At 38.9% G+C, this 45,261-nt stretch carries 36 protein-coding genes, 1 pseudogene and 2 riboswitches; of the genes and pseudogenes, 12 read left to right on the top strand and 25 right to left on the bottom strand.

Going from position 1 to position 45,261, the window contains the following annotated elements; translation table 11 throughout:
* Positions 1-532 precede the first annotated feature (532 nt).
* Positions 533-2,677 (top strand): ABC transporter permease subunit, encoded by a 2,145-nt coding sequence (locus tag CHI06_RS00765; RefSeq protein ID WP_095246506.1) that lies wholly within the window; start codon positions 533-535, stop codon positions 2,675-2,677.
* 132 nt (positions 2,678-2,809) lie between these two features.
* Here the strand turns inward: CHI06_RS00765 and CHI06_RS00760 are convergent, their stop codons facing one another.
* Positions 2,810-4,030 (bottom strand): helix-turn-helix domain-containing protein, encoded by a 1,221-nt coding sequence (locus CHI06_RS00760; RefSeq protein ID WP_095246505.1) that lies wholly within the window; start codon positions 4,028-4,030, stop codon positions 2,810-2,812.
* Between the two features lie 184 nt (positions 4,031-4,214).
* Between CHI06_RS00760 and CHI06_RS00755 the strand changes: the two genes are divergently transcribed.
* Positions 4,215-5,510: an MFS transporter gene (locus CHI06_RS00755; RefSeq protein ID WP_095246504.1), complete on the top strand. Its 1,296-nt coding sequence runs from the start codon at positions 4,215-4,217 to the stop codon at positions 5,508-5,510.
* 47 nt (positions 5,511-5,557) lie between these two features.
* Here the strand turns inward: CHI06_RS00755 and CHI06_RS00750 are convergent, their stop codons facing one another.
* Positions 5,558-6,019: a CBO0543 family protein gene (locus CHI06_RS00750; RefSeq protein WP_095246503.1), complete on the bottom strand. Its 462-nt coding sequence runs from the start codon at positions 6,017-6,019 to the stop codon at positions 5,558-5,560.
* Positions 6,020-6,255: 236 nt separating this feature from the next.
* Between CHI06_RS00750 and CHI06_RS00745 the strand changes: the two genes are divergently transcribed.
* From CHI06_RS00745 to CHI06_RS00725, 5 genes are all read left to right on the top strand, one after another.
* Complete coding sequence (locus CHI06_RS00745) at positions 6,256-6,450, top strand: hypothetical protein (RefSeq protein ID WP_095246502.1); 195 nt, start codon at positions 6,256-6,258, stop codon at positions 6,448-6,450.
* A gap of 222 nt (positions 6,451-6,672) precedes the next feature.
* A riboswitch (SAM riboswitch) is annotated at positions 6,673-6,771 on the top strand.
* Between the two features lie 73 nt (positions 6,772-6,844).
* Positions 6,845-6,948, top strand: a riboswitch (SAM riboswitch).
* Between the two features lie 89 nt (positions 6,949-7,037).
* Positions 7,038-8,069 (top strand): methionine ABC transporter ATP-binding protein, encoded by a 1,032-nt coding sequence (locus tag CHI06_RS00740; RefSeq protein WP_095246501.1) that lies wholly within the window; start codon positions 7,038-7,040, stop codon positions 8,067-8,069.
* A complete protein-coding gene (locus tag CHI06_RS00735) occupies positions 8,059-8,709 on the top strand; it encodes a methionine ABC transporter permease (protein ID WP_045518363.1) in 651 nt (216 codons plus the stop codon). The genes CHI06_RS00740 and CHI06_RS00735 overlap by 11 nt, the downstream gene beginning before the upstream one ends.
* A gap of 17 nt (positions 8,710-8,726) precedes the next feature.
* A complete protein-coding gene (locus CHI06_RS00730) occupies positions 8,727-9,557 on the top strand; it encodes a MetQ/NlpA family ABC transporter substrate-binding protein (protein WP_095246500.1) in 831 nt (276 codons plus the stop codon).
* Positions 9,558-9,583: 26 nt separating this feature from the next.
* Positions 9,584-10,798, top strand: coding sequence for a M20 family metallopeptidase (locus CHI06_RS00725; protein WP_095246510.1), 1,215 nt, complete (start codon positions 9,584-9,586; stop codon positions 10,796-10,798).
* 63 nt (positions 10,799-10,861) lie between these two features.
* Here CHI06_RS00725 and CHI06_RS00720 read toward each other — a convergent pair whose 3' ends face one another.
* The 17 genes from CHI06_RS00720 to CHI06_RS00640 form a co-directional block, all read right to left on the bottom strand.
* The gene (locus CHI06_RS00720) at positions 10,862-11,692 is read right to left on the bottom strand and encodes a carbohydrate ABC transporter permease (RefSeq protein ID WP_095246499.1); all 831 of its coding nucleotides are present in this window, start codon (positions 11,690-11,692) and stop codon (positions 10,862-10,864) included.
* Positions 11,692-12,609 (bottom strand): carbohydrate ABC transporter permease, encoded by a 918-nt coding sequence (locus CHI06_RS00715; protein WP_206021434.1) that lies wholly within the window; start codon positions 12,607-12,609, stop codon positions 11,692-11,694. Before CHI06_RS00715 ends, CHI06_RS00720 begins: the two co-directional genes overlap by 1 nt.
* Positions 12,610-12,695: 86 nt before the next feature.
* Positions 12,696-13,991: an ABC transporter substrate-binding protein gene (locus CHI06_RS00710; protein WP_095246497.1), complete on the bottom strand. Its 1,296-nt coding sequence runs from the start codon at positions 13,989-13,991 to the stop codon at positions 12,696-12,698.
* A gap of 46 nt (positions 13,992-14,037) precedes the next feature.
* Positions 14,038-15,603 carry an aminomethyl-transferring glycine dehydrogenase subunit GcvPB gene (gcvPB, locus tag CHI06_RS00705; protein WP_095246496.1) on the bottom strand — a complete coding sequence of 522 codons (1,566 nt, stop codon included), beginning with the start codon at positions 15,601-15,603 and terminating at the stop codon, positions 14,038-14,040.
* Between the two features lie 29 nt (positions 15,604-15,632).
* On the bottom strand, positions 15,633-17,018 hold the full coding sequence (gene gcvPA, locus CHI06_RS00700; RefSeq protein WP_095246495.1) for an aminomethyl-transferring glycine dehydrogenase subunit GcvPA: 1,386 nt from the start codon (positions 17,016-17,018) through the stop codon (positions 15,633-15,635).
* Positions 17,019-17,077: 59 nt separating this feature from the next.
* Complete coding sequence (locus tag CHI06_RS00695) at positions 17,078-17,857, bottom strand: SDR family NAD(P)-dependent oxidoreductase (protein WP_095246494.1); 780 nt, start codon at positions 17,855-17,857, stop codon at positions 17,078-17,080.
* A gap of 66 nt (positions 17,858-17,923) precedes the next feature.
* Positions 17,924-19,189 carry an ABC transporter substrate-binding protein gene (locus CHI06_RS00690; RefSeq protein WP_095246493.1) on the bottom strand — a complete coding sequence of 422 codons (1,266 nt, stop codon included), beginning with the start codon at positions 19,187-19,189 and terminating at the stop codon, positions 17,924-17,926.
* Positions 19,190-19,269: 80 nt separating this feature from the next.
* Entirely contained in the window at positions 19,270-20,475 is a 1,206-nt protein-coding gene (locus CHI06_RS00685) for a response regulator transcription factor (RefSeq protein WP_179292498.1), read from the bottom strand.
* 5 nt (positions 20,476-20,480) lie between these two features.
* Positions 20,481-22,175 carry a sensor histidine kinase gene (locus CHI06_RS00680; RefSeq protein WP_257009121.1) on the bottom strand — a complete coding sequence of 565 codons (1,695 nt, stop codon included), beginning with the start codon at positions 22,173-22,175 and terminating at the stop codon, positions 20,481-20,483.
* A 72-nt stretch (positions 22,176-22,247) separates the two neighbouring features.
* Positions 22,248-23,246: a LacI family DNA-binding transcriptional regulator gene (locus CHI06_RS00675; protein WP_095246491.1), complete on the bottom strand. Its 999-nt coding sequence runs from the start codon at positions 23,244-23,246 to the stop codon at positions 22,248-22,250.
* A gap of 47 nt (positions 23,247-23,293) precedes the next feature.
* Entirely contained in the window at positions 23,294-24,175 is an 882-nt protein-coding gene (locus CHI06_RS00670) for a DMT family transporter (protein WP_095246490.1), read from the bottom strand.
* On the bottom strand, positions 24,176-25,852 hold the full coding sequence (locus CHI06_RS00665) for an amylo-alpha-1,6-glucosidase (RefSeq protein ID WP_095246489.1): 1,677 nt from the start codon (positions 25,850-25,852) through the stop codon (positions 24,176-24,178). It abuts the gene before it with no gap.
* 89 nt (positions 25,853-25,941) lie between these two features.
* On the bottom strand, positions 25,942-29,004 hold the full coding sequence (locus tag CHI06_RS00660; protein ID WP_095246488.1) for a glycoside hydrolase family 2 TIM barrel-domain containing protein: 3,063 nt from the start codon (positions 29,002-29,004) through the stop codon (positions 25,942-25,944).
* A 21-nt stretch (positions 29,005-29,025) separates the two neighbouring features.
* Positions 29,026-29,847: a carbohydrate ABC transporter permease gene (locus CHI06_RS00655; RefSeq protein ID WP_095246487.1), complete on the bottom strand. Its 822-nt coding sequence runs from the start codon at positions 29,845-29,847 to the stop codon at positions 29,026-29,028.
* The gene (locus CHI06_RS00650) at positions 29,844-30,782 is read right to left on the bottom strand and encodes a carbohydrate ABC transporter permease (protein WP_095246486.1); all 939 of its coding nucleotides are present in this window, start codon (positions 30,780-30,782) and stop codon (positions 29,844-29,846) included. The genes CHI06_RS00655 and CHI06_RS00650 overlap by 4 nt, the downstream gene beginning before the upstream one ends.
* 121 nt (positions 30,783-30,903) lie before the next feature.
* On the bottom strand, positions 30,904-32,139 hold the full coding sequence (locus CHI06_RS00645) for an ABC transporter substrate-binding protein (RefSeq protein WP_095246485.1): 1,236 nt from the start codon (positions 32,137-32,139) through the stop codon (positions 30,904-30,906).
* 368 nt (positions 32,140-32,507) lie between these two features.
* A complete protein-coding gene (locus CHI06_RS00640; RefSeq protein ID WP_095246484.1) occupies positions 32,508-33,011 on the bottom strand; it encodes a DoxX family membrane protein in 504 nt (167 codons plus the stop codon).
* Between the two features lie 248 nt (positions 33,012-33,259).
* On the opposite strand from CHI06_RS00640, the gene CHI06_RS00635 reads away from it, so the two are divergent.
* Both CHI06_RS00635 and CHI06_RS00630 read left to right on the top strand, forming a co-directional pair.
* Positions 33,260-34,189: an ABC transporter ATP-binding protein gene (locus CHI06_RS00635; RefSeq protein ID WP_095246483.1), complete on the top strand. Its 930-nt coding sequence runs from the start codon at positions 33,260-33,262 to the stop codon at positions 34,187-34,189.
* A 1-nt stretch (position 34,190) separates the two neighbouring features.
* Positions 34,191-35,312 (top strand): ABC transporter permease, encoded by a 1,122-nt coding sequence (locus tag CHI06_RS00630; RefSeq protein ID WP_257009120.1) that lies wholly within the window; start codon positions 34,191-34,193, stop codon positions 35,310-35,312.
* 37 nt (positions 35,313-35,349) lie between these two features.
* Here CHI06_RS00630 and CHI06_RS00625 read toward each other — a convergent pair whose 3' ends face one another.
* Both CHI06_RS00625 and CHI06_RS00620 read right to left on the bottom strand, forming a co-directional pair.
* Complete coding sequence (locus tag CHI06_RS00625; protein ID WP_095246482.1) at positions 35,350-35,610, bottom strand: hypothetical protein; 261 nt, start codon at positions 35,608-35,610, stop codon at positions 35,350-35,352.
* Between the two features lie 121 nt (positions 35,611-35,731).
* On the bottom strand, positions 35,732-37,126 hold the full coding sequence (locus CHI06_RS00620; RefSeq protein ID WP_095246481.1) for an amino acid permease: 1,395 nt from the start codon (positions 37,124-37,126) through the stop codon (positions 35,732-35,734).
* 295 nt (positions 37,127-37,421) lie between these two features.
* Between CHI06_RS00620 and CHI06_RS00615 the strand changes: the two genes are divergently transcribed.
* The 3 genes from CHI06_RS00615 to alr all read left to right on the top strand — a co-directional run bounded on the left by CHI06_RS00615 (position 37,422) and on the right by alr (position 41,348).
* The gene (locus CHI06_RS00615) at positions 37,422-38,645 is read left to right on the top strand and encodes a PucR family transcriptional regulator (RefSeq protein ID WP_095246480.1); all 1,224 of its coding nucleotides are present in this window, start codon (positions 37,422-37,424) and stop codon (positions 38,643-38,645) included.
* A gap of 324 nt (positions 38,646-38,969) precedes the next feature.
* Positions 38,970-40,103, top strand: a complete 1,134-nt coding sequence (gene ald / locus CHI06_RS00610) for an alanine dehydrogenase (RefSeq protein ID WP_095246479.1) — start codon at positions 38,970-38,972, stop codon at positions 40,101-40,103.
* A 63-nt stretch (positions 40,104-40,166) separates the two neighbouring features.
* Positions 40,167-41,348 (top strand): alanine racemase, encoded by a 1,182-nt coding sequence (alr, locus tag CHI06_RS00605; protein WP_095246478.1) that lies wholly within the window; start codon positions 40,167-40,169, stop codon positions 41,346-41,348.
* A 46-nt stretch (positions 41,349-41,394) separates the two neighbouring features.
* Here the strand turns inward: alr and CHI06_RS00600 are convergent, their stop codons facing one another.
* From CHI06_RS00600 to CHI06_RS00585, 4 genes and pseudogenes are all read right to left on the bottom strand, one after another.
* Positions 41,395-42,021, bottom strand: a complete 627-nt coding sequence (locus CHI06_RS00600; RefSeq protein WP_095246477.1) for a metal-dependent hydrolase — start codon at positions 42,019-42,021, stop codon at positions 41,395-41,397.
* A 123-nt stretch (positions 42,022-42,144) separates the two neighbouring features.
* Entirely contained in the window at positions 42,145-43,929 is a 1,785-nt protein-coding gene (locus tag CHI06_RS00595; RefSeq protein WP_095246507.1) for a S9 family peptidase, read from the bottom strand.
* 75 nt (positions 43,930-44,004) lie between these two features.
* On the bottom strand, positions 44,005-44,898 hold the full coding sequence (locus CHI06_RS00590) for an aminoglycoside phosphotransferase family protein (RefSeq protein ID WP_095246476.1): 894 nt from the start codon (positions 44,896-44,898) through the stop codon (positions 44,005-44,007).
* Between the two features lie 130 nt (positions 44,899-45,028).
* Positions 45,029-45,261 (bottom strand): annotated as a pseudogene (locus CHI06_RS00585) (Crp/Fnr family transcriptional regulator); the annotation flags it as partial.

The raw sequence follows: 45,261 nt of genomic DNA, 5'->3' as shown, positions 1-45,261 counted from the left end.
GGAGCACAAATCAACAGCCCAGTTTAACATAGCCTATTTTCAAGTTAAACACTATGAATTAAGTAGTTTATACTATTGTTGTTGTAAGCGGTTTCAAATATAATGAATGTACACAATCGAAAAAACAGTTGAAGGTAATCTACAACTATTATTAGGGAGTGGATTTCATGGACAAGCAGGGTAATTTCGCATATGGGCTAGTTTGGGGCACTTCTTTAAGTGTACCGCTATGGATCGCGTTTTTCGGTTGGATAAAATTAGTCATTCAATTACTTTTTTAATAGATACAAACTAAAATGCCCTTGCCTGCTACCTGCAGGCAAGGGCATTTTCTAATACCCGTTAAAAAACAAATTTTTTACCTTTTAATGTAACTAATTAAACTCCACTTCCGTCCAAATCCCAAAGGTTGAAATAGTTGGAAATATATTTGGTTGAAAAGGGGGAATATTTCGAATATAATTTTATTTACGTGACACTACAACTATTATGCGAATGTAGTAATTTAGAGGAGAAAACGGGGTGAGAGAAGTTGAAGATTGTTAGATCAATTACATACTATATACTTGGAATACTATCGATCTTTTGTTTAAGTGTTTTTCCACAATATTTTTCCACTAGAGAAAATCCTGATGCTTCAGGTTATTTTGAGCAATTATTCTCTTTTGGCAAGGATCTGTTTAAACCAGAAACATGGATTTATAAATTCGAACGATCCATAGCTGGCGGTGCCCCAATGATGGATATTATAGGGCCGGCATTTATTTATTCCATGCAAATCCTCTTAGGAGCTCTTTTAGCAGGATTCAGCATCGCACTTCTTCTCGCTTTAGGGTCAGCCTTTTTACCTAAAGTAGTTCTTAGCCCGGTAAAAAGACTGCTTGATGTATTAGAGTCTGTTCCAGACTTAATCCTCGCTACGTTATTACAAGTATTATCTATCGTTATCTTTAAAACGTTTGGTGTGGATTTATTTCTGGTGGCCAGTTTTAAGGAAAAGGCTTATTTTGCCCCAATCGTCACCTTGGCCATCTTACCGCTTGTCTCCATGTTCAAGATTTTAATCCTTATGATTGAGGAAGAGTTTTTAAAGGTTTATGTTACCTTTGTAAAAAGTAAAGGGATTAACAAATTCAATATTTTAATCAGACATATCTTAAAAAATATCATGCCCCTTTCGTTTCATCACATCAAGATTATTATTTGGGGAACACTTTCAAGTCAATTTATTATTGAGCGGGTATTTAACGTTCATGGACTAACCTTCTACTTACTTGATAACTTCCAACCGATAACCATTTTTATTACGCTGGGTCTTATTTTTACACCCTTTTACTTTCTATTCCAGTTAGTAGATTTTTGGCTTAAAGAAGATCAGACGCTTTCTTTCGAAACGAGACGGAGTTCCTACCGGCACAAATGGTGGGTGGGAAATATGGCGGGAGGGGCAAAGAGGTTCTTTGAAAACATCCTTTTTTCTCTTCAATCTATTAACCTTAGAAAAATATCGCCATTCCGTCCATTTATCAATGTACTGTTTACCTTTGGGAGGCATATGAAAAATTGGAAGTTCGCGCTTGGAGCGTTATTTTTCATAATAACCATCAGTTACAGTATCATTTATTCGGTCACCACCGATAACCACGTCGACCAAGTAAGACTTTATTACGCGGAAGATGGTGTAACACTACTTGGTGCGGCTCCGCATGCACCTACAAAGCCGTTTTTCTTTGGTTCAGACAAATTAGGGTATAGCCTGTTTGATCAATTAGTGATTGGCGCGAAGTATACGTTGATTTTCGCCTTATTAATTGCCTTATTGCGTGTTCTTGGAGGGCTTTTGTTTGGGGTCATTTATGCTTTCCACCTAGGTCCACGTACCCAGCAATGGCTTGGAAAGCTAATTGATTCGATTCATTTTCTACCTTTAAGTTTGGTTGCGTACATCTTGTTGGCACCTATTTTAATGCCGGCGTTTACCGGTTTTAGCTATGAATTTACCTACACCTTTACACAACGGATTTTACTAGAAATGTTCATCTTAACCATCCTGGTTGTTCCGTTAACAAGTGTTTTATTAGGAAAGGAGATAAAGCGAGTTCTTGATTATGAATTTATTGCCAGTGCACGCGTTTTAGGCGGCAGCAGATTTCATCTGTTCTGGCATCATATTTTCCCGCATATTGGTCCCCGTTTGACGATTTTACTTGGGACTCAATTTATCCAAGTACTATTAATCTTTATTCATTTAGGGATATTTAAATTTTTCTTTGGCGGGACAAAACTTGACTTTGATCCGATGGGTGCAGACCCGCCAATGTCGATAACCCATGAATGGTCAGGGTTAATTGGTGAATTAGGAAGAACCATTATCGCTTCTGGCCGCTTCTGGTACTTGTGGATACTTGTTGCCTTCATGCTTGCGATCTTTGCGATGCAGCTGATTATCCAGGGAGTGAAGGAAGTTCAGCAGGTAAAAGTCGGAGTGTTATATAGACTTCCAAAAGCACGCAAGGTAAAGGTGAAACAGGCAAGTGAAGTTCCATCCTATCAAATTACCAAGAATAGCTTTAAAGTGATTGAAACCGTAGACAAGCGGAATGAACCTGAGGCTGAGCGGAAGATGGAGCGAAGGTTAAAACCAGAGTTTAAACGAGGGGTTGAACGTGGAATTTAGGTAATTGTCTTTTCATAATTGGATTGGTTACCACTTTTCTAATTTTTCTATGATTTCGGTCACCATGAGCCCTTCATGGTGACCACTTTTTCGATTTCCCTATGATTTCGGTCACCATGCGCCCTCTATTGTTCATTTTCCTTTGATTTTATTGTACGTTTCTATCGCAAATTCCTTGAAAGGTGTATTTGGAAGGGTTTCGAAATTCTTAACAGCCAGTTGAGCAGCCTGGAGCGCCTCCTCCATTTCTCCAAGTTCACAATGGCAAAGTGCTTTGTATGCATACCGAACATAAAAGAGTGATAAGTCGAACGGATGGTGCGTAGTAGACGGTGTCTCAACTTTTTCAATATAAAGAATCGCTTCTGTATATTCACCGAGGCCATAAAGGGCCTTTGCTTTTTCAATTACGTATAAAGATCCGACGACATCCTTCAACTTTGGGTCTTCCAAATAACGATCAATCATCTCCAACGCCTTGGAATAATCATGTTTTTCAGTATTTAGAGTCATAATAACAATATAGTCGTGAATGAGGATGGAAAGTAAATCATCTGCGAAATCACCGTATTGCTTTAGCTTTCGTAAATACAATTCTTGCTTTTCTTTGTCGTTTCTCATCGTAGCCTGTCCTGCTCCAAGTCTGTATAAATCATCCGTGCGATAAAAAATTTTATGCTTTTTTGAAAAATCAAACGCCTTTTCCATCGTAAGTGTGGCAGCACGATCATCTCCAACAGCAAAGTGTAATACCGCTTCAGTATAGTCAAGGTCAACAGTAGTCATTGGATCCATATAGACATGATTGGATTCAATATTCGCACGTTCCTTTACCAAGATTTCTAAAGCACTTTGATAATCATGCTGAACGAATTTCACCATTGTACGAAAAATCGCGATTTGGGCACGGTTAGCTGTTAAGTTCATCTTGTCATACAAGGCCGCTGCTTGACCTGAGAATTCCTCCCAGCCTAATAATTCTTCTTCATAAAGACTTCGGCTATAGAGATCTAACAAACGTGCCGATTCATAGCCTTGCGTAAGATTTTTTATAAAAGGTTCTATAAGAGTTATTAGTCGCTGATATTTCTCTGTTGCGGTTTCCCCTTTTTGATTATAGATCGTTTCTGCCTTTTCAAGCGTTTCTCTTAATTCCTGTGTACTGATTTCTTCTAATAAATCCGTTACCTCAACCCCTAGTCCCTCAGCAATGTAAACGAGGCTTTCCATAGACGGCTTCGCTTTATTGTTCTCGATGAGACTGAGCATCCCTTTCGTAAGCCCTTCCCCTGCCAGCGCTTCAAGTGTCAGCTTTTTTTGCTTTCTTATTTTCCGTATTCGGTCTCCTAGCATCGACTGAACAACCTCCTACTTTTGGATAGTTTAATTATATTAAACATTTCCTCAAATGGAAAGATGTAAACAAAATAGGCTTTGATTTTGTTTAATTAAATTAAACTTTTACTTGATTTGGTAAAAAATTCATGTTATGATTTGTTTAATTAAATTAAACTTTTTTTCGAAATGAGGAGATAGTATGAATAGCACGTCGATGCTGAAAAAAGCGACTTATCATCTCTGGACATTTACCATTAGCAAACTGATTTCGTCTTTTGGTTCGCAAGTATACTCATTTGCGATAAGTTTTTACATTTTACAAGCAACGGGGTCGGCAAAGAGTTTTGCATTAAACTTAATTTGTAATGTATTACCTCGTACAATTGCAGCACCATTCGCTGGCTATATCATCGATAAGTATCCGCGGAAGGCCATTGCAATTACCTCTCAGATTGTAACCACCATTGCCATCGGTGGATTATTAATTGTCAGTCTCACCTCTGGATTATCCTTAACCGCTATCTACATCACATCCTGTATACTGTCCCTTACATCCATGTTTTCAGGTGTGGCGTTTACGTCCTCGATCACCGGGCTTGTGGACGAAGCAAGGATCCAAAAAGCGATGTCCTTAAATCAGATGTCGATTTCATTTGCAGCCATCGCCTCCCCTGCTGTTGGAGGATTATTGTATGGAGTGATTTCCATGCCTATATTCCTCATTGTGTATATGGCAGCCTCTGGTGTTGCGATTGTTCTGGAATCAACCATGAATTTCACCCTATTTTCCAAAAAGGCCGAACCAGTTGAGGGTAAAAAGGAATCCATGTGGCAAGGGATGAAGGCGGGGATTTCATATTTAAAATTACAGCCGTTGCTGATGACTATTATCTGGATCGCCTTATTAGTGAATTTCTTTTTCAATGCTTATCAAGTTGGGTATTCCTATATCCTGATAGAAAAATTAAAGATGGCATCTCAGCATTTTGGTATTACTGAAGGTGCCTTTGCCGTTGGCATGCTGATCCTGTCCATCTATCTCTCGGTCCGAAAAGAAGTGAAATTTCCGCTGCTTGTAGCGAAAAGGGGAATTCTCATCATGGGGGCAATCATGGGAATTACAGCATTACCTTTACTAATTACAATGCAATATAACCTTATGTTTGGCTACTTTATCCTCCTTGAATTTGTTTTAGGAGCTTGCATTGTCTTCCTTAATACACCAACACAAGTGATGATGCAAAAACAAATCGCTGATGAATTTAAAGGCCGTGTATTTTCAATCGTCGAGACCTTTGCTATGGCATTATCGCCTTTAGGAATGATTATCTATGGATTTCTGTACGATGTCTTCCCTGCCCACTTGGTTTTGATCCTGTCATCGGGGTTATTACTGGCTGTCGTTTTGATTCTTGTAAGACCAGCAGTCATTCGAAAAGTACACCCGGAGCTTGCACTGGAAAAGACAGTAAAGAAAAGTGCAGAGGCATTTTAAACGAGGTAAATTTTCTATGTGACCGATTCCATTTTTATTTGTGTCGGTCACGTAGATTTTCTTATTAATCTCTTAACTATTCTTAAATGGGAAACCAGAATTAGAAAAATTAATGGATATAGGCAAGCCGAGTACCATAGCTTCCATCCTGTATAGTTAAAGAAGTGAGTTTTTTCTATGAGATACTCAATAATTACCGAGACTAATGACCATGCTAGGATATAAAGAGATTTGTTTTGATTGGTTCCATTTAAAGGATAATAGTTTAAAAACAATATACTAACAGGAATAAAGTATAGAAATTCTCCCACAAACCCTAGCCATTGAAACCCTTTTCCAAAATATCCATATAAGTGGTACTTAAAATTCAGGACCATATCGACATTGATTCCAAATACTAACGCAAAGAGATTGGTTGTATAAAGTTCGATACTGCTCAATCTTTTTGGGACAAGAAGAGCGATAACATCAAGGAAAATAAAGAAAATAAATACCACTAAGATCCACATGATAGTTCCCCTTCAATACAACGAATTAAATGTTATCCTATCCAACTTCGTCCTCAACTACTCACAAATGTTCCCATCATCTTTAAGATGGCACTTTACTCACAGTAATGGGGATGAGTTTTGTGAATAATATTCCAAATTCATAGTATCTTTGTCCTGATTAATTATACTAGTAAATATCTTGCCTCTCTGGTGAATACGATTAAGTAATCCCCAGAAAGGAGTGAGCTATACCGATGAGTGTACTAAACCACAGTCCATTTTTGTATTTAGCCTGTATTATTGCTGGTTTTGCCTTATTAAGAGTACCGTTAACTGGAATTCTTGCACCGCTGAGTCCATTCGTAATCCTTATTGGTGTTCTAGCTATCCTTTTATTCTCTTTTGTATTAATCATCCAAGGGGTACTTTGTTTAGTTAAAAGAAGGTAGATGAATTTAGATTCTAGAAGAGAGCGAGTTTACCGCTCTCTTTTTCTATTTATGGAGGCTGCGATAAAAAAATTTATTTTTTCTCCAAAACGCCTATAAGTAGGAATTGGAAGCGTTTTACATTCCTGTTGTTAAATATTATGTTAATAAAAGTATTTGACAATTCAATTTTCCTACAGTAAATTAATTAACAAGTTCAAAAAATGAATAAAGTAAAAATACTTCTTATCAAGAGAGGTTGAGGGACTGGCCCTATGACACCTCGGCAGCGGAATTCTGATTCTGTGCCAAATCCAGCAAGTGTGACTTGATAGATAAGAAGAGGACCTATGATTATTTCAATTCGCCCTCTTCTTTTACAAGAAGAGGTTTTTTATTTTTAACTGAATAATATTTCTTATCCAGAGAGGTTGAGGGACTGGCCCTATGACACCTCGGCAGCGGAACCCAATGGGGACTGTGCCAAATCCAGCAAGCAGCAGGCTTGGGAGATAAGAAGAGTTTTTTTGCTATTGCTTTGCATCGGCATGCCCTCTTCTTATTCTCAAGAAGAGGGTTTTTTATTTAGTAAAAAAGGAGAGATACACATGATCGAATTTCAGAATCTTAAAAAGGTTTATGAAAGTGGCGGGCAGCAGGTTGCCGCGTTGAACGGAATTGATTTGAAGATTAATAAGGGAGAGATTTTCGGAGTGATTGGGTTTAGCGGTGCTGGGAAAAGTTCGCTTATCCGCTGTGTAAACTTACTAGAGCGTCCGACCTCAGGCAGTGTAATCGTCGATGGCCATGACCTCACTTCCATGTCCGTCAAAAAAGTACGTGAGATTAAGAAAAATATTGGGATGGTTTTTCAACACTTTAATCTATTAAACTCAAAAACGGTATTTGCCAACGTGGCAATGCCCCTTACGCTAGCCAAAGTTCCTAAGGATGCGGTCAAAAAAAGGGTGCAAGAGCTACTAGAATTTGTCGGATTAGCCGACAAAGCGGACTATTATCCTGACCAGCTTTCAGGCGGACAAAAGCAGCGTGTTGGCATTGCCAGAGCATTGGCCACACAGCCTTCCATTCTACTGTGCGACGAGGCAACCTCTGCTCTCGACCCACAGACAACCAGCTCGATTTTACAGCTGTTGAAAAAAATCAATAACGAATACAACATCACAATTCTAATCATCACGCACGAGATGGCAGTAATTAGAGAAATATGTGACCGGGTGGCCGTTATCGAAGCAGGAAAAATTATTGAAGAAGGAACAGTGTTTGACGTCTTCTCAGCACCAAAAACACAGACAGCCAAAAATTTTGTTAGCACAGTCATGAATGACCAGCTGCCTGATTCTATTAAAGAAATCATTCAAAAGCATGATGGAATGCAGAGGATTTTCCGAATTAATTTTGTTGGCAGCACCGCGGGACAGCCGTTATTATCACAACTAGCTAAACAGTTTGATATTCATATTAATGTCTTGTTCGGCAATATTACCGAGCTTCAAGGAACTCCTTTTGGAAACCTCATTGTTGAGTTCCAGGGATCTGACAAAGAAGTCATCCGCGCGTTAACGTATATCAACCAGAAGAATATCAGCATAAAGGAAGTGGTAGCACATGCTAGTTAATTCAGAGCAAATCATTTCTGCCTTAATCGAGACCATCCAAATGGTCGCCTTCTCGCTCTTGTTCTCAACCATCCTTGGTCTGCCGTTGGGAATATTGTTAGTCGTAACACGGAAAGGTCATCTGCTTCAGAATTTGCCGTTCTTTACCGTCTTGAATGGGATCATTAACATTTTCCGATCCGTACCGTTCATTATTTTATTAGTAGCCATGATTCCGGTCACAAGATTAATTGTCGGTACATCGATTGGTACGGCCGCGGCAGTTGTCCCTCTGGTATTCTATGCCGGTCCCTATATTGCAAGATTGATAGAAAATTCTTTGCTAGAAGTAGATCCAGGTGTAATTGAAGCAGCAGAGGCAATGGGCGCAACCCCAGGACAAATTATTTTCAAATTTCTTATTCCTGAAGCACTAAGTTCACTTGTTTTAGCTCTTACGATTGCCACCATCGGTCTAGTTGGAGCATCGGCAATGGCTGGCGCAGTCGGCGGCGGCGGGATTGGAGATTTAGCCATTACATATGGTTACCAGCGTTTTGATACAGTCACGATGATGATTACAGTAGCAATTCTGATTGTAATGGTTCAAGGCCTGCAGTCATTAGGAAATATAGCAGCAAAAAAAATTAGAAGAAGATAACCTAGGAGGAAAATAACATGAAAAAACTATTACTATCCATCATTATTATTACATTGGCGATCATTAGTGCAGCCTGTTCTGAAAAAACATCCGAGGGTAAAGAATCAACTACCGTTAAGCTTGGTGTTAGCGGAACCGATACACGTATTTGGGATTTTGTAGCGAAAAAAGCAGAAAAAGAGGGAATCAATATCGAAATCGTTTCATTCTCCGATTACGTTGCTCCCAACACAGCTCTTGCAGAAGGCGAAATAGATGTTAATGCATTCCAAACTGTCGCGTATTTTGATGTATTTATTAAAGAACACAAATTAGACTTAGTGCCAATCGCGACTACTGTCCTTGCTCCAATGGGAATTTACTCTGAGAAATACAAAGATGTTAAAGACATTCCAGATGGTGCAAAAATTGCGCTTCCGAACGATGCATCCAATCAAGGCCGTGCCTTATTACTTCTTCAAGAAGCTGGGCTCATCGAATTACCAGAAGATTTTGATCCAAATGGCGATCTTACGCAAATCAAAGCTAACCCTAAAAACATTGAATTTGTTCCAGTTGTACCAGCGCAAACACCAAGAGCATTGCCAGACGTAGCCGCTTCTGTAATCAATAACGGAATTGCTGGTGATGCAGGTCTTAGCCCATTAGATGATGCGATTTTCCATGAAAGCGAAACAGCTACTCCTTACCTGAATATTATTGCGGTCCAAGCAAAAGACAAAGACAACAAAACATACAAGAGATTAGTAGAGCTTTACCAATCTGAAGATACAGCTAAATTTATTGAAAAAGAGTACAAGGGCAACATGATTCCAACATTCGTACCACTTAGCAATATAGGTTGGTAGATCTTTAAAAAAGGAGGAGAAGAATGATGACAAGTCTAGTTAAGTTATTTGCAGCGTTAAAAGAAACCATTGTTGAAAATGTGGAAAACAATAACGAGCTTTACCTTTCAACCAGCCATAGAATTCATGAAAACCCTGAAATCGGCAACGAGGAATTTTTTGCATCTTCCCTGCTAACAGACATTCTTTTAAAAGAAGGATTTGAGGTTGAAAAGGGTGTTGCAGGACATGAAACATCATTTGTAGCTCGTAAAAAATCAGATAAACCAGGTCCCTCTATTGCATTTCTAGCTGAATATGACGCCCTTCCTGGTTTGGGACATGCATGCGGCCATAATATTATTGGTATTACTAGCGTGGCTGCAGCGATTGCAGTGAGCAAGATTTTAGCAGAAACAGGCGGAGAAGCAGTTGTTTTCGGTACTCCTGCCGAAGAAGGCGGTCCAAACGGCAGCGCAAAAGGCAGCTTTGTTAAGCATGGACTAGTGAACGGGATTGACGCCGCACTTATGATCCACCCGAATAGTGAGACACGTCTAACCAGTTCATCTCTAGCAGTCGATCCGCTGGACTTCGAGTTTATCGGAAAGCCGGCACATGCTGCCGCTTCCCCTCATGAAGGAATTAATGCATTAGATGCGGTGATTCAGCTGTTTAATGGAATCAACGCGTTAAGACAGCAACTTAAAGACGATGTGCGCATTCATGGAATCATCACACATGGCGGGGATGCACCGAACATTATCCCTGAATATGCAAAAGCTAGATTTTTCATCCGTGCATCTACAAGGGCTGGTTTGAACGAAGTTACACAACGAGTAAAAGCTGTTGCAGAAGGTGCGGCATTAGCCACAGGGGCAAAGTTGAACGTCATTGCCTTCCAAAATGAAGTCGATAACCTTCTATTAAATAGCAGTTATGATGCAGTATTTAAGGAAGTTGTAGAAGAATTAGGTGAAACCGTGGTTGATTCTGGTGACAAAGGCATCGGCTCAACAGATGCAGGGAACATCAGCCAGGTTGTCCCTACGATTCATCCCTATATTAAAATTGGTGCAAGCGACCTTATTCCGCATACGGTACCATTTAGAGAAGCAGCAGCCTCCCCTAAAGGAGACCAAGCTCTAATCACGGGTGCTAAAGCACTCGCACTAACCGCGTTAAAACTGATTACGGACAAGGATACATTAGCCCAAATCAAAGCAGAATTCAAAGAAAAAAAAGCGGCAGAATCCAAATAATAAAACGCCCAGCGACATAAACTTGTCGCTGGGCGCTTGTGTTCTAATTCCTTAACTCCCCTGTTATTCTTTAACCGCTCCACCTAAAATCCCAGAAATAAAATGCTTTTGCAGCAATAGGAAAAAGATCATAATTGGGACCGTAGATAAGGTAGTTCCTAACATTAACTGTCCATAATCAATACGCGCCATTCCGATTAAACTGGATAACGCAACAGGCAAAGTAAACATTTCTTTCGAATTTAAGGTAATAAGCGGCCAGAGTAAGCTATTCCATTGTGACATAAAAAGAAAAATAGCAACGGCAGCCATTGCAGGCCTTGTTACAGGTAAAATAACCGTGAAGAATATTTTTAATTCCCCTGCCCCATCCACTCTGGATGCCTCAATAATCGAGTCTGGAACCGACTTCATATTCTGCCTCATTAAATAAATCGCAAAAGGAGAAGCCAGCGTCGGTAAAATAATCGCTTGATACGTATTTAACCAATTAAAGGTAACCATCATTTCAAACAATGGAATCAATGTCACCTGAGAAGGAATCATTAATGTGCATAAAATAATGAAAAAGAACAAGTTCTTACCCTTAAATTTAAATTTTGCAAATGCGTAGCCGGCCATTGAACTAATGAGTGTGCTAATCAATGTATAAACGAGAGCAATAAAGAGTGAATTCCAAAATATTTTGGCAAAACCTAATGATTCATTCAGAGATTGAAAGTTCTTTGCTAAGTAATCCCCTGGAAGAAGTTTAGGAGGTAAACGAAAAATCTCTCCTGACGGCAGGGTAGAACCGACAAGCATCCAATAAAATGGAGCAATCGATAAGACCACACCAGCGATTAATAAACAATAAATCCCTATTTTCGAGGATATTTTCTTAGAATGTATCATTATTCATCACCTACCAATTTCATCTGAACCCATGAAATGATTGCTGTGATTATGACAAGAACATAAGCAATCGCTGATGCATAACCAAAGTCAAAGAATTTAAAGCCTGCTTCATATAAATAAAGTGTAATTGTCATCGTGGCATTATTTGGTCCCCCTTGTGTCAAAATAAACGGCTCATCAAATAGCTGAAGGGTACCAATGGTTGACATGACAACTGTAAAAATAAATACAGGTTTCAATTGGGGAATCGTTATCATAAAAAATTGCTTTACTTTACTTGCCCCATCAATACTTGCTGCTTCATATAATTCAGATGGAATATTTTGCAAACCAGCTAAAAAAATCACCATATTATATCCTGTCCATCTCCAAGTCATAACAAGGATGACAGAGACCTTCGCCCAAAATGGAGTTGTTAACCATGGGATGGCTTCCACACCGACGAATGATAATAAATAGTTGACGAGACCGAAATGCTCATCTAATAGGATCATAAAAACAATCGACGCTGCAACAAGCGCTGTGATTGCAGGCATAAAGTAAGAGATTCGAAAAAACGCCTTTCCTTTTAACATAGATGAGTGGAGCCCCACTGCAATCAGTAAAGAGAGAAAGAGCATGATTGGAACTTGGACAATCAATATTTGAAAGGTATTTAAAAGAGATTTATAGAAAACGGGATCTTGGAATAATCGAGAGTAATTGGCAAAACCCACAAATGATTTCTCCAGCCCACGTACCTCTTGAAAGCTTAAGATAAATGAAAAAATTACGGGATAAACGGTAAAAATCAAAATTAGCAGCACTGCTGGCGCGATAAAAACATATGGAACATTTTTAGGAGTTAATAAACTTTTTCTCTCTTTGACTCGAAAGTTTGTTTTCGTATTTACAACCTTTTCTGTTTGCTCCAACCGAGCCACCATCCTTACTTCTTAGGATTTTAGAATAAGAGAGCTGAGAAATTTTGGAACACTCAGCCCTCTAACTTTCTAAAAATCTATTTTTTTATTTCATTTTTTAATTGTTCCTCTGCATCTTTTAATCCAGATTCAACCGACTTGTTTTCAAGTAAAATAGCTGCTTGTGCATGACTCGTAAGACTGGTTGCTTTTGCAAAGTTTTCGTTTACGTTAATTTGTGGCACTTGATCAACAATATCAGCAAACTTTTTGAAAATGGGACTATTATTAAAGTACTCGCTATTAGAAGTAAATATTGGATTGCTATACGTTTCCTTTAAGGATGGAAAAAGCCCATATTTTTCAAAACCTAACAGTTGGGATTCTTGATCTGTTGTAAAGAATTCTACAAAGGCATAGGCAGCAGATTGATTTTTACTTGATGAAGGGATCAACACGGATGATCCTCCTACGTTCGCATATCTTGAACCGCCTGCTTCAAAGCCTGGCAGATAAAATACATCCCATTTCCCTTTTAAATCTGGTGCTTGGTCCATGATAGTACCAGCATACCAGACACCATAAGGAACGGTGGCAACACTTCCATTTACTGTTGCGGTTACAATACCATCCCAACCTTTATTGTTTAGGATTAAATCCTCTTCATGAAGCCTATTGATTACTTCCATGGCTTGAATTGCTTCCTTCGATTGCAAGGTGATTTTCTCTTCCTTATCAAAATATGAAAGTCCTTGCTGCTGCATCATCATTTGAAAGACACCATCATAGTTGGGAATGTCAATTGGTAATAGCTGTGCACCAGTAGCTTCTTTAATCTTCTTCCCTGCTGCAATGTAGTCATCCCATGTTTGGATGGAATTTGGATCAATATTGGCCTTTTCAAAGAAATCTACTCGATAGAACATTCCTGCTGGACCAATGTCCCATGGAGCTGCGATGATATCTCCGTCTTTATTCTGAACAGCGGCAACCTTAGCTGGATTGAATGAATCTTTATATTGGTCATATCCAAGCTTGCCCAAATTTACAAATCCTTCAGGAAATTGGTGCAGATATCCAGGAATTCGTTCATCCTCCATTAACACAACATCTGGTAATCCTGAACCTCTTGCTGCCAGACCCACTGTCACCTTATCGTATAAATCGGAGCTATTAAAATCCTCTACCGTAACGATTACATCAGGATATTTTTTCTGAAATCCCTCAACTGCCGCTTCCATAGTTGCTGCGGCAACATCCCATCCCCATACGGTGATCGTCCCTGCTGGATTTTTTGAATCTCCCGTTTTATCTTCATTCCCCGCTGTATTATTGGAACACGCGGATAGCATTAACAAAATCATTACTAGCATAATCGACATGTACTTTTTCATTTTTTGGCCCCCTATTTTTGTAAAAAATGCTGTACTTACTATTTAACTAGTTTATATGCTTCTGTTTTTTTAAATAAGTTCTCCAGGTGATGCACCACTTCTCTGGATGATCCAAATAATCTTGCTCGTCCATTTTGTGTATTGTACTATTATGCGGGGCACTTTTGACGATTTCGGGGTTTTCATATGCTTCCTTGGATATTTGCTCTAGTGCATAGATATATTCATCTAAATCCTCTTTTGAATAAGACTCTGTCGGCTCAAGGGTAAATGGTTGTTTCACGATATAAGGATGGTGACTAGTCCAGTAATGGAGGCCAAAATCAGTCATTCTTAACTGAATATCCTCTGTTGTTACCCCGGTTTCCTTTGTTAACTGCTCCCAGCTATAACGGACCTGCTCAAGGCGATGTCCTTTGACATATGGCGCACCCGCCCCGCGAATTGCTAAAACCTTGTGATACATATAGTTATTATTTAACACGGCAGTTTTGGCTACTTCCTTAAGGCCGCCAGCTCCAAGTGCACGAATCCAGGCATAGGCACGCAATACCGTTTGAGCTACACCATGGAAAGAGCGAACCTTACCAATTGAATGCTCTAAATCGTGTTGGAGTGAAAATTTGCCCTCATGATACTCAACAATTGGTGCCGGTAAGAACTCTTTCAATGCTGATGTCACCCCAAGTGCTCCAGTAGCCGGTCCGCCGCACATATGCGGGGCAGCAAAGGTTTTGTGAAGATTAAAGAAACACATATCAAAGCCTGCTTCTTTTGCTCTTGTGATTCCTAAGAGGCCATTCGCATTCGCCTGATCGTAAAAGCAAAGTCCGCCTGCCTGGTGAACAATATCTGTAAACTCTTTTATTTTTGGATTAAAGATGCCTGTATCTTCAGGGTTTGCCACAACAAAGCCTGCCGTTCTCTCCGAAACTGCGGCTTTTAATTTTTCAATATCAGGAAAGCCATTCTCATCTGGGTGCAGGGTAATAATTTTATAGCCTTTTACAGCTGCCGTTGCCGCCTGCGATGGGTGAGAGAAAATCGTCGTAATGATTTCATCCCGCTGATCCCCTTCGCCTTTTTGTTCATGGTATTTTCTTACGATTGATGCCATCGCAAACAGTGCTTGCGTTCCACTGCTTGGCTGGAAGGAGAAATAATCCATCCCAGAAATTTCTCTCATACATAAGTCCAGCTTGTAGAAAATCTCAAGCATTCCTTGAACGGTATCTTCATTCTGTAATGGATGAAGCTCCATCATTTTCGGATCACGAATTAATAATTCGTTTATTCTTGGAATGTACTTCATCGTACAGGTTCCCTGTCCAATTTCCACATTAAAATCCGAACCAAGGGTTTCTTGCGAAAGTCTTAGATAATGTCTTAATACCCGTGCTTGACCAATTTCAGGGAGATTGGGCTTCCTCTTTCTCTGCATCGCTGCTGGAATAGCCGATGTTCCATCTCCTACAGCTGATGCAATTTCCTTGTTTACTGGCGGCAGATCCACGCCCTTTTCCCCTGGCTGATGGAGTTCAAAAATAATCGGTTCATTCCATTTTGCTTGGTGAAAATCCCGTGTCTTGCTTGTTCGTTGAATCCTTTTCATGTCTGAATGCTCCTCTCTTCTTTCGATTATTACGCTAAAATATCCTTAATGGCTTGAACTAAATGGTCAATATCTTCTTTCGTATGAACCTCTGTTACACAAAATAATGCAGATTGACCAAACTCAGGGAACTCAAGTGAGAGGTCCTTTCCTCCAAAAATCTTCTTTTCTATCAGTCTTTGATTAATTTGTTCAACCGAATAGCCTGTTTTATTAAAATCGACGATAAACTCTTTAAAAAATGATGAATGTAAACGTGAACCTGTTACAGCAGCAATTTTATTCAATTCTTGAGCAGCATACTGGCTATTTTGCATAATGGTTTGGCCTACTTCCTGCATACCATTTGGGCCAAGTAAGGCTAAATAGACTCCAGCTGTGATGCCCCATAATGCTGTCTGCGTTCCAACGGATTCTTTTCCATTTTCCCTTTGAGCAAATGAGGTCCGTTCATATGCCACATCACCAAAGCCGTATTCTCCTTCTTTCACCGTAGGGACAATACCAAACAATCGGGATGGATACTCACTGACAACTTTCACATCATTATGTGAGGCAATGAAGCCTGCCTGCCCGCCGCTGTAATTCATATGCATACCAAGGGGCTGCAGGTCTCCACATACAATATCAGCCCCATAATGACTTGGTGGTGCCAGTACACCAAGGGAGATAGGGTCGACCCCAACTACCATCAGTGTTTTGTTTTCCTTTAATAGATTAGAAATCTCTTTTCCTTTAGCCTCAATAAATCCAAGGTAGGATGGATTTTCAAAATATAGGGCGGCAACTTCTTCTGTTAATTTTTCTTTTAAGTCTCCTAAGTCCATTGCCCCTGATTTCGTATCAAATTGAACTAATTCAAATTCTAATTCCGGAGTTCCGTAGTTGATGATAATTTTGCTCCGTTCTGGTGCAACGGTTTTGGCTAATAACACTTTTTTCCTCCCGGTAATACGGGCTGCCATTCTAATTGATGTAGCTGCCGCCTGCCCCCAATCAAAGGTTGGAACATTCACAACATCCATATCTACTAATTCAGCTAGTAAACTTTGATACTCATAAAGTGCCTGAAAACGTCCATGGTCCTCGTATGGTTCCCCTGCATAGGCTGTTAAAAATTCTGAACGCTGATTAATTTCATCACAAACTGCTGGGATAAAGTGCTGCCAGCAACCGGCTCCTAGGAAATTTAAATATTCCTTTGCACTTGTATTCTTATTTAGGATTCCTTCAATGTGGCGTCTAAGCTCGTACTCCGTTAATGCTGGCGGCAGTTTTAGATCTTCTTTAAGCTGCAGCTCCTCCGGGATGCCTGAGTATAATTCCATAATGGATTCAGCGCCAATCACCTTTAGCATCTCCGCTTGTACTTCTGGCACCATGTTCGGAATATAAGGGTGTACCTTTTGTGACATAAAAATTACCTCCTTGTAGGTTGAATAGTAAGTATTAAAATTCCCAATTTTGCAAAAAATTAAGCTAAACCGCCGCCATCAACAATTAAATCTGTACCTGTTACCCATTCTGACAAGTCACTTGCAAGGAATAAAACTCCTTTGGCAATATCCCTTGGCGTTCCAAGTCTTTCTAATGGTCTGCCTTTAGCGGAGGATACTAAAAAATCATCCTCTTTCAACTGTAATTGCTTGGCTTCATCCCGTAATAACGGAGTATCGGTATCGCCTGGACAAATACAGTTCACACGAATATTTTGCGGGCCATGATCAATTGCCATCGCCTTAGTTAAATTCACTACTCCAGCTTTGGCAGCACAATAAGCAGCTGCCTGATCTCCACCTTTTATTCCCCATCCAGAGCCGGTATTAATGATACTTCCACCGCCGCCGCTAGCCATAAGAGGAATTAAATATTTAGATAGGAGATAAATTCCTTTTAAGGAGACATCAATGACTAAATCCCAATCCGACTCTTCCAAATCAACAACCGTTTTTCTTCTAATCACACCCGCATTGTTAAAAAGGACATCGATGGTACCGTATTTTTCTTCGATATGATCTCTTACGGCGATACAATCGTTTCCATTACTTACATCACATTGTAAGAATTCCACCCTATATTCTTTCCTCTGTAATTCAGCTACGGCCTTTTGACCGTTTTCTTGATTAATATCTACCATAATCACCTTAGCACCAACTTCAGCTAAAAGTGTTACAGCAGCTAGTCCAATCCCTGATGCCCCTCCTGTTACAACACATACCTTATCCTCTAAACCGAAATAATCTTGAGTTATCATCTTAATACCTCCTGATAAAAGTTGATTTAATCTATAGTAGAAAATCGTTAAACCCTTTTTGGCTTTTTACTGCCCCATATATTTCTCTGAATCCAAAACGGATTTATTCAATAATTCTTTGGCATCCTGTTCCAGCATGATGGCATTTATTGCTGACGATAAATTTCGATTGATTTCATCCCAATTTTTAGTCAGTAGATACGCTGGTGTAGCATTTGATCGCTCTAGCATTTTGTAGAATGGTCCAATTAATGGGTCTTGATCTGTTTTCAACTCTTTCACCATGCTAATACGGACAGGTAAATCTGCTGTTCTCATCTTTATTGCTTCTGGGGAGGAGTAAAATTTCACAAATTCCCATGCTAGATCTTTGTTTTTTGAATCCTTCGCAATTGAAATTGCTGAAGAAGAAATAACACCTCTTACTTGTTTTCCTTTAAATGCAGGCATTTCTACTGTTCCAAAGTTTACCTTAGCTTTTTTAAACTCCTCCAATGGCCAAATTCCGCTTTCCCACATGGCAATCTTGCCTTCCTTAAAAACCTCTTCACCACTTTGTTGATTCTTACCGCCAACCAGCACTGCGCTTTTTCCCTTAACCATATCTGCAAACATTTCTATCGATTCAATGGTTTCTGGGCTATTCATATAGCTATCGATTTTCTTTCCATCCTCACTAATGAAGCTTGAGCCATTACTCCAGACAATGCCTTGGAGGTCATACGTATCTGGTTCTGGTCTTACTCCGAATCCATACTGATTGATAGCAGGATTAGATAATTGCTTTGCCACACTTTTAAAGTCATCCCATGTCCAGCCATCCTTTGGGTAGGGGACATGAGCAGCATCAAATAAATCCTTGTTATAATAAACCACCCTTGTTGTAAAACCGGCTGGCATACCATACAGTTTTCGATACATAGTCGAATAATTAAAGAGACCTTGGTAAAAATCATTCAAGTCGATAGTGGGATCTCTTTTAATAAAATTCTCAAGTGGTTCGAGTGATTGAAAATAGGCTGAAAAGTTCCACATATACATAACATCAGGAGGATTTTTCGCACCAAATGCTGCAGTCAATTTTTGGTCAAATTCATCCCCATATGCTTCCATCTGCACCTCTATAAATGGATGTTTTTCTTCAAATTTTGTAGCAATCGCCTCTTGTATTTTTAGTGCTTCTCCTGAATCCCAAGTTGCAAACCGAAGCACTATTTTTTCTTTACTCTCCTTCCTTGTTTGATCAGCCCTACTGTTTGATTGATTATCTGAGCAGGCAGCCATAACAAACACTAAAATGAGTGCCAGAAAACTCATCCTGAATTTCTCCATCACTAGTTCCTCTTTTTTCTTTCAATATAGTAGAAACCGCTTTCATTATAACTTGAATGAAAGCGGTCTAGAACTTACTATCATCTTATTCTTTTTGTACTATTGTTTGAATCCTTGTGAAATAATGAATCATAGGAAATTTGTTTGCTTTCATTCTGCTTTTTGTTCTGTCGATATTCCGATGGTGTTCTACCCATGCATTTTTTAAACCATTTGCTAAAATATTTTCCATCCTGAATGCCTATTTTTTCACCAATATCTTGTAAAGGAAGCGAAGTATTCTCCAGAAGTTCACACGCCGCTTTGACTTTTAGCTTTTCTATAAAGGTAATAAAGCTTTCTCCAACTGTCTTTTTAAACATGGTGCTAAAATGGCTTCGGCTTAAGCCCACTTCATTTGCAATATAGCTAGATGAAAAAGATTGATCTAAATCTTGGATCATGATTTGAACAGCCTTGCGAATGGGCAATGGCCACTCCTCCATCGAAACCTTAAATTGTTTTTCAAATTTGAACCTGCGAAAAAGATTTGTCACTCCATCCATCCATTCATTCATTCCTCGATTTGGGCCGTGATCCTTCCAACGAATAGAGGTTCCTATACTTCTTGCCTCAACTAGAAGATGTTCAAAATCTGCTTTTGACTTTTCTTGGATAAAAATAAAGGCTTGATCATGCCCGCAAGGAATCAAAGCCAATTGCGTTTCCCCATAAGACAGCTTCTTCTGAAAAAACTCGCTGCTATTTAGTCCGGTAATTAAATAAATATAATAAGGATTCTCCATCCAATTCCACTCATTAGAAAACAGCTCCCGTACTAGCTTAGGAAAAGAATTTTCAAAGTCACATAACCATTCATAGAATTCCTTTGCTAGATAGGATGAATCATAGGAATTTTGGATATTGGTATGATTAATTTCATTTTCAATGCGTGCAAGGTATTCTTCAAATTGTTGGTCTTCAAAGGCCGTTTTCAAAATATAACCAGAAGCACCAATATTCATCCCCTCCTGTGCAAAAGTGAAGTCTCGATGGCAGCTTAATAATAATATTTTGGTAGTTGGGGAAGTCTGTTTTATGTTTCTAGCAAGCTCAATTCCATTCATTTCAGGCATGACAATATCGGTTATGACTACCTCGGGGCAATGCTGTTGAAAGAGCTCCCAAGCTTTTTGTCCATTAGGTGCATCAGCAATTACCTCCATGCCAAATTTCTCCCAATCTACCGTTGCGATTAATCCTTTTCTAACAATGAGTTCATCATCTGCAATTAATACCTTTATCATCAACGTTATCTCCTTTTCGGCCATTTAATGCTAAAGATTGTTTTTACACCCACAACTGATTCGATTGATAAGCCGTACTCATTTCCAAAGTGAAGCCTTATTCGTTGGTCGACATTATAAACACCAATTCCCCTCCCATTTCCACCATGGTGATTCGGGTTAAGAAGCTTTTCAATGGATTCTTCATTCATTCCTTTGCCGTTATCAGCTAAGGTAAGTTCTAGATATTCAGGTTTAACGGTAACCACTAGTTCAATACTTCCTTCGCCATCTTCAAATGCATGGAAAAAGATATTTTCAAACAATGGCTGGAGTGTCATCCTAGGGATTAAATAGTCCAAGCATTCCGAATGAATATTCTCTATATATTCAAATGTTTGGCCATAACGTATCTCTTGAACCTTCAAATAATGTTTGATCGTCTGTAGTTCCTTTTTTAACGGAATTAACTCATCAGCAAAATTTAAATTTTCATGCAGGACCTCTGTTAAATGGTAGATCATCTCTTGAACTTCTTTTGCACCTAAGATCCTTGCCTTCCATTGGATCGAGTTTAAGGTGTTAAATAATAAATGAGGGTTTATTTGATAATGAAACGCCTTTAATTCTGCTTGTCTTTTTAAACGTTCTGTCATGCTAATTTTCTCGATTAATTCCTTAATTTGATTGGCCATAACATTAAAGCTTTGAGATAAAATTCCTAATTCATCATTAGAAGCAACGGTTATTTGTGTATCTAAGTTTCCTTCACTGACTCTCTTCATCGAGGAATTTAGACTTTTAATTCCCTTCGTAAGCGGAACAGAAAATAAGAAAGCGAGCACGGATACAAGGATGATTGAAAATAAAATAGCCGCTATCGTATAACGTAATATCACATTTGATGATTGATAATAATACACTTGAGGTATGCGAACATGGATATCCCATCCATAGGCATCAAAATGGTTGTTCCAGATAATATCTGTTGTCAATTCCTTCGGAGCATTTTTTGTCTTATAGACCACCTGGTTCTTACCATTTTTAAGAGTGATAGAAGCGTGGAGATCATTTTCTAGAAAACCAATATAAGAGAACAGCTCCTCCGCATTTGTTTCAACTAACAGTTTACTTCCCTTCAATACCCCAAAATCACTTTCAATTGGAAAAACAAGTCCGATAATTTTTTCATCTTTTTTTCCAGTGTAATAATGGTCAGTATTATAAAACCCTATCCAGAGATCTCCTTCTTTTAAGCTATTAATCTCTTTCCAAAATGGCTTTTGAAAGAGCTTATGTATATCCAAGCGAATATTTCCATAATAATAACCTGTATTGGTAATTAAATAGATTCCCTTTGTGTCATACGTTTTATGTGCCTCTATATATCTTTCAAAGTTTTTGATTTCAATAAATCCAGTATACGTTCTCGGGATTTCTTCCTGTAAGATCACCAAGGTTGGATCCGATAAATACTGATTAATATCTTTCGAAACAACATACATCTGCTCAAATATATTTTCGATTTGTTTATCAAGTTGAGAAACAGCAAATTGCTCATAATCATTAAATTGTTTATTCACAATTTCAGAGGACTTTCCATAAGATAGGAATCCAAATAACAGTAATGGAAACAGGGCAACAATGAGGAAAAACAGCACCATTTTTGTACGAATGCTTCGAAATGAAAGGTTTTTTATTTTAGTTGCAAGTATTTTCAAAGTTTTCTCCACCTTGTAAAGCAAAATGTGGAAATGAAAAAAAGAGGTGTGTCCCAGCACCCCAATTTAACTTTATTTCTTTTGAGGTGCTGAAGCACTTTCTCTTACAATTAACTTCGTATTGATCGTTATTTTTTTGCTGACTTCCCTTTTTGAGGAGAGCCTTTCAATCAGTAAGTCAACAGCTGTTTCACCCATGATTTCTGTATAAAGTTTAACCGTCGTTAAAGGCGGAACCATATATTGGGCTGTAGCGACATCATTAAAGCCAACAATGCTTAGTTCATCAGGAATTTTGACCCCTAGTTCATAAGCAGCTTTATAGCAGCCGACCGCAATCGTGTCATTCGCAACAAAAACAGCCGTCGGTTTAGGCTCAGATCCTAACATTTCTCTTAGATTGGTGTAACCATCCTTCGGATCATATCCGCCAATTTTCACTAATTCTTCTTTAAAAATATCTTTTTCTTTTAAATAATTTTCAAAAACATCCTGTCGTAAATCTTTAAATCGATTCCCATACATATCTGTTTCTACTCCACCAATAAAGCCAATATTTTCATGACCTAGTTCAGTTAAATAGTTTAGAGCATTTCTGGTGGCAGAATTGAAATCAATCACAACGGAATCATAATAAAACTCGTCTGGATTGGAATCAACAAAGACACAAGGTTTATGAAAACTTTTGATTTTTTCAATATCCTTTTTTTTGAAGGTCCCAAGGCATAAGATTCCATCAATTTTTTTAAGATTCTCCTCATTGCCTTCCTTGTCAATTCTGAAAAAGTCAATACCTTTACTTTTCAGCTTTTTTTCCAAGGCGACCCTTATCGACAAGTAATAGGTATCTATTAATTCTTCTTCGAGTGAGAAAGAATCGTATAACCCTATTCTCCATTTACTCTTTTGCTTCTTCTTCGGAATCACCACATAGGCTAACTCCTCAGCCGCTTCAAACACTCTTTTTCTCGTTTCCGGTGAAACATTTAATGTATCATCGTAATTTAATACTCTTGATACGGTAGTGATTGAAACATTAGCTAAGTTGGCTATATCTTTTATAGTGGCCATTATTTCTCCCTGCCTACTTGTTTTTTTATCTTGCTAATCCTATTCAATTAGGTTATTTCCTTAAGTTTATTCTTTTTTAAAAAGGGCATTTTTGTTTCTGAAATGATGATGGCAGTAAGAATGAGAATGGCGCCAATCACCATTTTAATGGTCATAGCTTCATCCAAAATCGCAACGGAAAATACCATTCCCCAAAACGATTCTGTGGAAAGAATAATCGCAGCCTTTGTTTCTGTTATCATTTTTTGAGCAACGGTTTGCAATAGATACGCGATCGTTGTTGAAAATATCCCCAGGTAAAGCAGTGAGAACATTCCTTCCTTTTCAATAACAAAGGAAGTTTCTCCCCTGAAAAGAACAACGATGACTCCGATTATCGCGGCTGTCATCATTTGAATCAGCGTTAATGTGACAGGGTCTGAATCTTTTACATATTTTGCAGTAAAAAATATATGGAATGCAAATCCAAAAGCACAGCCTAGTGTCAGTAAATCCCCAATGTTGATTTCAGCAGAGAGCTTAAGTGATAATATGCCGACACCAACCATAGCCAAAATAGCACCCATTAGTTCATACATATCAATTTTCCGTTTATATATAACAAATGCAATAAAAGGAACAATCACGACATTCACAGCCGTTAAGAAGGCATTTTTTGAAGGTGTCGTAAATTGAAGTCCTACTGTTTGAAGTGCAAAGGCCAAATATAAAAAGATCCCTAGTACAGCCCCTTTTATCATAGTACTTTTATTTATATTTTTCAGCTTTTTATGGAAAATTACGGTTAAAACAATGGCACCTATTAAAAATCTCCCTGCTAAAATTTGATAGGGTGTAAAGTACTCCAAGGAGATGCTACTTGCCACAAATCCGCTTCCCCATATAATCGCTGTAATCGTAAGAGCGATTTCTCCCATATACTTTTGCATTTAATCCCCCCTAAGCCGATTCTCTAAAAGCAGTAAAAATACACTCGAAGTCCATGTGAAGGATGTATCCACTAACCCTTTTCCTGTTAGTGGATCAAAGTTTTCAGCCATCCCGCCTATAAGCGTAAGGTCTAAAAACTTATCTCTAAGACGATTTCCAACCTCTTTGTAGCCATTTTTCTTTAATGCATGGATAAACAGGTACGTAACTGGCGCCCAGATAGGACCGAGCCAATACCCATTTTCCCGATAATAGTTACTTGTTACACTCTCAGTAGCGAGACCAAATTTCGTTTCAAAATTGATTTCAAGGTCTGACACCAAGCTATCCATAATGGTTTTATCAAAGCGATAACCGATCAATACTGGCAGTCTTAGAATTAGGCTGCTTCTAATCGCGATTTTCTCACTATTTTTGCCCACTCGCCCATAAAAGCCATCACCATCATAAAGTCGCTCAAGTAATAGGTTAAATAAAGAGTCTGCTTGCTTCTTAAATCTCCCTGCCGCATCGACTTCTCCCAAAATTTCAGCAAAGGAGGAGAGGATATCAAACGAGCGAATTAAAAAACTAGCAAGGTCTGGTGCTTCCACGGGCATCCCCGCATGAAAGAGGGAAGCATTATCCCATCCAGAATCATTCCCATGTTTATAGTGTGGCAGTCTGCCATGAAAAGTACGATAATTTTCATAATAGCTCATGACTTTTTTTGTAGACTCATACACATTTCTTAACCGTTGTTCGTCCTTAAAGTAATCATTTCGCTCCATTAACTGTTCATAGACATAAGCAAAAATAGGCGGCTTTATACAATTGTACGAAATAAATTTGTCATTCACAAAATCCGGATAAGCGCCCGACTCATCTTGTGTGTCCATGAAAATCTTTAATTGAGCATAGGCGATTTCTGGATACCTTTCTCCTAAGTTCAATGCGTTAAAGCAGTTATCCCACGACCAAATATTATACATCCACAGCTTAGACATATACATCGCATAATCCTTAAGGACTCCATCCGGATGTACGACGCTTGACCATGTAATATAAGAAGCCTTCTCCAAGGAGGAATGATAGTCAGTTTGATCATAGCCCTTTCTCATGGAATCAAACCATTCTTTGTAAAGCACATCGACTTGTTCTTTTCCTTGGCTAAAAGGGAGGTATTCCTTTTGATGATAAACGGTTCGATAGCTTTCGATCACGAAATGTCCATTTTTCAAGCGCATATCAATATAATCATTTCCGATAATATTCCAGGGTGCATCAACAGACATATCACCATTTAGATTCATGATCATTAATTTTAATTCCTTCGGATAGATGTGGTATTCGTACATTCCATCTTCCAATTCCATTAAAGAATCATATTTTCCTTTTGTCGCTCGCAGCCTAAGTTCTACATCCTGCACCTCGATATGGAGTTCATCTTCCTCAGGAATGATGATTTCCGCGACACGTTCCGATTGATCTTTTAAATAGAAGGAAAGGGATACCTCTGAAGCACGCACTTCGTACTCCCGTTCCAACCCATATTTAAGGATATCGATTTGAAAAAGCTTGGATGGCGCGTCATCGCCGCCATGCACGTCTCTAATATATACAGAATCCTTTTCTTGTGAGACACAAAAATAGGAGCCAAATCTGGAAAATGGTATTTCTTTAATATCTAAATTCATCCTATTTCTCCTTGTCATTTGAACTAGCCGCTGGGCGCTGGAGCTGGACATATTTCAAATAAGCAGGGTTTCCCCTGCTTTTGAATTTTTTATCTAACTCTAAAGTATTTACTTTCTTCTACTATATCGTCTTTATGAACGTTCCTTATTTCCAGCCCGATTTCAAAATCTTCTATTCCTACTCGATAGGCTGGGAGTTGTTCCTCACCACAGCTATTACTTCCCAGACCGCTTTGTCGATAATCAATGGTTAACATATTGAATGGTGACTTTTTAATTTTTCCACGGTGCGTTGCTTCTTCTAATGCACTTGTTTCATAGTCATGAATGGTAAAATCCCTAGTCTCTTTAAAGTTAAAGAGGATGGATTGATTCCCCTTCGTTACAGCTAAGAAAGAAGTATCACATCTTGAACCATTTTCCTGTGGATAAACATAATCCGTGTGCATTTCCTCTACCTTTTTACGATAAAGACCAATACTTTGGCTTCTCTTACTATCCTGATAACTTTCAGAATCGCCTCTGCCATACCATGTCACATCATAATAATCTTTGTTTACATGCAACGTAATTCCTATTCTTGGCAGCATTTCAGGTATTTCTTTCCCTCTAATAACTTTACTGCCTTTCAATTGGAGATTTAATACCCCATTTTGAGTGATCCGATACTGGTAAAACAATTCAAAGGCCCATGCTTGATTCACGCTGGATAAATATTTTATGATTTCAATATCTACATAGCCTTCGTTCACTTGATAAGAGAAGGACGATAGTTGTTCCTTTGCATTTTTCAGGAAGTACTTATTGATCCAATCGTCTTTCTTATACATATCATTGTCAATGGCAGCTCTCCAGAGGGTAAGCTCTGGCCCCTTCTGAATAATCTCTTCTCCATTTAGTTGGTAGGAAACGAGAATTCCACGAAATTTTGAGAAAACAGTTTTAAACGTATCATTTTCAAGAATGAGTTGTGTTCGATTCTCTTCAATAGAGATGTTTTCATGATTGAATTGGTTTTCTGGCAGTACAATTTTCTTCACCTCTGTTGCTTCAAGCAAGAAACTCTCACTGGTGATAAGATGACCTTCACTTGCATAAAGCGTACTATTCGGCTCAAAATAACTTAATTTAATGCGGACATTATCGTAATTTAGGGCTTCTGCAAGATTAATTGGCAGCGTTAATTCCATTTCTTCCTGTGCGTTAATAGATGGAAGATTAATATTCTTTTCTTCTATTAAACGAGTGAAGGATTCTACCTTAATGGTCACCTGAATTCCTTCTAGGTTTCTAAAATCGTACCTGTTTTTTATTCTAATCTTGAGCTGAGTTAGGTCAACCGCCTCAGTCACAATCGGTTCAATAACCTTCTTGTACTCAATTAGTCCAGGTGATGGTGTCCGGTCTGGGAATACGAGTCCATCGATGCAGAAATTTCCATTTGTAGGGAAATCCCCGTAATTTCCACCGTATAAATAATAAGTATTTCCATTATCGTCTATACGTTCGATGCCATGGTCATACCATTCCCATACGAATCCACCCTGTAATCGTGGATACTTCCTCATCACTTCTTGATATTCTGTCAGCCCGCCAGGTCCATTACCCATGGCATGGCCATATTCACATAATATATGCGGCTTTTTACCCTCAGAATCTTGCCCAATTTCTACAAGTGCCTTTAATCTCGTGTACATCGTGGTATACAAGTCACTATAAGCAGCGTGACGATCTCCTTCATAATGTACCAATCTTGTAGAATCAATTTCTTTTATGGCTTGATACATCGCTGTGAAGTTTCTTCCCTGACCAGATTCATTGCCCAAGGACCAAATAATGACGCTTGGATGATTTCGATCCCTTTTGACCATTCTAACAGCACGATCTACATACTGCTTTTCCCATAACTCATTGTCACTGATCCAATTATAATTCCCTGTGTTTTCAAAGCCATGGCACTCAAGATCTGCTTCATCAATCACATAGAGTCCATACTCATCACATAGATCATAAAAAACATCATTATTTGGGTAATGGGCGGTTCTTACAGCATTTATATTATGCTTCTTCATTAAGATGACATCCTGAAGCATATCCTCATAGGTTACGGTTCTGCCCATTCTCGGATTAAAATCATGTCGATTCACACCATTAAAGAAGATTCTTTTTCCGTTCACTCTCATTTCATTATCAATGATATCGATTGACCTTACTCCAAATCGCAGCGGAACAACTTCTTTTTCTCCATCTGTTAATTGATACTCCAAAACAGCAATATAGAGATTTGGTTCCTCTGCATTCCATAATAATGGATCAGTCATTTTTCTTAACACTTGGAATTCACCATTAGCCACTTCAACTGGGAATGAATCTACCACATTCTCCCCTTGAAGAAGCTTCACATTTACTGAATGAATTTCACTCGTGAAAAAATTTCCGGTTACTTTTAACGTAAAATTTTTAAAATCTGCGTCCGGCAAAGTTTCAATGAAAACATCTTGAAGCGTATCTTTGTTTATTCGATAGAGTTCCACACTTCTAAAGATTCCTGAAAGCCACCACATATCCTGGTCTTCTAAGTAGGTTCCATCTGAAAACTGGTAAACTCTAACTGTAAATCTATTTTTTCCATTTCTAACGTACTCAGTTAGATCAAACTCTGATGGCATTCTTGATCCTTTACTATAGCCTGCATGATGACCATTCACATAGAGATCAAAGGCCGAATCTACACCGTTAAATTTAACAATAATTTTTTCTTCTTCCTTTATATCTTCCAAATAAACTTCTTTGAAATAGATTCCTGTTGGATTATCCTGAGGCACAAATGGTGGATTAATAGGAAAAGGATATAACACATCTGTATAATGCATATTTCCATAACCCTTTAATTGCCAGCAAGAGGGCACCGTGATATCTTCTAAATCTGCAATAGCGAATCCTTGCGTTTCAAAGTTGACTGGTGAAAATTCAGGTGCTTCCAAAAACAGAAACTTCCACTCACCATCAAGTGATGTATATCCCTTACTATTTTCTTTGTTATATTGTAATGCCTCATCAAATGCACGGTATCTGTAAAAATCAGAATGTGCCGGTAGCCTGTTAAGTGCCGTAAGATGGATATTTTCCCATCTCTTCATTTCACGTTGCATGTTTTCTTCCTCCGAACTTTATTACTTGATAGAGCCGCTTATTCCTTCAACAATGTATTTCTGTGCAAAGGCAAAAACGATTACTGGCGGGATAATCATAACGAGTGTCATCGCCATAATTGGAATAATTTGAAGCTCATGTACACCTTGGAATGAAGCTAAACCAAGTGCCATCGTATATTTAGATTGGTCATTTAAATAAATAAGTGGACCTAAGTAGTCATTCCAAACCAAAATGATATTTAATACAGCAATCAAAGTTAGAGGAGCCTTCATGATAGGTAAGAAAATTTTATAAAAGATTTGGAACTCATTTGCTCCATCAATTCTCGCTGCATTTTCTAAATCTTTAGGAATGTTCATTAAAAACTGCCTTAGCAAAAAGATATTATAAGCTGATCCGAAGAAGGCAGGAACGATCAGTGGTTTTAACGTATTGATCCAGCCAAACATGTTAAATTCCATATAAAGAGGGATCATCGTAACATCCCACGGAATCATCATGGTGGATAGCAGAAGCATAAAGAGAATATTCTTGTATTTAAAGTCATACCGTGCAAAACCATACGCAACTAAGGAACAGGAAATTATCTGACCGATGGTCGTCAACACGGTAACTATCATTGAGTTTTTAAAATAGGTTCCAAATGGCTGGCTATTCCAAGCATCCATAAAATTACTTACTAGTGGTACATCAGGAACGAATTTGGGCGGAAAGCTAAATACTTCTGTTTCTGATTTTAGTGCTGTAATAAGTGCCCAGATAAACGGAAATAGGAAATAAAGAGAAAAGAGGACAAGAATGCTATAAACAATGATTTTATGTTTTCGGGTTATCTTCATTTTCTTTTCCTTCCTTTTCTTTCCTTTTTCACTTCAGCCTCATAGAATACCCATGCAGAGGATGACTTAAAGATAATCATCGTCAATATCAGGATGATGATAAACATAAACCAAGCATTTGCACTGGCATAACCGAGTTCATGATGCTTAAAGGCATTGTTGTAGACAAATAGTCCGTAGAAATAGGTCGATTTTAATGGACCGCCACCTGTTAATAGCAACACTAACGTTAATTGCTGCAATGCTGCAATAACGGAAGTGATGATATTAAATAGGATTGTAGGTGTAATCGTAGGAATTGTTATGCTAACGAACTGTCTGATCGGACCTGCACCATCAATGGAGGCAGCTTCATACATTTCATGTGGAATCCCTTTAATATCTGTATAGAAAATTAACATCATGGTCCCGACTCCCCAAGCACTTGCAATCACGATGGTTACAATAGCCCACTTTGGATCAATCAGCCAGTTTGGTCCTTCTATACCAAGTAATGATAATATATAATTTAAAACTCCATACTCAGAGTTAAACATCCAACCCCATACAATGGACACTGCCACACCGGATACAACAGCCGGAAGATAGAAGATTGTCCTGAATACTTTAATCCCTTTGATTGGCTGCGTAATAAGCAGCGCCAGCACCAAAGCAACAAAGAGGTTTAATGGAACAAATATTAATGCGAACTTCAAGGTGATTGCGAGCGAATCATAAAACTGGGGATCAGCCGTAAACATCTTCTTAAAGTTATCAAGTCCAATGAACTTCGCTTCGCCAGCAATTGGCCAATCAAATAGACTCATGATTAATGAAAAAACTAAAGGTCCTAATGTAAAAACAATAAAGCCGATGATCCAAGGTAAAATAAATAAAAAGGGTACTCTTTTACGGACTAATGTAAATTTCTTTTGTTTGTTCTTTTTAGTAAACATATATTTCCCTCTTAATGGTTTGACCTTTTTAGAAAATGAAATCCATTTTCGTTTATACTTTTTAAAAATGAGAATATATCATGCTGCCATGATATATTCTCATTCAGATCAATGGACAATCCTACTTAGCTACACTATTTAAAGCTTCTTTAGGATCAACACGTGTACTTGGATTAAAGATTTGTTCAAAGACTAAACTTAAATCATCTGACAACTTACTCCAGTCCTCTGTTACAAACGATGTTGGTGTAAATCCTTCACTTTGTTCCAGCATGTTGTAAAAGACCTTCTTAATTGGATCTTCTTGCAGCTTTTCTGATTCAACTACGCTTTTTAATACTGGAAGTTCAAAGGAGAGTCGTGCTTTATTTGCTTGTTCCCCTGTCCAAAACTCCATAAATTTAAATGCCGCTTCTTTATGCTTAGAATCCTTTGACATCGCAATACCAGAAGAACTAACGATACTTGCACTTGGGTTATCTCCAAATGAAGGAATTTCAACCACCCCATAGTTAATACCAGCTTCCTCAAATGCGGACAGATACCAAGCACCATTAACAAGCATACCTACTCTGCCTGTTTTCATCTCGGTATCACCATAGCCTTCAGTGGTAATCGCGATACCGTCTTCGAGCATATTTTGGAACATCGTAAACGTTTCAATTGACTTTTTGGAATTCAAATTTCCATCTAATTTGCCTTTACTATCTACATAAGAAGTACCATTGCCCCATAAATACATTTCAAAATCATAGGGGTCAGGTTGACCTGGGAAAGCAAATCCAGTGATTTTCTTTTCTTTATCTGTTAGCTTCTTAGCAGCCTGCTGTAAATCTTCCCATGTCCAGCCAGCTTGAGGATATTCAATTCCTGCTGCATCAAAAAGATCTTTATTATAGTAAACAACATGTGTTGTATAACCTACTGGGAGACCGTAAATATCCTCTCCGACGGAGTTGTAGTTCCATAATGCTTCATAAAAGTTACTCTTGTACTCTTCCCCTCTATCTTTTATATAAGAATCGAGCGGTTCAAGAGCATCTTTATATTGAGGGTAATTCCACATATACATGATATCTGGAGCATCCTTAGCACCAATACCTGCAGTAATCTTAGTGTCATAATCACCGCCATAAGCTTCCAAAACTACTTCTATATCGCTATTTTTCGCATTAAATTCATCGATTAATCCTTGTTGAAGCTCGACATCGTCACCTACATCCCACGTTGCAAACCTTAACTTGACTTTGCCGTCCTTTGCTTCCTCACCTTTTGTATCGGATGAACTGCAAGCTGATAAGAGCAGTGCTGCTACAATTGTAAAAAGAAATAAAAATTTCATTTTTGATGTCTTCATTCTAACCCTCCTAGTAGTTTATAGGATTATTATAATGGTAGTTTTACTAAAAGTAAATGCTTTCATTATATATTTTACTAAAAATATAATAGTATATTGGTAATTATCAGACTTTTATTATTTGGTAAAATTATACTCTGGTAACGTAGTAAATAATAGTGTTACGTTGTTAAAACGGTAGGTTAATAGGAATTTAACCCTTAAAATCTACTGAATTTCGGTATAAGCATAATGACGTTTGTTGAGGTTATTTTAGTAAAATCAGATAATAGTAGAAGAAGAATTTACCTTACCTCGAAATCACGAGGTAGTGTTCAGCATAAAAAAGACGATTCGAGGGGGACCGAATCGTCTTTTTGTTTCTTACTTTAAGCTGTTGCTTTTGCTTTATTTTTTCTAACTGTTTTGTTGATGAAAGGTACTACCCAGTAGTCTAAACCGTATTTACCTGCGTTGAAGCCTGCAGTTAAGATGACGAAGCCTAAGAAAATGTCTGTTGGGTTATGAGATACTGTTCCTGCTAGGAAGAAAGAGAAGTTCATTACGAGACCAAAGAACATCGCTGCTGTTGTTAAGCATCCTAATAGAAGTCCTAAGCCAATTAATGTTTCGCCCCAAGGAACGATGAAGTTAAACACATCAATGTTTGGTAAAGCAAAGCTTTCTAAGAAGTTAACGTACCAGCTGTAAACCATATTGCCATCTGGACCTTTTACAGGATTTGCAATCGCTCCTTTTAGGAAGCCAGATGCGTCGAAGCCGCCTGTAATTTTATGAAAACCTGCTGTGAACCAAGCGTAGCCGAGGTATAAACGGATGATTGTTAAAATAGCTGCAGAGATCTTATTTTCTCTTAAAAAATTGTTAAACATAAGTCATTCCGCCTTTCAAAATTTGTTTGTTCTTTATACTTACACTATATTAGGTTTCGAGCGTTAATAACATAGGTGTAGTGTTAAGTTCACAGTTTGTTTGAAAAGTTATGACTGAATGTTGAACATCTCTAAATACAAGTAATGTATACAAAGTTCGAATGAATTCCTCCTCCTGAACATATACAAAAACAGGGCACCTTGTATCCCACAATAGCTCGAAGTGTCAAGGAAAGGCAGGAGAAGAAATGAACGTTTTAGAGGTAAAGAACTTACAAAAATCATTTGGATCCATTAGGGCTGTACAGGACATTAGCTTCTCGGTAGAGGCAGGAGAAGTTTTCACCATCATTGGGCCAAATGGGGCTGGAAAAACGACCACACTTGAAATGATTGAAGGCTTGGTACCACCTGACCACGGAGAAATACATTTTGGAAATATGAACTGGGGCCAACATGCGGTAGCCATTAAAATGAAGATTGGTGTTCAGCCCCAATCTAGTGCGATGTTTGACCTATTAACTCCTGAAGAAAATCTAGACCTTTTCGCCACTTTTTACGAAAAGGCTCGACCCACTGAAGAAATTCTTGAACTCATCAATTTAACTGAACATCGTAAAAACCAGGTAATAAAACTATCTGGCGGCCAGCGCCAAAGGCTTGCAATTGGACTTGCGATGATTAGTGATCCCGATATCATCTTCCTTGATGAACCGACAACTGGTCTTGACCCACAGGCACGCCGTCATATATGGGATATTATTCTCGAGCTAAAGAAGTTAGGAAAAACGACTATCTTAACCACACATTATATGGAAGAAGCCGAAAAGCTAAGCGATCGAGTATGTATCGTTGACCAAGGTAATATTGTAACCATTGATACCCCTTCCGCCCTCATTGAAAAACTAACCAAAGAAAGAGAAGTTCGGTTATCCTTTTTAGATGGAGAAGAAGCGGCATCGGCAGCAGATACATTTGCTAGCAATCTTAACTCCGTTTCCCGGACAGAGCTTGAAGGTACAACGTTGAAGCTTTGGACCATCAAGCCTGAGGATACACTTTTAGAATTGTTTAAATTTACAAAGGAAAAGGAATATCAGGTCGAACAGGTTTCCATTCGTGAAATGAGTCTTGAGGATGTGTTTATCGCTTTCACGGGTAAGGAATGGAGGGATTAGCTTGAACAACTTTAATCAGTTTAAAAAAATGTTCTCAGCGCAATTAAAATTGACCCTTCGTGAAAAACAAGCTTGGTTTTGGGGCATCTTTTTCCCTGTTATTTTGATGGTCATCTTTATGGTGATTTTCAGCGGAAGTTCAGATGACGAATTTCAATCTGAAATTGCGATTGTAGCGGACAATCCAAATCCGACCTCGGAAATGCTGTTAACGCAAATCAATCAACTGTCCATCCTTGATGTGAAAAGTGGCGCACCGGTTAGCCGAGATACAGCTGATCAATGGGTGAAAGATAAAGAAGTCGATGCAGCCATTGTCTTACCTGAATCCGCGGAGGATACGTCTTTCGTCCTTGTAGTCAACAAGGAAGATGAACAAGGCGTAACCACGCAAGCATTATCGGCGATTCTCGATAAATTGGTTCAGCAGGCAAACCTGGCAGCTGTAGGTGCAGCTTCAACCTTTGATATTCAATTTGAATCCGTTACGAGTGGCAGTAACGAATTAAATTACACAGATTTTCTATTAACAGGGATGATTGCTTTATCGATTGCTCAGGGCGGGATGTTCGGAATGGTGGATTTAGTAGAAATGCGCCGTAAAGGCTTAATCAAAAGACTAAGGATGACACCCGCCAAAATGGGAATTTTCGGCTTAAGCGATATGGTCATGCGGCTGTTATTCAGCGTTGTCCAAATTCTTCTGTTATCTTTAATCGGGGTCTTTGTGTTTGGCGCAAACCTTTACATCAATATTTTCAGTTTGCTCATTGTCTTTTTAATCGGGGCTCTTTCCTTTAATGCTTTAGGTTACCTCATCTCTTCATTTAGTCAAACACAAAATGCATATATGGGAGTGGCAAACATCGTCAGCTTCGTAATGATGTTTTTAAGCGGCGTGTTCTTTCCGATTGAAACGATGCCCGATTGGCTGCAGCCGATATCCAATATTCTTCCGCTAACCTATTTTGCCGAAGGATTGAGAGACAGTATGGTGTATGAAACAGGTCTATTCTCAGGCACACTCTGGTTTGGAATTGGAGTATTGATCCTTTGGGGAGCTGCAACCTTTATACTTGGGTCTTGGTTGTACAAAAGGAAGTCGATAGTTGCTGCTAGATAACAAAAAGGAAGAGAACTCCCTTCCTTTTTGAAAAAAATCATGAAAATCCTACGACTGCAAATAAAATCGCCAATCCAAATAACAAGATTAAAAGTAAATATCCTAGGATGCTAAGAATCGTAATGATCCAGCCTGCCACTTTTCGGCCGGTCTTAATTAAATAGATTCCTAAAGCAATCGCACCAAAAACGAAACCTAGAATACCCCATAGAATAGGACTTTTACCATGCTTTTTAGAATCAATTACTAAATAAATGGTGATGATAATATTTAAAGCCAGCCCAAAGAAACCTTCCAAAACTCCCTCTCCCTACTGTGTTTAAATGTTTGTTACTCAACAAAATTATACCAGAAAATTCAAATAGTAAAAAAGCATGTTCTTGGAAGACTAATTGCCTGCCAAAAACATGCTTTATTTTTTATCCGACCTGTTTAACTCGTTCCTGCTTTACCTTTTCTCGTTTATGATATCCCTTACCATAATAGAAGGCAGTTAAAATCCCGAGCCAGAGCGGTCCAACGATTAAAGCGATTCTTGTATCTGGGAAAAACGCCATTAACCCTACTACTAGAAGTAAGAACGCTAATGAAAAGTAAGATGTGAATGGGAATAACGGCATCTTATATTTTAAGCCTCTCAATTGATTTGGAGTTAGTCCCTTTCGATACTTGATTTGAGATAATAATATCATTGACCAAGTCCATATCGCACCAAACGTTGAAATCGCTGTTACCCATGTAAATACTTTTGCTGGTACTAAATAGTTAAGAACAACACCCACTAATAGGGCACCCGCTGTAACAAACACGGCTTTACTAGGAACACCATTCTTGTTTAATTTACCTAATCCCTTTGGTGCCTCATCATTTTCAGCTAAGTTAAATAGCATCCGTGCTGTACTAAATATACCGCCGTTACACGATGAAAGCGCAGCGGTCAAGACAACAAAGTTTATGATTCCAGCTGCAGCAGGGATTCCAAGCTTATCAAAGGTCAAAACGAACGGACTGCCTTGCGCTCCAATTTCAGTCCAAGGATAAATCGACATAATGACAAACAAGGCACCTACATAGAAAATAAGAATTCTCCAAAATACGGTATCAATCGCTCTTGAAAGTGTTTTTTCAGGATTCTTTACTTCCCCGGCAGTAATCCCAATCATCTCAATACCTAAGAATGCAAACATAACCATTTGTAAGGACATTAATACACCAGTGATCCCATTCGGAAGGATTCCTCCATTCTCCCAAAGATTGCTGATACCAGTTGCAATTCCGCCATTACCAATCCCTAATACAATCATTCCAAGACCACTTACTATCATGAATACGATCGTAATAATCTTAATAAGCGCAAACCAAAATTCAAGTTCACCATAGGCTTTTACATTTAAGAAATTGACGGAAGCCATGATCACTAGTGCGGCCAATGCCCAAATCCAGCGAGGTACTTCAGGAAACCAATACTCCATGTAGATTCCTGCTGCTGTAATCTCAGCCATACACGTTACAACCCATAAGAACCAATAATTCCATCCTGTTAGGAAACCAGGCAAGGCGCCTAAATAGTCCCGAGCATATTGACTGAATGATCCGGCAACTGGTTTTTGAATCGCCATCTCACCAAGCGCCCTCATTATAAAGAACATAATCATACCGGCAAATGCATACCCAAGAATAATACCAGGTCCCGCAAGCTTAATCGCAGTTGCTGACCCTAGAAACAGACCTACCCCAATCGCTGCTCCTAAAGACATTAGCGTAATATGTCTTTCCTCTAAACCTCTTTGTAATTGATTTGGATTTTTTTGCATAGTCTACCCCCTATTTTAGTTTAAATCTCCTATTTCCCTTTTACAGTAAAAAAGATACAATATTATTCGAATTAAACCTACTGTTTATATTTAAATAATATCCTCCTATTCTTTTTTCGAATGATAGCGTTTACAATGGGATAGAAAATAATAAAAGTGAAATCTTTGTGAAATTAATATAACATATCTGTGAATATTTTATATTGTGAAATAAAGACAAATTTATTAAAAGAATATTGTTTTAAATGACAAATACGTTACAAAGTGCACAATCTCATTGATAGAGGTGGTATAGATGAAAAATGATCCGTTTCGCGCAAGTTTTGATAGTCTAGAAGAATTTGCAGATATGGTAAGTGAAGCATTACATTGTCCAATAACGATAGAAGATGCAAACCATCGTCTCCTTGCCTACAGTACCCATGATGATCGAACCGATCCGGCACGGATTGCTACGATTATCGGCCGCCGTGTACCGGAAAAAGTGATTAATTCCTTATGGAAGGAAGGAGTCATTCCTTCCTTGTTAAGCAGCACTGAGCCTGTAAGGGTTAAGACTGTGGATGAGATTGGGCTAGGAAATAGAGTTGCAGTATCCATTTGGAAGAATGATGAAGTCCTCGGATTCATTTGGGCATTAGAGATTGAAAAAACTTTAGGCGAAAAAGAAATGGACTGTTTAAAGCGAGCGGCGGACGCAACTAAAAATAAACTGATTCAGCTCCAGAATCGTAAAAATAAAAAAGAAGAGCAATTTCAAGAGTTTTTTTGGCAGCTGTTAACGAGTCATCTTTCTTCCAATGAAGAAATTATTAGTAAGTTTCATGCGTTGCAATTTTCACCTCCCTCGTTATTTGCGGTTGCCGTCTTTCAATTTTCAAAGGAATTAGAAAGAGAAGATGAAAAGCATATAGCCTACTTATTAAAAACGATTCAACTGCCAAAGATTTTACTGCAAACTATTGACCATCAACAATTAATCTTGTTTATTTCTCTTGAAGGAATTGAGCAGCCAGTGAATAAACTAAATGCATTTTGTGAGCTGTTTGTTGCTAAGATGAAGGAACGATTTGGAATTGAATCAATCGTCCAGGGCTATAGCAGTGTTTATTGCGATTTAGGAAAAGTGGAAAAAGCGCACAAAGAAGCTCGAACTGTACTAGCAGTAAAGAGAAAATTCCCTAGTGAAGCAAAAAATATCCATGGCTACCAAAGCTTAGGAATCTATAAGTATATTGATGTATTGATAGAAAAGGCAGGTACAGACCAGATCGAAAACTATTCTCTAAAAAGGCTTCAAGAATATGATAAAAAAAACAACACCGATCTCGTCGAAACATTAGAAGTTTTTTTAAACAAAGATAGCAATGTCCATGAAGCAGCAAATCAATTAAATGTACACACAAACACACTAAATTACCGGCTCAAACGTATATCCGAAATTGGTGAAATTAATCTAAAAGATCCAAACCAAAAAATAACCCTCTACCTAGACCTTAAACTTGAAAAGTTCAAATAATAGTGGTGCCTGTCACCAGGGTGACACCTAGAAGGTGTTCACCTTGGTGACACCTAAAAGGTGTTCACCTTGGTGACACCTAAAAGGTGTTCACCTTGGTGACAGGCACCATCTGTTTGAAAATATAGACAAAACAAAATTTTATTTTTTTCATATGTAAGCCCTACTATTTTTCCTTTTATATCAAGGCATTTGTGAACGTTTTGTGTAAATCCACAAATAGAATCGTATTATTTCTACATTCTAAACAAAGAAAAATGGTTTTGAAAGGATTATTCTAAAGTCAGAAAAAATTACTTAAGACTTCTAAGGGGGATAACAATAATGATAATTGGCGTAGTAAAAGAAATTAAAAACAATGAAAACCGTGTGGCACTTACTCCAGCTGGGGTGGTTTCATTTGTACAAGCTGGGCATAAAGTAATCGTTGAAAAAGGGGCTGGAATTGGAAGCGGTTTCTCGGATATGGATTACGCTCAAGCTGGTGCTGAATTGATTGAATTAGCAGCTGATGTTTGGAATCAGTCTGAAATGATTATGAAAGTGAAGGAACCACTTGAAAGTGAATACAAATATTTCCGTCAAGGTTTAGTATTATTTACCTACCTTCATTTAGCAGCAGAACCTGCATTGGCACAAGCATTAAAAGATAGCGGTGTAATCGCGATTGCTTACGAAACTGTATCTGTTAACCGTACGCTTCCGCTTCTTACACCAATGAGTGAAGTAGCTGGCCGTATGTCTGCACAAATCGGGGCACAATTTCTACAGAAATTCAATGGCGGTAAAGGGATCCTGCTAGCAGGTGTTCCAGGGGTAAGCCGTGGTAAGGTTACCATCATTGGCGGCGGTATTGTCGGAACAAACGCTGCAAAAATGGCGATTGGTTTAGGTGCAGATGTAACCATTATTGACTTAAGCGCAGAACGTCTTCGTTACTTAGATGATGTTTTTGGAAACCAAATTAAAACATTAATTTCCAATCCATTCAACATTGCTGAATCAGTGAAAGAAGCTGACTTAGTAATCGGTGCAGTATTAATCCCAGGGGCAAAAGCTCCTAAGCTAGTAACAGAAGAAATGGTTAAAACGATGAAGCCTGGTTCTGTTATCGTGGACGTTGCGATTGACCAAGGCGGAAGCGTTGAAACCATTGACCACGTAACCACTCACGACAACCCAACATTTGAAAAACACGGTGTCGTTCACTATTCCGTTGCCAACATGCCTGGAGCGGTTCCAAGAACATCTACAATGGCTCTTACAAACTCGACTGTTCCATATGCCTTGCAAATTGCGAACAAGGGTGTTCAAAAGGCCATCTCTGAAAATCCTGCATTAAAGCTTGGTGTGAACGTTGCGAACGGCGAAATTACTTACGAAGCGGTTGCAAAAGACCTTAACTATGAATATGTACCAGTGGAAAAAGCATTGGAAAAAGAAATCGTATTGAACTAACCATCTTGGTACCCTCAAGTTTATCTTGAGGGTTTTTTCATAGGAATTTAGGGAGGGAGAATTGTGAATCTACAGAGTTATCGAGATACATGGGCTGAAGTATCCTTAGGCGCCATTAAACATAATATCAATCAATTTAAAAAATATATTGGAGCTTCCGTGAACTTGATGGCTGTGGTAAAAGCAGATGGTTACGGTCATGGAGCCGTTCCGGCTGCTAGAGCAGCAGTAGATGCTGGTGCCGATTTTCTAGCAGTAGCCACCTTGGATGAAGGAATCGAACTGCGTGAGGCAGAAATATCTGAGCCCATTCTTATATTAGGATATACTCCCATCCGCTCCATTCGGCAGGCGATTATTGCCGGGGTTGATTTAACCGTTTTTAGTGAGGACGTACTTGACGAAATTATTTTTCAGTCCGAGGTTCTTCAAAAATCGGTGTCCATCCATTTAAAAATCGATACGGGAATGACAAGAATAGGTGTACAGACCCGAGAAGAAGCACTGGATTTAGCAATGAAAGCATTAACGTCACCATTTGTCACTCTAAAAGGTATTTTCACTCACTTCGCTCACGCTGATAGTGAGGATCCATCCTATACACTACAGCAATTCGAACGATTTCGTTCTGTTATTTCTTTTATAAATGACAACGGAATTTCTATCCCGTTAAAGCATTGTTGTAATACCGCTGGGACAATGAATTTTCCTGAAATGCACCTGGATATGGTCCGTGTCGGAATTGGATTATACGGTCTGTATCCGGACGTGTCTTTAAAGGAACATCCCATTTCACTTCTGCAAGCCATGACGCTTAAAACGAAAATTGCTGGACTTAAAAAAGCAGCCAAGTTGCAGCCAGTTAGCTATGGATGCACCTTTACTCCTTCAAGTGAAAGGGTAATTGCCACCCTTCCAATCGGGTATGCAGATGGACTCTCAAGACACCTTTCCAACTGCGGGCAATTTCTCTTACAGGGACAAAAGGTTTTAGTGGCGGGACGTGTATGCATGGACCAAACGATGATCGATGTTACAAACGTACCCTCCTGTCAGCAAGGAGATGAAGTGATTATTTTTGGAGGAAATGACAACGCGTTTCAATCGATTGATGAAATCGCACTTCTCATGGGGACGATTAACTATGAGGTTGTCTGTTTGATTGGGAAGCGGGTTCCCCGCATTTATACTGTCTTAGGGAATGAAATTCACGACCAAGTCCTGCAATCCATTGGCTATAGATAATTTATGAAAAACAGGTCACACCAACTTCGATGTGACCTGTTCTAAACTATAATTCTATTTTTGAAACAGGTAAGAATAGCTTAATCCCACGCTTATTAAACGGCAATATTTTTAGATCGGCCAGTAAATGACTGATGTATCCCCCAAGACAGGCATAGAAAACACCATCGATTCCAAGTGATACCTCTAGTTTTGAAGCGATGATCCCAAAGAAAATGACACCCAAGATGGAATGTGTATAGCTGCGATGCGAGGTAATAGACGCAATGATGACAAACACCCCTAGCAGAATTAACCATACTTCAGACAACGATATTCCTCCGATTAGGACACCAATTCCTGTAATGGTTAACATATGCTTTTGTTTGATGAGTGACGAGACAATCATAATCACCAAACCGCTCCCGATACCAAACCACTTTTCTGCTGCTCTTCCCTCATAAAAACTATAAAAAACCATCATGATTCCAATTAATAATGCCGTCAATCGAATCACCTTATGGGATAAGGTAATTTTGCCGCGAAGCTTTCCATCAATATCTAAATCAGGCATTAAACCTGAAACCGCTCCTAGTCCAACGAGAATGATTGTCTCAGTGGGAGAGGAATGAAAGGTGTTGGCAGCGATAAATCCTGTTGCGGCTCCGATTGCTGTATGTGCGGTACCATTCAAAGTTAAATCCACCTCTATTTTTGTTGTTATAGCTTATCTTACACCAAAACATTTGTTCTGTTTAGAAGTTTTACAAAAAACCCTACTATTATCCTATTAAAAAATAGCCAGGTATCACCCTGACTACTTTCCTAAATACTTTTCTAGAAACTCCGCCATCTCTGTATAGGAAGCTATTTTATTCTTCAGCTTCATCATCGTATGTCCTTCCTCTTCGATGCGGTTATACTGGACGGGATGATTTCGCTCCTTAAGCTTCTTCACAATCTGATCTGATTCTTGGATGGGAACTCGCGGGTCATTGACGCCATGAATGACCATTAGCGGTGCTTTAATTTTATCGGCATGATTCAAAGGGTCGATTTGGTCAAAAAAGCCGCCATCACCTTCAATCGTTCCATACTCCGCCTCTCTTAGCTTTTTCCGCCACGGACTTGTTGTTTTTAAAAAAGTTCGGATACTTGACATTCCGACGATATCGATGGCTGCGGCCCAAAGTTCCGGAAAGTGGCTGATGGCAGCCAGTACGACGAATCCACCATAGCTTCCACCCACAATCGCTGCTTTCTCAGCATCAATATCCCCTGTTTTGTTCAGCCATTTCATTAAAAAAATAACATCCTTTATTGCGTTCATTCGTTTTCGCCCATCGTCTAAATGAGAATAGCTTTTTCCATAACCTGTACTGCCGCGGATGTTAGGGGCAACTACCGCATAACCCTGGTTTAAGAAATATTGCAAAAAGGGGCTGTATACGGCGCGGCTTTGACTCTCCGGCCCTCCGTGAATATAGACAACAACGGGGGATTTCTTCTTATTATTAGCAGGCTTATAGTAAAAAGCAGGTATGGGCAGGTTGTCAAAGGATGGAAATGTTATCGGTTCAGGCTCGACTAATTTTTCCTCGAGAATCCGTGTGCGAGAAATGTAGGTAAGCCGCTTTGCTTGGATGGTCTTTAGGTCAACCTCCCAGATGTCAGGAGGATGTGCAGGTCCATTTAACACAAATCCAAGCTTTTGATTATCTGGTGAAAATCTTAGATTGTACATCACGCCCATAGGAGTTTCCCAGTTATAAAAGGTCGTTCGCTCCAAGTCGACTAGAAAGCCCTTGGATACTCCCCCTTCATTCATCGAAAATGCTAATTTGTTCTTATCCTTGTTCATGACTAGGTCTTCAAAGTCCCACTCGCCTCGCTCGAGCCAGGTAAATTGCTTACTTGCTATCTGGATCATTGCCAGCCCGAAGAACTCTCTGCCTTGATTGGTTAAGAGATAGAGATGATCAGCTTCCTTATTAAAATGGATATCTTTATAGCCTGCTTCGCCTTTATGCTGGGTAATCCAATCCATTTTTTCTGTTAAAAGTGAAAATACCCCTAAATCATGATCAAGGGGCGTGTTTGTTTTTTTAACTAAAAGAGACTTTCCATCAGGAAACCATTTTTCAACCATAAAGGTTCCATCACCGGTAAATACACGGCGAATTTCCAAGGTCTCCAAGTTTTGTATATAAATATCTAAAAAAGCTTGATGCCGGCGGTTACTCGACCAGGCAATCCATTTTCCATCGGGTGAGCTATCACCAAACAAATGAAGATGTTCAGGTGAGTTGGTCAGTGCAATTTTTTCGCCATCCTCCTTTAATAAGTACAATTGCTCTTTTTCATCGCCATCTGCATCCATCCCAAAGACCAAATCCGACGACCCAGCAATATACTTAATAAAGGTGATTCCTTTCATAGAAAAAGAGGTTTGCGCTGGCCACCTGTCCTCCCGGTCAAGCTCCCAAACCTGTGGCACCCCTGTAAAGTCAGAAATAAAGCTGATTTTCGTACCCTTCGGATCGTATTCAAAGCTTTTCACCATACGCACGTGTATATAAGGGTCAATGGTTATTTCCTTCATTCCATTACCACCATTCACGATAACATTTTTTAAAACTTTACCTCCTTTCATTCTATTTAAATAGGTTTGGGTTCATTACTCTCGAAATTCAATAAACCATTTTACACATTGATAGGTTTTTTCCCAGTCTGGGTCATGATCTTCTATCCCCCAGGATGCATAAAGTGTCCCTAAGGCAATCGAAGCTTTTAGTAGCCGCCCGCGATCAAGTCCCAGCTGCTCACTGATTGTATCCACTCTGAGCTTCAGGATATTCTTTGGCTGAGCCTTTGAATCTAGTTGATTGATTAAAAAGGAAACGACATCAAAATACGGGTCCCCTGCAACGCCTTTTGGGTCAATCGCCATCCAGCCTTTTTGCTCTGAATACAGAATATTTTCATGGTGCAAATCACCATGAAGCAGTTCAGGACCTTCCGAAGTATGTATGACCTGTTGAAAAAACTCTTCTGCTAACTGAATATGTTCCTTTGAAATCTGCACATCCCCTGTTTCCCGGTAGCGTTTAAGTCCCTCAAACCAGTGTGTAAGCGATGGCGTCTCCCCTCCATTTGGCACAGGTCTACGAATAGCCTTCCAAACTTTTATGTAATTCTCCAATACAATCATTTCATCGGTTTCCTCTGAAAGCATGATTCCTGGTACAAGCCGCTCTAGCAGCATAACGCCACTTTTCTGATCAGACTTCAGAATCCTGGCACAGCCAGCGCCATCATATGCTTGTAGGGTTACCATCTCATTAGCAGTGTCAAAGTTTGGGACACCCAGCTTTAAAATTAATGGTGTTCCTTTAGAATCTCTTACCTTTAATACATAATTATAAGAAAGATTCCCCACAGGACCCTCGCTCGTAAGACTCCACTGTTCTAAATAGGTTTTTACCGTGTCCTCTAAAGATTGCAGCCATGCCTTTCCATCAGATCCAAAGGCATTGATAATCTTATCTTGAAATTCACTAGAAATTTGCATAGTATTCCCCTTCCTATTTATCTATTTCAAGAATTAACAATTCAACATACCCATTCATTTTCCCTTTTTTCATTAAAAAAAGACGATTCGAGGGGGACGAATCGCCTTTTTTGCGTTGCTGCTACTTACCTTAGGCAGCAGACTTTGCTTTGTTTTTTCCAACTGTTTTGTTGATGAATGGAACCACCCAGTAGTCTAAACCAAATTTCCCTGCGTTGTAGCCTGCTGTTAAGATGATGAAGCCTAAGAAGATGTCTGTTGGGTTATGAGATACAGTTCCTGCTAAGAAAAAGCTGAAGTTCATCACTAATCCGAAGAACATTGCTGCTGTTGTTAAACATCCAAGCATAAGTCCCAAACCGA

The organism is Bacillus sp. 7884-1, from assembly GCF_002272245.1.
In the GTDB taxonomy this organism is placed as follows: Bacteria; Bacillota; Bacilli; order Bacillales; family Cytobacillaceae; genus Neobacillus.
This window is presented reverse-complemented; position numbering and strand designations above follow the sequence as displayed.

Bases quoted from the DNA above. Each gene is read 5' to 3' on its own strand.
- CHI06_RS00760 (WP_095246505.1), bottom strand. From the start codon at position 4,030: ATGCTAGGAGACCGAATACGGAAAATAAGAAAGCAAAAAAAGCTGACA.
- CHI06_RS00755 (WP_095246504.1), top strand. From the start codon at position 4,215: ATGAATAGCACGTCGATGCTGAAAAAAGCGACTTATCATCTCTGGACA.
- CHI06_RS00750 (WP_095246503.1), bottom strand. From the start codon at position 6,019: ATGTGGATCTTAGTGGTATTTATTTTCTTTATTTTCCTTGATGTTATC.
- CHI06_RS00745 (WP_095246502.1), top strand. From the start codon at position 6,256: ATGAGTGTACTAAACCACAGTCCATTTTTGTATTTAGCCTGTATTATT.
- CHI06_RS00740 (WP_095246501.1), top strand. From the start codon at position 7,038: ATGATCGAATTTCAGAATCTTAAAAAGGTTTATGAAAGTGGCGGGCAG.
- CHI06_RS00735 (WP_045518363.1), top strand. From the start codon at position 8,059: ATGCTAGTTAATTCAGAGCAAATCATTTCTGCCTTAATCGAGACCATC.
- CHI06_RS00730 (WP_095246500.1), top strand. From the start codon at position 8,727: ATGAAAAAACTATTACTATCCATCATTATTATTACATTGGCGATCATT.
- CHI06_RS00725 (WP_095246510.1), top strand. From the start codon at position 9,584: ATGACAAGTCTAGTTAAGTTATTTGCAGCGTTAAAAGAAACCATTGTT.
- CHI06_RS00720 (WP_095246499.1), bottom strand. From the start codon at position 11,692: ATGATACATTCTAAGAAAATATCCTCGAAAATAGGGATTTATTGTTTA.
- CHI06_RS00710 (WP_095246497.1), bottom strand. From the start codon at position 13,991: ATGAAAAAGTACATGTCGATTATGCTAGTAATGATTTTGTTAATGCTA.
- gcvPB (WP_095246496.1), bottom strand. From the start codon at position 15,603: ATGAAAAGGATTCAACGAACAAGCAAGACACGGGATTTTCACCAAGCA.
- gcvPA (WP_095246495.1), bottom strand. From the start codon at position 17,018: ATGTCACAAAAGGTACACCCTTATATTCCGAACATGGTGCCAGAAGTA.
- CHI06_RS00695 (WP_095246494.1), bottom strand. From the start codon at position 17,857: ATGATAACTCAAGATTATTTCGGTTTAGAGGATAAGGTATGTGTTGTA.
- CHI06_RS00690 (WP_095246493.1), bottom strand. From the start codon at position 19,189: ATGGAGAAATTCAGGATGAGTTTTCTGGCACTCATTTTAGTGTTTGTT.
- CHI06_RS00685 (WP_179292498.1), bottom strand. From the start codon at position 20,475: ATGATAAAGGTATTAATTGCAGATGATGAACTCATTGTTAGAAAAGGA.
- CHI06_RS00675 (WP_095246491.1), bottom strand. From the start codon at position 23,246: ATGGCCACTATAAAAGATATAGCCAACTTAGCTAATGTTTCAATCACT.
- CHI06_RS00670 (WP_095246490.1), bottom strand. From the start codon at position 24,175: ATGCAAAAGTATATGGGAGAAATCGCTCTTACGATTACAGCGATTATA.
- CHI06_RS00665 (WP_095246489.1), bottom strand. From the start codon at position 25,852: ATGAATTTAGATATTAAAGAAATACCATTTTCCAGATTTGGCTCCTAT.
- CHI06_RS00660 (WP_095246488.1), bottom strand. From the start codon at position 29,004: ATGCAACGTGAAATGAAGAGATGGGAAAATATCCATCTTACGGCACTT.
- CHI06_RS00655 (WP_095246487.1), bottom strand. From the start codon at position 29,847: ATGAAGATAACCCGAAAACATAAAATCATTGTTTATAGCATTCTTGTC.
- CHI06_RS00650 (WP_095246486.1), bottom strand. From the start codon at position 30,782: ATGTTTACTAAAAAGAACAAACAAAAGAAATTTACATTAGTCCGTAAA.
- CHI06_RS00645 (WP_095246485.1), bottom strand. From the start codon at position 32,139: ATGAAGACATCAAAAATGAAATTTTTATTTCTTTTTACAATTGTAGCA.
- CHI06_RS00640 (WP_095246484.1), bottom strand. From the start codon at position 33,011: ATGTTTAACAATTTTTTAAGAGAAAATAAGATCTCTGCAGCTATTTTA.
- CHI06_RS00635 (WP_095246483.1), top strand. From the start codon at position 33,260: ATGAACGTTTTAGAGGTAAAGAACTTACAAAAATCATTTGGATCCATT.
- CHI06_RS00620 (WP_095246481.1), bottom strand. From the start codon at position 37,126: ATGCAAAAAAATCCAAATCAATTACAAAGAGGTTTAGAGGAAAGACAT.
- CHI06_RS00615 (WP_095246480.1), top strand. From the start codon at position 37,422: ATGAAAAATGATCCGTTTCGCGCAAGTTTTGATAGTCTAGAAGAATTT.
- ald (WP_095246479.1), top strand. From the start codon at position 38,970: ATGATAATTGGCGTAGTAAAAGAAATTAAAAACAATGAAAACCGTGTG.
- CHI06_RS00595 (WP_095246507.1), bottom strand. From the start codon at position 43,929: ATGAAGGAAATAACCATTGACCCTTATATACACGTGCGTATGGTGAAA.
- CHI06_RS00590 (WP_095246476.1), bottom strand. From the start codon at position 44,898: ATGCAAATTTCTAGTGAATTTCAAGATAAGATTATCAATGCCTTTGGA.